Genomic DNA, 55,819 nt, shown 5'->3' with positions numbered 1-55,819 from the left:
CAGGTATCCGCGTTCCTCGAGCTGGACGTCACCGAGCCCGCCCTCCTCGCCTTCCAGGTGGCCGTCGCCTCGGCGTCGGCGCAGGAGACGCTCTCGATCACCCGCGACGGCGCGCCGGTGCCGTGGCGGGAGGTGGCCGCCCCGCACGACGGGCGGCTGCACGTGCTGGACGCGCAGGTCGGGCGGACCGTGCTGGAGTACACGGCCACCGTCGAGGGGGCGCTGCCCGAGCGAGAGACCCCCGAGCTCGACCTGCTGGCCTACCGCAGGCCCAGCCGCTACTGCCCGTCGGACCGGCTGCTGTCGATCGCCGGCGCCGAGTTCCGCGGCATCGACGACACCGGCGAGCTGGTGTCGGCCGTCCGCGAGTTCGTGCACGGGCGGCTGTTCTACGTCGGCGGTTCCAGCGGGCCCACCGACGACGCCGTCGACACGCTGCTGCTGGGCGAGGGCGTCTGCCGCGACTACGCCCACCTCGCCGTCGCCCTGCTGCGGGCCCGCGACGTGCCGGCCCGGCTCGCGGCCGTCTACGCGCCGGGACTGGACCCGATGGACTTCCACGCCGTCGTCGAGGCCTGGGTCGACGGCTCCTGGCGGGTCGTCGACGCCACGGGGCTGGCGCCGCGGCGGTCGATGCTGCGGATCGGCACCGGCCGCGACGCCGCCGACACCGCGTTCCTCTCGGTGCACCACGGCACCGCCGACCTGCTGTCGGTGAACGTCCTGGCCGTCGTGGACGACCTCCCGACCGACGACGGGCGGGAGGTCGTCACCCTGACCTGACGGCGGGTCAGCTGCAGCCGCTGGTGCTGCCGCAGCCCTCGCACAGGTAGCAGGAACCGGCCGGGCGCATCTTCGTGCCGCAGGTCATGCACAGCGGCGCGTCGGCGGCCTTGCCCAGGCGCAGCTCCAGCAGCTCGGTGGAGCTGCCGACCTCCACCGGGGCCTTCGACACCCCGACCGGGGTGGCCGTGGCGGGCCGCCCGGTCTCGACGCCCTGCCGCAGGCCCTCGACGTCGACGGTCTCGCCGTACTGGTCCTCCACCTGCGCGGTGCGCTCGTCGGCGGAGAAGATGCCGAGCTGGGCCCGCTTCTCGTAGGGCAGGTGGTCGAGCGCGAGACGGCGGAACAGGTAGTCGAGCACGCTGGTGGCGATGCGGACGTCCGGGTCGTCGGTCATGCCGGCCGGCTCGAAGCGCAGGTTGGAGAACTTCGAGACGTAGAACTCCAGCGGGATGCCGTACTGCAGGCCCACCGAGATCGACATCGAGAACGCGTCCATGACCCCGGACAGCGTGGAGCCCTGCTTGCCCAGCTTGACGAAGATCTCGCCGAGGCCGTCGTCGGGGTAGGAACCCGCCGTCAGGTAGCCCTCGGCGCCGCCGACGGTGAACGACACCGTCTCGCTGGGGCGCTTCTTGGGCAGGCGGCGCCGTATCGGCCGCTGCTCGACGACGACCTCCTTCTCCCCTCCCCCGGAGCTCTTCGCGGCCTTGCCCGCCGAGAGCGGCTGCCCGACCTTGCAGTTGTCGCGGTAGATCGCCAGCGCCTTGAGCCCGAGCCGCCAGCCCTCCATGTAGACCCGCTCGACGTCGGCGACGGTGGCCGCCTCCGGCATGTTCACCGTCTTGGAGATCGCGCCGGACAGGAACGGCTGCACCGCGGCCATCATCCGGACGTGGCCCATCGCGGCGATGACCCGCTCGCCCATCGCGCAGTCGAACACCTCGTAGTGCTCGGGACGCAGGCCCGGCGCGTCGACGACGTGACCGTGCTCCCCGACGTACTCGACGATCGCCTCGGCCTGCTCGGGCTGGTAGCCCAGCTTCGCGAGCGCGCGCGGGACCGTCTGGTTGACGATCTGCATCGACCCGCCGCCGACCAGCTTCTTGAACTTGACCAGCGCCAGGTCCGGCTCGATGCCGGTGGTGTCGCAGTCCATCATCAGGCCGATGGTGCCGGTCGGCGCGAGCACCGAGGCCTGGGCGTTGCGCCAGCCGGAGCGCTCGCCGATCGCGAGGCAGTCCTTCCAGGCGGTGGTGGCCAGCTGGTGGATGTCGGTGCTCGCCGGGAACGTGCGCACGTCGTCGTTGGCCGCGGCGTGCTTGCGCATGACGCGCTGGTGGGCGCTCGCGTTGCGGACGTACCCGTCGTACGGGCCGACGACGCCGGCCAGCTCCGCGGAGCGCTTGTAGGACGCGCCGGTCATCAGGGAGGTGATGGCCGCGGCCAGCGAGCGGCCGCCCTCGGAGTCGTAGGCGTGCCCAGTGGCCATCAGCAGCGCGCCGAGGTTGGCGTAGCCGATGCCGAGCTGGCGGAAGGCGCGGGTGGTCTCGCCGATCGGCTCGGTCGGGAAGTCGGCGAAGCAGATGGAGATGTCCATCGCGGTGATGATGAGCTCGACCGACTTCTGGAACCGCACACCGTCGAACCGTCCGTCGTCACCGAGGAAGGTGAGCAGGTTCAGGCTCGCGAGATTGCAGCTGGAATTGTCCAGGTGCATGTACTCCGAACACGGGTTGGACGCGGTGATCCGGCCCGATTCGGGAGTGGTGTGCCAGTCGTTGATGGTGCCGTCGTACTGGATCCCGGGATCGGCACAGGCCCAGGCGGCCTCGGCGATCCCGTGGAACAGCTTCCGGGCGTCGACGTGCTCGATGACCTCACCGGTCATCCGCGCGCGCAGCCCGAACTGCCCGCCCGCCTCGACCGCCCGCATGAACTCGTCGGTGACCCGGACCGAGTTGTTGGCGTTCTGGTACTGCACCGAGGTGATGTCGGAGCCGCCGAGGTCCATGTCGAAGCCCGCGTCGCGCAGGACCCGGATCTTGGCCTCCTCCTTGGCCTTGGTCTCGACGAACTCCTCGATGTCGGGGTGGTCGACGTCGAGGACCACCATCTTCGCCGCGCGGCGGGTGGCCCCGCCGGACTTGATGGTGCCCGCGCTGGCGTCGGCGCCGCGCATGAACGAGACCGGCCCGGAGGCGGTGCCGCCCGAGGACAGCAGCTCCTTGGAGCTGCGGATGCGCGAGAGGTTCAGCCCGGCGCCGGAGCCGCCCTTGAAGATCAGCCCCTCCTCGCGGTACCAGTTGAGGATCGACTCCATCTCGTCGTCGACGGCCAGGATGAAGCACGCGCTGACCTGCTGCGGGGAGCTGGTGCCGACGTTGAACCACACCGGGGAGTTGAAGCTGAACACCTGGTGCAGCAGCATCCAGGTGAGCTCGTGGGCGAACACCTCGGCGTCGGCGTCGGAGGCGAAGTAGCCGTGCTCCAGACCCGCGCGGTGGTACACCCCGACCACGCGGTCGATGAGGTCGCGCAGGCTCGACTCGCGCTGCGCCGACCCGACCGCCCCGCGGAAGTACTTGCTGGTGACGATGTTGGTGGCGTTCACCGACCAGGTCGAGGGGAACTCGACGCCGCGCTGCTCGAAGTTGACCGTGCCGTCGCGCCAGTTGGTCATGACGACGTCGCGGCGCTCCCAGGTGACCTCGTCGTAGGGGTGCACGCCGGCGGTGGTGTGGATCCGCTCGATCGTGAGGCCCGCGGGCCGGGGCGCCTTCTTCCCGCGTCCGGACGTGGTGCCGACGGTCTCGGTCATGGGTGTTCCCTCTCCTGCGCGCACGCCGGACCGGGGGGTCACGGGGGCGCGCCAAGTACGGCTCGGTGGTGGCTGCTGCGGGTGCGGACTGCGCGGACTGCGGCGTTGCCTGGACAACGGCGTGGGGTGCGGTGGCGGCGCGGCGATGCGTCGGGCGGCCGGGCGGGGCCGCCGATCGGTGGGTCGGGTCAGGTGGGCGCGGCGCGGACGGGTGTGTCGCGCGCGGGCGCGTCGCGCAGGTCGGCGATCTCCTTCTCGAAGTCCTCGATGGAGGAGAACGAGCGGTAGACGCTCGCGAACCGGAGGTAGGCCACCTCGTCGAGCTCGCGGAGCGGGCCGAGGATCGCCAGACCCACCTCGTGGCTGGGGATCTCGGCGGTGCCTCCCGCGCGGACCGCCTCCTCGACGCGGTGCGCGAGCTGGGCCAGCGCGTCCTCGTCGACCGGACGGCCCTGGCAGGCGCGGCGCACGCCGTTGACGACCTTGTCGCGACTGAACGGCTCCGTGACGCCGCTGCGCTTGACGACGGCCAGCACCGCTTCCTCGACGGTGGTGAACCGGCGCCCGCAGGCGGCACAGGAGCGCCGACGGCGGGTCGCCACCCCGTCGTCGACCTCGCGGGAGTCGATGACCCGGCAGTCGGAGTGGCGGCAGAACGGGCAACGCACGGACGACCCCTTCCGACGAGCGGAACCCCATCCCTGGGCTAACGACGCCCATGTAACCACAACATGTAGGGGAAGCAGAAGCCGGGCGGCCCATCTGTGGCGGCGCGTCGCCCGAACGGGACCGCGGTGCCGCCGTGGGTCGCGCGCGCCCCGTCAGCCTCCGAGGACGCCCGCCACCGGGCCGGGCACCGTCACCACCGGTGTGGGCGAGTGGCCGGTGACGCCCGGCGCACCGGAGGACTGGCGGGCCGCCGCGGCGACGTCGGCCAGCAGCCCGAGCGCCACCACCACCGCGGCCGCGAGCAGGGCCATGCCGATCGTGGCCGCCACGCGGCGGCGGCGCCGGATCCTCGCCGGGAGCACCGGGACCGTGCGCAGCAGCACCCGCTGCCCCGGCCGGGCCCGCTCCCCCGCCCGGCCCCGCCCCGGCTGCGGGCGCGCCGGCTCCGCGGGGCGCACCGGTGCGGACGCCACCCGCGGGCGCACGGGGCACGGGCCGGCCGCCCGGCCCCGGCGCGGCAGCGTGCGGGCGGGCCGCACCTCCCGGGGCCCCCCGGGCGCCCACCCCTCCCGCAGTGCCGTGCCACCGGACCGCCGCCCGGCCTCCCACTGATCCTGCATCGGACTCCGCCTCTCGCTCGCCGTGGCCGTGCCTGCTCGCCGCGCCTTCCCGCCGGACCCTGTCGCCCCGTGTCGCGGACCGTTCCCCATGCGGGTTCGAACGGGGAACGCATGTTCGAACGAACGCATGTGCGATGTGTACCACCGACCCCTGACAGAATCGAGGAAACGGGGCGTGTCGTTCGAACATGTGTTTGGCGGGAACCGGGATCGGGGCTACGGTCGGTCCACGACTCCCGGGTCCGGCCCCTCACGGACCGCGCCCGGGGCGGAGCCGCACCCACCACGCGGTTCCCGCCGACCAGCAGCACCGACCAGCAGCACCGACGAGGAGGCGCGAGCACATGGCACGGGACGAGCCCGGCCCGACGGGCGACGACGAGGGGGTGCGCCCCGGCCCGACCGCCCGGGTCAGCACGTTCCCCGACCCGGCGAGCGCCCCCGTCGGCCTCACTCCCCGGCAGCGCAAGGTGCTGGAGGTCATCCGCGACTGGGTGGAGCGCCACGGCTACCCGCCGAGCGTCCGCGAGATCGGTGACGCCGTCGGGCTCACCTCCACCTCCTCGGTGCACCACCAGCTGCGCACGCTCGAGCGGAAGGGCTACCTGCGGCGCGACCCGAACCGCACCCGCGCGGTCGACGTCCGCCCGCCCGACGACCAGCCCGAGGCCACGCTGCCCGACTCCGGCGTGGTGGAGCGGCCCGCGCCGGCCTTCGTGCCGCTGCTGGGCACGATCGCCGCCGGTGGCCCGATCCTGGCCGAGCAGGCGGTGGAGAGCGTGTTCCCGCTGCCGCGGGAGATCGTCGGCGAGGGCACGCTGTTCCTGCTGAGGGTCCGGGGCGACTCGATGGTCGAGGCGGCCATCACCGACGGCGACTGGGTGGTCGTGCGCCAGCAGCCGGTGGCCGAGAACGGCGAGATCGTGGCGGCGATGATCGACGGCGAGGCCACCGTCAAGACCTTCAGCCGGCGCGACGGGCACGTGTGGCTGATGCCGGCGAACGCCGCGTACGACCCGATCTCCGGCGACGACGCCACGGTGCTCGGGCGCGTCGTGACGGTGCTCAGGCGGCTCTGACCGGCGCCAGGGCGTCCCTCACCCGGGCGCACCACGACCACGGGTGGTGGGCGGTGCGCCGGTGGCTGCCGGGGTGCGCCCGGGCACCCGCCGGTCACCGGCTCCGGGCCCGCCACGACAACGCCGCCGCGAGCAGGACCAGCACCCCGATCGTGACGCCGCCGCCGAGCAGGGCGGGCAACCACTCCGGGGCGGGCTCCTCGACGGGCGCGACCGGCGCGGCGGGCGGCGGGCCGGGCTGCCCGGCCAGTGCGGCGGCACCGGGGACGGCCCGCAGCTCCCCCGGCTCGACCCGGGTCTCCGACGCCGAGAGCAGCGTGCCGTCCGCCTCGAACGCCACGGCCTCACCCTGCGGTTCGCCGGGCAACGGGATCCGCGTCGGCTGCCCGGACAGGGCGGCGGCGACGTCGCCGCCGTCCACGGGGAACAGCCAGGCGTCGGTGTAGGTGCGCAGCGCGAGGACGGTGCCGTCGGCCGACAGGGCCGCTCCGGTGACGGTGCGGGTCCCGACGCCGCCGATCGGCCCGCCCTCGGTGTCCGAGGCCGGCAGCGACACCTGCGCCACCCGCTCCAGCGGGAACGGGCCGCGGCCCTCGGGCGGGGCCGCGGGCCGGTACACCCCCGCCGGTGCGCCCACCTCCTTGGTGATGACGAACGGCACCCCGTCGGCGTCCACGACCAGCGCCTCGGCGTCGTGCGGCCCGTCGGGGTAGGTGAAGCGGTGCAGCCGGGCCTCGCCGCGCACCGGCAGCACGATGGCCGCGACGGTCTCGCGCGAGCGCTCGTTGTCCCCGGTGTCGGCCACCCAGTACTCGCCGTCGGGGCCCAGCGCGAGGTCCTCGGCGTCGAACGGGTCGATCCCGGCGGTGCGGGTCTGCGCCACGGCGCAGTCGTCGTCGAGGCGGTGGACGGTGACCTCCCGGCCCCCGTCGCTCATCGCCCAGATCGCGCCGTCGTCGACGAGCATCCCCGACAGCTCGGCCAGCCGGTCGTCGGTGACGACGCAGCGGACCTCCGGCGCGGGCGGCACGACGGGCGCGACGGCCAGCGCGGCCGCCAGTACGAGCCCGATCAGCGCGCCGCGCCTTCCACCCGCACGTACGGCAGCACGGCCGTGGCCAGCTCGGCGCCGACCCGGGCGTGGATCCGCGTGCCGTCGGGGGTGTGCTCCTCGGCGAGCACCTCGCCCTCGGCGTGCACCCGTGCCACCAGCGAGCCCTCGACGTAGGGCAGGAGCAGCTCCACGTCGACCTCGGGCCGCGGGAGCAGCTCGGCGATGCGGGCCCCGAGCTTGTCGACGCCGTCGCCACGGTGGGCGGAGACGAACACGGCGTCGGGCAGCAGGTGGCGCAGCCGGGCGAGCTGCAGGTCGCCCGCCACGTCGGTCTTGTTGACGACGAGCAGCTCGCGCGGCATGGTGCCCTGCTGCTTCTCGCCGATCTCGACCAGCACCTGGCGGACCGCCTTGATCTGGTCCTCGGGCATCGCATCGGAGGCGTCGACGACGTGCACGAGCAGGTCGGCGCCCGCCGTCTCCTCCAGCGTCGAGCGGAACGCCTCGACGAGCTGGTGGGGCAGGTGGCGCACGAACCCGACCGTGTCGGTGAGGGTGTAGGTGCGCCCGTCGGCGGTGGACGTGCGCCGGGTCGTGGGGTCGAGCGTGGCGAACAGCGCGTCCTCGACGAGCACGCCCGCGCCGGTGAGCGCGTTGAGCAGGCTCGACTTGCCGGCGTTGGTGTAGCCGACGATCGCGACGCCCGGGACCTCGTTGCGCCGCCGCGACCCGCGCTGGGTCTCCCGGATCTGCTTCATCGCGCCGATCTCGCGGCGCAGCTTGGCCATCCGGTCGCGGATGCGCCGCCGGTCGAGCTCGATCTTCGTCTCACCGGGGCCGCGGCCGCCGATGCCGACACCGCCCGCGGCCCGGCCGCCGACCTGGCGCGAGAGCGCCTCGCCCCAGCCGCGCAGGCGCGGGAGCAGGTAGGACAGCTGCGCCAGCTCGACCTGCGCCTTGCCGTCGCGGGAGCGGGCGTGCTGGGCGAAGATGTCGAGGATCAGCGCGGTGCGGTCGACGACCTTGACCTTGAGCTTGTCCTCCAGCTGGCGCAGCTGGCCGGGTGAGAGCTCGCCGTCGCAGATGACGGTGTCGGCGCCGGTCGACTGCACGACCCCGCGCAGCTCCTCGACCTTGCCGGAACCGATGTAGGTGGCCGGGTCGGGCCGCGGGCGCCGCTGGATCAGGGCGTCGAGCACCTGGGAACCGGCGGTCTCGGCGAGCCGGGCCAGCTCCTCCATGGAGCCGCGGGCCTGCTCGGCGGAACCCTCGGTCCACACCCCGACGAGGACCACGCGCTCCAGGCGGAGACGGCGGTACTCGACCTCGGTGATGTCGGTGAGTTCGGTGGAGAGCCCAACGACGCGGCGGAGCGAGGAACGTTCCTCGAGCTCGTAGTCGCCCGCGGTCGGGCCGGAGAGGGGTTCGGTCATCGTGTGGCTCATGCTCCCACGACAACACCGGTTCTAGTCGAGTGATTCCCAGTCGAGGTCGCCGTGGGCGACCAGCACGGCAGGCCCGTGCAGCACCGTCGTGCTGTCGGTGACCGTGACGCGCAGGCGCCCGCCGGGCGTCGACACCCCGACGGTGCCGGTCTCCCGGCGCGCGTGCCGCAGCGCCGCCACCACCGCGGCGACGGTGCCGGTGCCGCACGAGCGGGTCTCCCCCACGCCGCGCTCGTGCACCCGCATGGCGACCTCGCCGTCGACGACGGGCGTCACGAACTCGACGTTGACCCCGTGCGGGAACAGCGCCGGGTCGTGGCCGGGCGGGCGGGTGAGGTCGAGGTGGTCGATGTCGACGGTGGTGACGCACGCCAGGTGCGGGTTGCCGACGTCGACCGCGACGCCCGGGAACGCCTCCCCGTCGATGCTGGCGGTGCTGTGCTCGCCGACTGTCGCGACGCCCATGTCGACCGACACCTCGTCGCCGTCGAGCCGGACGGTGCGCACCCCGCCGCGGGTGCCCAGCGCCAGCTCACCGGCGCCCAGCCAGCCGCGGTGGGCCAGGTAGCGGGCGTAGACGCGCACGCCGTTGCCGCACATCTCGGCCACGCTGCCGTCGGCGTTGCGGTAGTCCATGAACCACTCGACGCCCGGCACCGGCGCGGGTCCGTCCGCGAGCGCCGCCCAACGGACGACCCGGAGCACGCCGTCGGCGCCCAGGCCGCGGCGGCGGTCGCACAGGGCGGCCACGCGGGCGGGGGTCAGGTCGAGGTCGCCGTCGGGGTCGGGGAGCACCACGAAGTCGTTCTCGGTGCCGTGTCCCTTGCTGAACTGCACGTCACGACGATAGCGCCAGTGCCCGGCCGAGCAGATCGGGCGCGGCGGCGTCGAGCCAGTGCACGCGGGTGTCGCGCCGGAACCACGAGCGCTGGCGGCGGACGAACCGGCGGGTGGCGCGGACGGTGTCGGCCGCGGCGGTGCTCATCGGGCCACCGGCCAGGATCTGCCGATAGCCCAGCGCCTGCGACGCGGTCAGCCCGTCGCGCAGGCCCGCGGCCTCCAGCGCACGGGTCTCGTCGACGATCCCGGCGGCGAACATCCGGGCCACCCGCCGGGCGACGCGGGCGTCCAGCTCGTCGGTCGGTCGGTCGACGCCGACCAGCACCGCGTCGTAGCGGGGGACGACCCCGGCCGGCAGCCGCGCCGGGAACGGCCGCCCGGTCAGCGCGATCACCTCCAGGGCCCGCACGATCCGCCGCCCGTTGCCGGGGAGCACGACGTCGGCGGCGGCCGGGTCGACCGCGGCGAGCCGCGCGTGCAGCGCGCCCGGGCCGTGCGCGGCCAGCTCCGTCTCCAGCTCCGCGCGCAGCACCGGGTCGGTGCCGGGGAACTCCAGGTCGTCGACGACGGACTGCACGTAGAGCCCCGACCCGCCCACCAGCACCGGGGTCCGGCCCGCCGCGAGCAGTGCCTCGACCGCCGCCCGGGCGTCGCGCTGGTAGGCCGCGACCGACGCGGTCTCGGTGACGTCGAGGACGTCGAGCAGGTGGTGGGGCACCTCGGCGCGCTCGGCGGGCGTCGGCTTGGCGGTGCCGACGTCCAGGCCGCGGTAGAGCGCCATCGCGTCGGCGTTGACGATCTCCCCGCCCAGGTGCCGCGCCAGGGCCAGGCCCAGTGCCGACTTGCCGGTCGCCGTCGGGCCGACGACCGCGATCAGGCGGGGCATCTCGTCCAGACCGCCACGTGGTAGCCGACGCCGAAGGGGGCGCCGGTGTAGAGGAGCTCGCCGGACCAACGGCCGCCCGCCGTGGCGCCGGCGAGCACCTGCCACGGTGCGCGGCCCGCGGCCCACAGCTCCGTGCCGAGGTCCGGGTCCAGCGCGGCCAGCGCGGCCGGGTCGGCGTCGCGCAGCGCGGCGGCCACGGCGGCGTCGAAGGGGCCGGACCGCTCGTCGAGATGGCCGGGGGCCCTGACGGTGTGCCGGGCCGACCCGTCACCGACGACGAGCAGGCCCACCGGCTCGTCCGCCAGCCCGGCGCCCAGCTCCGCGCACTCGCGCGGCGGGGCGTCCGGGGCCACCAGCTCGCCGCGCACCCGCGCCCCCGTCCCGGCCGCGGCCCAGCCGGCGACCAGCAGCGGCAGCGGCAGGTCCCGGTCGACCGGCGCGGTCGACGCCGGGTCGAGCGCGACCACGACGTCCGCCCCGAACCCGGCGAACGTGCCGCGCGTGTCCGGGCCGACGGTGCGCCGGCCGCCCTCGTCGGCCCCGACGGCGACCCAGGTGGACGCCGCGGCGCCGAGACGGGCCGCGGCGGTGCGGCAGGCGGCGCGCAGGTCGGCGGTCTCGGCCGCGGCGGCGCCGGCCAGCTCCGGCACGAGCAACGGCGGTTGCGGGAGGACGACGACCATCGAGGGCACGGGCCCGAGCCTAGGGCGCGCGGCTCCTCGCCGACCCGGAGCGGCCGCTGACGGCGCCGCCCGGCCGAGCGGTTCCCGTGGGCCCGCCGAGCTGTTTGAATCGCCGGACGGCCGTCGGTCACCCTCGACCGGCCCCGGCCGCTGTGCACGGCTCCGCCACGGCGGGGCGCCCGCCGCTCGCGGCGGGCCGGACTACAGGAGGACACGGTGTCGGAGCAGCACGCGACGGAGGACCAGACCACCGGGACGATCCCGGACGACCGGCCCGGGGAGCCCGCCGCAGGACCCGACCCGGACCCCGCCGCCGTCCCGGGCCCGCCACCCGTCTCCGACACCCCGGCCGCCGGTGATCCCTCGTCCCCGGCCCCGGCCGACGAGGCCCCGCCCGCCGAGAGCCCGCCCGCCGAGAGCCCGGCCGCCGACGGCGGTCCGTCGGCCGAGGCCCCGGCCGACGAGGCCCCGGCCGCCACCGGCACCCCGGCCGACGGGGCGGCCGCCCCGGCCGCGGAGGTCGGTTCGGCCGCGGCGGTGCCGAGCCCCCCGGTCTCCCCCGCACCCCGGCCCGGCCCGCCGCGCCCGGCCCCACGCCCCGGCCCGCCGCCGGCCGCCGCCCGCCCGGCCGCCCGGCCCGCAGCCGTCGCGGCGCGCACGGAGCCGTCCGCACCCGCCCCGCAGCCCTCCCCGGTCACCGCGGCCAGCGCCGACCCGTCCCGCTGGGGCCGCGTCGACGACGAGGGCACCATCTACCTGCGCACCGACGACGGGGAGCGGGTCGTCGGGTCGTGGAAGGCCGGCCCCCCGGCCGAGGGGCTGGTGCACTTCGCCCGCCGCTTCGACGACATGCTCACCGAGGTCGAGCTGCTCGCCGCGCGCCTGACGGCCGGCGGCGGCGACCCGAAGCAGACGCTCACCGCCGCGCGCGGGCTGCGCGGCGGGCTGGAGGAGGCGGCCGTCGTCGGCGACCTGCCCGGCCTCGCCGCCCGCCTCGACGAGGTGGTGGCCCTGGCGGAGCAGGGTGTCAGCGCGGCGCGGTCGGCCCGTGACGCCCAGCGCGCCGCGTCGGTCGCCCGCAAGGAGGAGCTGGCCGTCGAGGCCGAGACGCTGGCCACCGAGGCCACCCAGTGGAAGCAGGCGGGCGACCGCTTCACCGCGATCCTCGACGAGTGGCGCACCATCCGCGGGATCGACCGCAAGACCGACGAGCAGCTGTGGAAGCGGTTCTCCAAGGCCCGCGAGGCGTTCAACCGCCGCCGCGGGTCGCACTTCGCCGACCTCGACCGCCAGCGCGGCGCCGCCCGTGCGGCGAAGGAGGAGCTGGTCGTCGAGGCCGAGAAGCTCTCCGGTTCCGAGGACTGGGGCCCCACCGCCGCCCGGTTCCGTGACCTGATGACCGAGTGGAAGGCCGCCGGGCGCGCCCAGAAGGACACCGACGACGCCCTGTGGCAGCGCTTCCGCTCCGCCCAGGACGCGTTCTTCGCCCGCCGCTCGGCCACCTTCGACGAGCGCGACGCCGAGTTCGCCGCCAACGCCGAGGCGAAGAAGGCCCTGCTCGTCGAGGCGGAGAAGATCGACACCAGCGACCCGGCCGCCGCCCGCAACGCCCTGCGCGTCCTGCAGGAGCGCTGGGAGGAGATCGGCAAGGTCCCGCGCGACGACATCCGTCCCCTGGAGGCGCGGTTGAAGGCCGTCGAGGACCGGGTCCGCGAGGCGGGCGAGCGGCAGTGGCGGCGCACCGACCCCGAGGCCGAGGCCCGCGTCGCCCAGTTCCGTGACCGCGTCGCCCAGTTCGAGGCCCAGGCAGAGAAGGCGGAGGCCGCGGGCGACACCCGTCGCGCGGAGCAGGCCCGCGAGCAGGCCGCCCAGTGGCGGGAGTGGCTGGTCACCGCCGAGCAGGCGGTCCAGACCCGCTGAAGATCACCACTTCGGCACGTTTCCGGCGGGATCTCGCCGGAGACGCGCCGAGACGGTGATCATGGGGGGCCGATTCCGCCGAACGCCCTCGCGGCGGCAGGTCGAACCGGCATCCTGCCCGGATGCCGGGCCACCCCGAGATCGACGATCTGCTGGCCCGGCAGTACGGGCTGATCACCACGGCTCAGGCCGCCGGGCGCGGCCTCCCGGACCGGACGCTGCGCGACCGCGTCGCCGGTCACGGGTGGCACCGCATGGCCCCCCGGGTGTTCCTGGCCGCCGGACACCCGCACACCCGCCGGGCCGAGGTCGGGGCAGCCGCACTGTGGGCCGGTGAGCGCGGGGCGGTGTCGGGGCCGGCCGCCGCGTGGTGGCACGGGATGCTCGACCGACCGCCGGAGGGCATCGAGGTGACGGTCCCACGCCGCTGCGGCCTGCGGGCCTACCCCGGCGTCCGGGTCCGGCGGCGGGACCTGAGCCCGGCCGACGTCGTCGGCCTCGACGGTCTGCGGTTCACCGCCCGGCCCCTGACCGCCCTGGAGACGGCGATCGCGCTGCCCGAGGGGTCGACCTTCCTGGACCGGGCACTGCAGAGGCACGTCGGGTTCCCGGCCGTGTACCGCGCGTACTGCAGGAACATGGGTGCCGACGGGGCCGCCCGCATCCGCGTCCTGCTCACCGCCGCGGCGGACCGGGCCGACTCGGCCGCCGAGCGGCTGCTGCTCGCGCTGCTGCGGTCGGCGGGGCTCACCGGCTGGGTGGCCGGGTGGCCGTTCGGGAGGTGGACCGTCGACGTCGCCTTCCCGGAGGCGAAGGTCGCCGTCGAGGTGGACGGGTGGGCCTGGCACACGGACCCCGACCGCTTCCGCGCCGACCGCCACAAGGGCAACGCGCTCGTCCGGGACCGGTGGGACCTGCTCCGCTTCACCTGGCACGACCTGACGCACCGACCGGGCTACGTCCTCGGCGAGATCAGGGCCGCGCTCGCCGGGCGGCCATGATCACCGTCTCGGCGCGTTCCCGGCGGGATCTCGCCGGAGACGCGCCCGATCGGTGATCATGGACGGAGCGGCGGACGTCAGCGGCGCAGGGCGATGCTCGACCAGGACGCCGCGAGGACCACCATCGTGACGACCGCGATCACCAGCCCGATGGCCGGGCCGGTGCCGCCGTCGGGCACCACCGTCTGCCGGGACCAGATCGCCCACACCCCGGTGACGACGGAGATGCCGCTGCCCACCGCGCACACCCAGGCCAGCGCCCACCAGCGGGTCGAGAGCGCCAGCGCCGAGCCGACGACGCCGATCCCGACCGCGGTGAAGGTGAACAGCCGGGGCAGCACCCCCAGCTCCGGCGCGAGACCGGCGAGCACCTGCCAGCCCAGGACCGACCCCGTCCAGGGCAGGGCGAGCGAGCCGAGGACGGCGAGCACCGCGACGGACACCGTGACCGCCGTCGACCCGGGGTCGGTGCGCCGCTCCATCGTGCGGGCGATGCCGCGCATCTCGGCGTCGAGTGCGGGGTCGTGCTCGGTCATGACGTCGCTCCACATCCGCTGGTGGCCGGCGCGGGTGCGCCGAACCCGGGCAGCCCCAGCCCGGTGCCGCGGCCGGGGGCGACCGACGCGTCACCCGCCCTGGTCCGCCGGTGCGAGCGCAGTGCCGCGTCGGAGACGAGATGGTGCGGCGCGCCGTAGGTGATCTCGGCCTCGACGACGTCGCCGGGCCGGACCGCCGCGGTGCCCGGTGTGAAGTGCACCAGACGCCCGTCGCGCGCGCGACCCGACAGCCGCTGGGTGGCGCCGTCCTTCTTGCCCTCCCCCGCCGAGACCAGCACCTCGACGACCCGGCCCTCCAGCTCGCGGTTGGCCGCCCAGGAGATCTCCTCCTGCAGCGCGACGAGGCGCATGTAGCGCTCCTGCACGACGGCCTTCGGGAGCTGGTCGGGCAGGTCGGCCGCGGGGGTGCCCGGCCGTTTCGAGTACTGGAAGGTGAACGCCGAGGCGAACCGCGCGGCCGCGACGACGTCGAGCGTGGCCTGGAAGTCCTGCTCGGTCTCCCCGGGGAAGCCGACGATGACGTCGGTGGTGATCGCGGCGTCGGGCAGCGCGGCGCGCACCTCGTCGATGATCGAGAGGAACCGCTGCGACCGGTACGAGCGGCGCATCCGGCGCAGCACGTCGTCGGACCCCGACTGCAGCGGCATGTGCAGCTGCGGGCACACGTTCGGCGTCTCGGCCATCGCGGCGATGACGTCGGAGGTGAAGTCGCGCGGGTGCGGGGAGGTGAAGCGGACGCGCTCGAGCCCGTCGATCGACCCGCAGGCGCGCAGCAGCTTGGCGAAGGCCTGCCGGTCGCCGAACTCCACCCCGTAGGCGTTGACGTTCTGGCCCAGCAGCGTCACCTCGAGCACGCCGTCGGCGGCCAGCGCGGCCACCTCGGCGAGGACGTCGCCGGGGCGGCGGTCCTTCTCCGTGCCGCGCAGCGCGGGGACGATGCAGAAGGTGCAGGTGTTGTTGCAGCCCACCGAGATCGAGACCCAGCCGGCGTAGGTCGACTCGCGCCGCGCGGGCAACGTCGACGGGAACACCTCCAGCGACTCGGCGATCTCCACCTGCGCCGCCTCGTTGTGCCGGGCGCGCTCCAGCAGCACCGGCAGGGCGTGCACGTTGTGCGTGCCGAACACGACGTCGACCCAGGGCGCGCGGCGCACGATCTCGGCGCGGTCCTTCTGGGCCAGGCAGCCGCCGACGGCGATCTGCATGCCGGGGCGGCCGCGCTTGACCGGGGCGAGGTGGCTGAGGTTGCCGTAGAGCCGGTTGTCGGCGTTCTCGCGCACCGCGCAGGTGTTGAACACGACGACGTCCGCGGCGTCGTCGGTGGCCGAGCGGGTGTACCCGGCCTGCTCCAGCAGGCCCGCCATCCGCTCCGAGTCGTGCACGTTCATCTGGCACCCGTACGTGCGGACGGTGTAGCTGCGGCTCACTTCCACAGCGTATGCCCCTCTCCGGGGGTGGCAGGATGCGCCCATGACGGGGGTGGTGTCGCGGCGCACCGTGCTCGCCGCGCTGGCCGCGGCCGGCGCGGTCGCGGCGCTGCCGGGCTGCGGCGCCCCGTTCGCCGGGGCCCGGCTGCGCCTGGCCACCGGCTCCGAGCGCGGCGTCTACTACCGCATCGGCAGCGCGCTGGCCCGCTCGTGGCGCGCGGAGCTCGGGCTGGAGATGCCCCCGGTGGTGCTGAGCACGGCCGGCTCGCTGCAGAACGTCGCGATGCTCGCGGCGGGCACCGCCGACGTCGCGTTCAGCCAGGTCGACGCGGCCGCCGGGCAGCTGGAGGGGATCGCCCCCGACGACCCGGCCGCGCCCCGGGCGTTGGCCCGCATCTACGACGACGTGCTGCACGTCGTCGTGCCGGCCACGTCGGCGATCACGACCGTCACCGGGCTGGTCGGCGCCCGGGTGTCGGTGGGCGCGGCCGACTCCGGGGTGTCGGTGGTGGCCCGGCGACTGCTCGACGCGGCCGGGATCGCCCCCGCCGACATCGCGGGCGTGCAGCTGGGCCTCGACGAGTCCGTCGAGGCGATGGCCGCCGGCACGATCGACGCGTTCTTCTGGTCCGGTGGGCTGCCGACGCCCGCGGTCGAGCAGCTGGCGCAGGAGCTGCCGATCCGGCTGCTGGACCTGGCCGAGGACGGCGTCCTCGACGCCGTCCGCGAGCGCTACCCGGTCTACGCGCCGGGCACCGTGCCGGCGCAGGGCTACCCGGGGATCACGACCCCGGTCACCACCATGCTGGTGCGCAACCTGCTGCTCGTCGCCGCCTCGATGCCCGACGACTTCGCGCAGGCACTGGTCGAGGTGCTGTTCGACGAGCAGGAGCAGCTCGCCCGCGCCGGCCCGGCGGCCCTGACGATCGACCCCCGCGCCGCGATCGGCACCGAGCCGGTGCTGCTGCACCCGGGCGCCGTGCGGTTCTACCGGTCCGAGCGGAGCTGAGCCGCCGCGGCTGCGCGCCGCTCGTCGATCTCGGTGGTCATGTGGTGCATCGCCCCGGCGAACAACGCGCCCGCGACGTCCTGCAGCGGGTGCAGGTGCCCGAGCAGCTCCAGGACCACCAGCCCGTGCATCCGGGCCCGCAGCTCCAGGAAGAAGGCCAGCGCGCCGGGTGGCAGGGGGATCTTCGACAGGTCGGCGCCAGCGACCGCCTCCGCGCCGGGGGCCAGCGGCAGGGCCGCCAGCTCGGCGGGGCTCCAGCCGTCGAACACGACGTCGACGAACGGGGCGGCCAGCCGCAGCGCGGCCTCCCCGGTCGCGTCGCCGGGCACCGGGGCGAAGTCGGGCACCGGGGTGCCGTAGAGCAGCAGGAACTCCGGCGCGTGGGCCAGCGACCAGTCGCGGAACGCCTCGGTGGTGACGCGCCTGCGCTCCGCGGGCGGGCGGCCGCGGCTGCCGTCGGCGGCGGCCTGCACGGCGTCGGCCAGTGCGTGGTGCGCGTCGGCCATCAGCGCGGTGAGCAGGGCGTCGCGGCTGTCGAAGTAGTGGTAGAGCGACTGCACGGTCATGCCGACGGCCCGCAGCGACAGCGCGCCCGGTCCGGTCTCGGCGAGCTGGGCCACCGGCCCGCGCCACACTGACGCCGTTCGCGCAGACTGACAGTGTCAGGGGAACGTCATGCACACCGTCCTCGCCGACGCCCGGCGCGGCCACCGGGGCCTGTTCTGGTTCGCGGCCGCCATGGTCGCGCTCACCGCCGTCCTCCTCGTGGCGGCCGTGGTCGACCAGCGCACGCTGCTCGGCGCGCCGCTGTGGTTCAAGCCGCTGAAGTTCAGCGTCTCGCTGGCGGCCTACGCGGCCACGCTCGCCTGGATGCTCGGGCAGCTGCGCGAGCCCGCCCTGCGGCGCACCGGCTGGGCGATCGCCGTCGCCGGGGCGGTGGAGATCGTCATCATCGTCGGGCAGGCCGCCCGGGGCGTGCGCAGCCACTTCAACGACGACACGCTCGCCGACTCGCTGCTGTTCGCCGTCATGGGCGCGACGATCGCCGTGCTCTACCTGGCCACCGCCGCGATCGCCCTGCGCTTCCTGCGCGAGCCCGGACGGGACCGCGCGGCCGGGCTCGCGATCCGCCTCGGGCTGCTCGTCGGGCTGGTCGGCATGGGCGTCGGGGTCGTCATGTCGGTGATCGGCTCGCACGCCGTGGGCGTCGCCGACGGCGGGCCGGGCCTGCCGTTCGTCGGCTGGAGCACCACCGGCGGCGACCTGCGGATCGGGCACTTCGTCGGCATGCACGCGCTGCAGGCGCTGCCGCTGCTCGCCGCGGCACTCGCCGCCACGGGCCGGTTCACCGAGGCGACGCGCTCGCGGGCGGTCACCGTGGCCGCCGTCGCCTACGGCGCGGTGGTGCTGCTGGTGACCTGGCAGGCCCTGCGCGGCCAGCCGCTGCTCGCCCCCGACGCCCTCACCCTCGGCACGCTCGCCGCGATCGTCGTCGGCACGGCGGGTGCGCTGCTCGCGGGCCGGGACCGCGTGCCGGTGTGATCACGCCCTGGGCAGCCGCGCGGCCACCCGCAGCCCACCGGGTGAGGACAGCAGCAGCTCCCCGCCCCCCAGCTCGACGGTGCGGGCCGCGATCGCCAGGCCCAGGCCCGACCCCTCGGTGTTGATCCGGGCGGGGCTGCGCCAGAAGCGGTCGGTGGCGCGGTCGAGCTCGTCGGGGGCCAGGCCGGGTCCGGTGTCCTGGACGGAGACCTCGACGAGGTCGCCGTGCAGCGCCGTCCGCACCGTGACCGTGCCGCCGGCCGGGGTGAACTTGACGGCGTTGTCGAGCACGGCGTCGAGCACCGTCTCCACCGCGCCCTCCGGCCCGACCGCCCGCAGGCCGCGCACCCCCTCGCGCCGCAGCTCCAGGCCGCTGTGCTCGGCCAGCGGGCGCCACGCCTCCAACCGGTCGTCCACCCCGTCGTCGACGGCGAGCGGGACCAGCGGGGCCGTCCGCTCGGCCCGGGCCAGCGCCAGCAGGCCGTCGAGCAGGGTGGACAGGCGCTCGGCCTCCTCCAGCGCGGCGACGTGGTCCTCGGCCGCGTCGGCGTCGACCCGGCCCTGCAGGTTCGACAGCCGCAGGCGCAGCGCCGTCAGCGGGTTGCGCAGCTGGTGGCTCGCGTCGGCGACGAAGGCGCGCTGGGCCGAGTAGGCCTGCGCCACCTGCTCGGCCATGCGGTCGAAGGAGGCGGACAGGCGTCGCAGCTCCGGCGGCCCGGAGTTGTCCGAGACCGGGTCCGGGCGCGCCCCGGCGAGCACGGCGGCGGCGACGCGGCCGGTGCCCTCGTCGAGGCGGCGCACCGGTCGCAGGATCCAGCGCACCACCGGCAGGGCCACGAGGACGCCCGAGCCGAGCGCGAGCAGCGCGGCCGTGGCCACCAGCGACCACGTGCGCAGCTCCTGTGCCCGCACCGCGGCGGTCGAGGAGATCGTGACGACGGCCCCGCGCACCTCGCTGTCGACGAGCACGGGCTCGGCGAGCACCAGCGGGCGCTCGTCCCAGGGCATGATCAGCGGGTAGGCCTGCGACGGCTGGCGGGCCAGCGCCAGCGTCACCCGCTCGCGGGCGTCCTCGTCCAGGGCCGGGGCGGGCGAGCGCGAGGCCACCACCGGCTCGCCGGTGCGGTCGAGCACCAGCACGGCGTCGCCGTAGACCTCGTCGTAGCGGCGCAGCGTGGCGGCGAGCTGGGAGGTGTCGGCCTCGGTGAGCGGCCGCTCGGCCGCGGAGGCGTAGTCGATGGTGTCGATGAGCCGCTCGGTGAACAGGTCCTGCTGGGCCGCGGCGGCGCTGGCCAGCGCCAGCGGCACCCCCAGCCCGGCGGCGAGCAGCCCCACCACCACCATCATGATCACCAGCAGCCGGGCGCCCACCGCTCACTCCGCCCCGGGGAGCCCGAGCCGGTAGCCGACGCCGCGCACGGTCTGCACCAGCTCCGGGCGGCCGAGCTTGGTGCGCAGCGTCGCCACGTGCACGTCCAGGGTGCGGTTGGCGCCCGCCCAGGTGCGGCCCCACACCTCCGCCACGATCCGGCTCCGCGTGCACACCGCGCCGCCCGAGCTGGCCAGCAGCGCGAGGACCTGGAACTCCTTGCGGGTCAGCGGCACCGGCCGGTCGCCGACCGAGACGGTGTGCCGGGCCAGGTCGACGCGCACGTCGTCGACCTGCACGACGTCGTCGGCGGTGCTGGCCGCCTCCACCCGGCGCCGCCGGTACACCGCGTGCACCCGGGCGACGAGCTCGCCGATGTCGTAGGGCTTGACCAGGTAGTCGTCGGCGCCGGAGTGCAGGCCCAGGATGCGGTCGTCGACCTCGCCGCGGGCGGACACCACGATCACCGGCACCTCGCTGACGGCGCGGATCGCCCGGCAGACGTCGACGCCGTCGACGTCGGGCAGGCCCAGGTCGAGCAGCACGACGTCGACGCCGGACAGCTCGTCGACCACACCGCGCCCCCGCGACAGGCGCGTGGTGGTCATCCCGTGGCGGTGCAGCGCGGGCCGCAGCGCCGCCGCGATCCGGTCGTCGTCCTCCACCAGCAGGATGTGCACGCGATCAGTCTCCCCGAGGTCTCGTTATCGCAGCGAAACCCTATGTGTGGCTCAAGGTGGTGGACTGGGGTGTCCGATTCGCTCTAGCGTCCCGCCATGCTCGGAGGCCTGAGATGACCACAGCCGGCACGCCCATGATCAGGATGGCGGCCGTCGACAAGCACTTCGGCGATCTCCACGTCCTGCGCGACATCAACCTCGACGTCGAGTCCGGCCAGGTCGTGGTGGTCCTCGGACCGTCCGGCTCCGGGAAGTCGACGCTGTGCCGCACGATCAACCGCCTGGAGCCGATCGACTCGGGCACCATCCAGGTCGACGGCACCGACCTGCCCGCCGAGGGAAAGGCGCTGGCCGGGCTGCGCGCGGACGTCGGCATGGTGTTCCAGAGCTTCAACCTGTTCGCGCACAAGACGATCCTGGAGAACGTCACGCTGGGCCCGATCAAGGTGCGGAAGGACTCCAAGGCGGACGCCGAGAAGAACGGCCTCGCCCTGCTGGAACGTGTCGGCATCGCCAACCAGAAGGACAAGTACCCCGCCCAGCTCTCCGGCGGGCAGCAGCAGCGCGCCGCGATCGCCCGCGCGCTGGCGATGAAGCCCAAGGTCATGCTGTTCGACGAGCCCACCTCCGCGCTCGACCCGGAGATGGTCAACGAGGTCCTCGACGTCATGACCACGCTGGCCAAGGAGGGCATGACGATGCTCGTGGTCACCCACGAGATGGGCTTCGCCCGCCGCGCCGCGCACCGCGTGGTGTTCATGTCCGACGGCGAGATCGTCGAGGACGCGAAGCCGGAGGAGTTCTTCTCCAACCCCACCTCAGACCGTGCCAAGGACTTCCTCGGCAAGATCCTGTCCCACTAGAACGATGTGGAGATCAAGCATGAAGATGCGCACCCTGGCGGTGGGCCTGATGGTCGGCGCCCTCGCCCTGAGCGCCTGTGGGCGTGAAGGCGGCCCGACCACGCCCGAGAGCGAGGCCGCCGCCGAGCTCAGCTACCCGGTGGCCGAGAACGTCGCCCTGACCGGCTCCCCGACGTTCGACGCCATGACCGCGGCGGGGCGGATCACGATCGGGGTCAAGGAGGACCAGCCGGGCCTCGGCTTCCGCGACGCCACCACCAACGAGTACTCCGGGTTCGACATCGAGATCGCCCGCTACGTCGCCGCCGAGCTCGGCTTCGGGCTCGACCAGATCGACTACCTGCCGGTCCCCAGTGCCGCCCGCGAGGACACCATCGAGCGCGGCGACGTCGACTACTACGTGGGCACCTACACGATCAACGACGGGCGCAAGGAGCGCATCTCCTTCGCCGGTCCGTACTTCCAGGCCGGCCAGTCGATCCTGGTGCGCGCCGACGAGACCGAGATCACCGGACCCGACACCCTGATGGGCAAGAAGGTCTGCTCGGTGACCGGATCCACCCCGATCAAGCGGGTGGCCGAGCAGGGGCTCACCGAGCCCGCGAACATCGTCGAGTTCCAGACGTACACCCAGTGCGTCGACCAGCTCACGACCGACCAGGTCGACGCCGTCACCACCGACGACGCGATCCTGGCCGGCTACGCCTCCCAGCAGCCCGACGAGCTCAAGCTCGTCGGCGAGCCGTTCTCCGAGGAGCCCTACGGCATCGGGCTGAACCGCGACGACACCGCCCTGCGCAACGCGATCAACGACGCTCTCCAGAAGGCCTACGACGACGGCACCTGGCAGCGCATCTACGACGCCACCCTGGGCCTGTCCGGCACGCCGGCCAGCCCGCCCCCGCTCGACCGCTACTGACCTGCCCCGACGCCGGGTCCGCCCTCGTGGCGGGCCCGGCGTCGCCGGTGTCACGACGAAGGAAGGGGGGCCGTGGACGTCCTCGTCGACAACCTCGACCTGTACCTCAGTGCCTTCGGGCAGACGATCCTGCTGTTCCTGGTGGCCGCGGTGGGCTCGCTGGTGCTCGGTACGGTGCTGGCCGCGCTACGGGTGAGCCCGGTTCCGATCCTGCGCTCGTTCGGCTCCGCCTACGTCACGGTGTTCCGCAACACGCCCCTGACACTGGTGCTCTTCTTCTTCGCCTTCGCCTATCCGCGCCTGGAGCTGGTGGACCTCTCGTTCTTCGCACGCGCCTCCGTCGGACTGATCCTCTACACCGCGGCGTTCGTCTGCGAGGTCGTGCGCTCGGGGATCAACACGGTGCCGGTCGGCCAGGCCGAGGCGTCCCGGGCACTCGGCTTCGGGTTCGGCCAGACGCTCACGCAGGTGGTGCTCCCCCAGGCCGTCCGGTCGGTGGTGCCGCCGCTGACCAGCGTGCAGATCGCGCTGTTGAAGAACACGACCATCGCGTCGGGCTTCTCGGTGTTCCAGGCCGGGGGTATCTACGCGGTTCTCTCCGAACAGGGCGACAACGTGTTCATCGGCCTGCTGTGGGTGTCACTCGGCTTCCTCATCCTCGTCGCCCCGCTGACGCTGCTTCAGCGGCGCCTGGAGAACCGCTGGAGCGTGGCCCGATGACGGCGACCCTGTACGACGTCCCCGGTCCGCGGGCCCGGGCGACCAACCGCATCCTGGCGATCGTCGGCACCCTGCTCATCGTCGGGATCCTCGGGTTCGTCGTTCTCCGGTTCGCCGAGAGCGGGCTGTTCACCTACGAACAGTGGGACTGGATCACCTACGAGCTGATCCAGATCTCGCTGCTCAACGCACTGCTGGCGACGCTGCGGGCCTTCGCCGTCGGGGCGGTGCTGGCCCTGCTGTTCGGAGCGGTGTTCGCCGCGGCCCGGCTGTCCGACCACGCCTGGGTCCGCGCCCCGGCGGCCGCCATCGTGGAGTTCTTCCGCGCCGTGCCGCTGCTCATCCTGATCTTCATCGCCTTCTACGGCCTGCGGATCGACCTCTTCTGGTCGGTCGTCATCGGCCTGACGCTCTACAACGGCTCGGTGCTCGCCGAGGTGTTCCGCGCCGGTGTCAACGCCGTGCCGAAGGGTCAGAGCGAGGCGGCCTACGCCCTGGGCATGCGCAAGACCCAGGTCATGGTCACGGTGCTGCTGCCGCAGGCACTGCGCTCGATGCTGCCCACGGTGATCAGCCAGCTCGTGGTGCTGCTCAAGGACACGGCGCTGGGCTTCATCATCGGCTACCAGGAACTGCTGTTCCAGGCCCGCCAGATCGGCAGCCAGATCCAGCTCGACGCCCCGATCATCCCGGTCGCCATCGTCATCGCGGCGATCTACATCGGCCTGTGCCTGGTCCTCTCGGCCCTGGCCAACTACGCTGAACGGCGCAGCCGGCGCCGCGTCGCCAGCCCGGCGGAGTCGGAGAAGCGCGCACTGGACGAGGTGACCCGCACGGGCGGCTGACAGGCCACTCCGCCGCCGAGCTCCACTCGATTCGAGGGAAACCCATGCATCGCATCACGGGAGCAGTGCCTCTGATCGCCCGGGTCTCCGTCGTCGCGCTCCTGCCTGCGGCCCTGCTCGTGGGTACCGCCACGGCCGCATCCGCCGGCGCGTGTGAGACCAGCGCTCCGGGTGGGAACAGCGGGTCGTCCATCTGCGTCGGCGTGCGGACCCATCGGGTGTTCCTGCAGTGCGAGGAGAACAGCGGCAACCGCTACATCCGGATCGGCCCCGAGGCCGGAGACGGGCAGTACTCGCGTGCCCGGTGTGACGAGTTCTCCTTCACCACCGACGTCACCGTCTCGTTCACCTGATCGAGCCGCCGGCCACCTGGTCGGCTCCGGCTCGGACCCTCGGCTGCAGGCCGGTCGGTGCCGGGACGGGCGGACGCGGGGTGCCGCTGACCTGTCACCTGCGCGGTAGTATCAGAAGTATGACCACCAAGCTCACGATCAGTGTGCCGGACCAGGTCGCCGAGGAGGCCCGTCGCGCCGTCCGTGAGGGACGGGCCGAGTCGGTGTCCGGTTGGTTCGGCACGGCGGCCGAGCACTTCCGCCGCGCCGGGACCCTCGACGACTGGCTGGCCGAGGCGGACGGCGTCGCGGGAGAGCCGCCGTCGGCCGCGGTCCTCGCCGAGGTCGACGCGGCGCTGGACGCGTGAGCACCGGCGTCACGCTCGACGCCGGAGCCCTCATCGCCATCGAGCGCGGCACCGAGCGGGCCCGCGCCCTCGTCACCCGGATACGGGACCGCCGCCTGCCGGTGCTGGTCCCCGCCGCGGCGCTGGCCCAGGCCTGGCGGGGTGGACCGCGCCAGGCCCGGCTCGGCGCGTTCCTGCGCGCCCGCGGCGGACCGGAGGTGTTCGCGCTCGACGCGGCCGGGGCCCGCGCCGCCGGCGAACTCTGCGCCCGGGCGGGCACCGGTGACATCGTCGACGCCTCGGTCGTGCTCTGCGGGCTCCGCCACGACCATCTCATCGCCACGAGCGACCCGGACGACCTGCGCGCCCTCGACCGACGGGTGCGGATGTTCGTGCTTTGACTACAGGTTCTCGATCTCCACCGGCTCGATCCCCTCCGCCACCGGGAGGTCGAGGCCCAGGACCTGCGCGTAAAAGCTCAGTTCGGCGTCCAAGGCCCGGCGGATGTTCTCCGCCCGCCGGAACCCGTGCTGCTCCCCGTCGAACAGCAGATAGGCGACGGGGAGGCCCTTGGCGCGCAGCGCGTCGACGATCATCTCCGACTGCGCGGGCGGCACGATCTCGTCCCCACTGCCCTGCAGCACGATCAGCGGGGCGGTGAACCGGTCGAGGTGGTGGATCGGGGAGCGTTCGACGTCGCCAGGCTCGGCAACGCCCCAGGCTGACGCGTCGACCATCACCAAGACGCCGAACGCGCAGGCAACGAGAGTCGCACCATTCAGCCTGCACCCGTCGGCGTGTCGCCCCCCTCGCCGCCACGGGCAGCGAGACGATCTGTGGCATTACGAAGAGTAAGAACGAGCTGAACTCTCACCCTATCAGGGATTCCTCAAGTCGCACCTTGACCTTGACTCTATGTAGCCCCTAATGTTCGTATCCGATAAAGATTTCTGAAAGAGCTACGCCGGGCTCATTCTCGGAAGAATTCTGCTCGCAGCACCGCGAGGCCCGAACAGATCTAGACATCTGGAGGAGCAATGCGTCATGGACGGAAGCTGCTCACATTCGCAACCGCGGTCGTACTAGCCGGGGTCAGCGTGAGTTCGGCGACAACGATTGCGTCGGCCTCGACGCCAGTCGAGGTGGCGTCGATAGCTGCCGTTCGGGCAGACCCGACGTTGCCTCCCGGTGAAGCACCGAACGGCCCGAGCCCGGACCTCATTCCTGATCGATGTGGATACTTCGATCGTGAGTTCCCGGCGCCGAGAAAGAACATTAACGGCGTTCAACGGTTCTATCAGCTCAATTACTATATCCCGAACGAGACTGGCCTTCGCGACGGAGTGCTTTCCGTCTTCGAAGCGGTTGGTGAGCCGTTCTTCGGTTACGACCCCGGCCCTCGACTCGGCACGGTCGTCATAGGTTGCGGCACATCGTAGATGTGTGAGCCGCTGGCGCCGCTGCGCCGGACGGGCTCCTCCGCAAATGGGGTGCGGGTGGCGATGAGGCAGGTTCCCACGCCTTGATCAGCGTCACCCGGTGGCCGCGTGCCGCAGCCTGCGTCCTCAGCTGCGGCGATCGTTGACCGGACTCGTGGCCGACGTCGACCAGGACGAGCCAGATGGGGTCCTGCCTCTCTGGGAGTTTTCGGAAGTTCGATCCGAAACTGGCAGTAGGACATTCGGTCGGCAGCCCGCCCGACTACCGGTGTCATCCGTCGCATCCACCTGGTCGCAGAGGAGCCGTTAAGTGCAGACCGCGGCCTGGTCGTCGAGCGTCCAAGGATCGTGAACGGCATCGGACGTCGGCTCGGCCGGGACCGCCCATACTCGTCCACAACACCTCGGACAGCGGCACCGCTGCCTCGCCGGTCCCCCGGAAACCCCGGGACCCGGACCCTGCGCGAGGGAGTCCTGGAATCCGAGGTACGTGAGAATCGTTTCCCGTGGGCACAGGGTTCGGCCGATGCACCGACCCAGCCCCGGGGCCTCTGTGCTCGATATCCCCGCAGAAACGTCGTGCACGCAACACGTACGTCCGACCGCGCAACGCTTGCTGACATGAGTGTCAGAGGTTCTCGATCGCCACCGGCTCGATCCCCTCCGCCACCGGGAGGTCGAGGCCCAGGACCTGCGCGTAGAAGCTCAGTTCGGAGTCCAGGGCCCGGCGGATGTTCTCCGCCCGCCGGAACCCGTGCTGCTCACCGTCGAACAGCAGGTAGGCGACGGGGACGCCCTTGGCGCGCAGCGCGTCGACGATCATCTCCGACTGCGCGGGCGGCACGATCTCGTCCTCACTGCCCTGCAGCACGATCAGCGGGGCGGTGAACCGGTCGAGGTGGTGGATCGGGGAGCGTTCGACGTAGGTGTCGCGCTCCTGCGGGTACGGGCCGACGAGCCGGTCGAGGTAGCGGCTCTCGAACTTGTGCGTGTCGCGGGCCAGCGCCTCCAGGTCCGCGACGCCGAAGTGGTCGGCCCCCGCCGCGAACGGTGAGTCCGGGCTCGCCAGCGCGGAGAGCACCGTGAACCCGCCCGCGGAGCCGCCGCGGATCAGCAGGCGGGCGGGGTCGGCGCGGTCGGTGGCGGCCAGGCGCCGCGCCACGGCCACGCAGTCGGCGACGTCGATCACGCCCCACCGGCCCAGCAGCTCGTCGCGGTAGGCCCGGCCGTAGCCGGTGGAGCCGGCGTGGTCGACGCTGACGACCGCGAACCCCCGACTCGTCCAGTACTGGGTGGCCACCGAGAACGAGGACGACGACGCGCCGGTCGGACCGCCGTGGATGACCACGAGCAGCGGGGGCCGCTCGCCCGGCGGGCCGCCGTGGGTCGCGCTGGCCGGTGCGAAGTACAGGGCGTGAGCGGTGCGTGGCTCCCCCGCCGCGTCGGTCGACGGCACCGTGAGGTGCTCGCCGACCGCGATACCCGCCGGGTCCAGGCCCAGGTCGCGGGGGGTGCGCAGGGTGGCGACCGCGGCGTCGGAGTCGGGTCCGGGCGGGGTGACCCGGTACACCCCGGGCTCGGCGGTGGGCGTGCCCGCGACGACGACGGCCGACCCGCCGGCCGAGCGCACGGCCGCGACCTCGCAGAACGGCACGTCCAGGTCGGCGATCAGCCCGCCGGTGCCGCGCACGGCCAAAGCGTCGGAGCCGGCGCGGCGCCGGGCGAAGACCACCGTGCCGTCGGCCAGGACGGCGTAGCGGGAGCCGGCCAGCCGCCACCCGGGCACCCCGACCTCGGCGTCGAGGCGCACGATCGGCTCGATGTCGGCGCCGGGGGGCCAGCGGTAGAGGTTCCACCAGTCGGTGCGGTCGGAGAGGAACCACAGCGAGCCGTCGGCCTGCCAGGTCGGCTCGGACACCGACTCCCACGGCCCACCCGCGACGACGGTCTCCTCCCCCGTCGCCAGCTCGCGCACGACGAGCTCGACCGCGTCCCACGGCATGGACGGGTGGTCCCACTGCAGCCAGGCCAGCGTGGCGCCGTCGGGGCTGAGCCGGGGCGCGGCGACGAAGTCGGGCCCGGTGACCAGCACCTCCGGGTCGTCGGTCGGGGCGTGGGCGGCGAGGCGGACGATCTCGTTGCGCGGCTCCCCCGCACCGTGCCGCTCCCGGACGCAGACGATCGAGTCGCCGTGCACGTCCCCGTCGGCGTAGCGGTCACCCCGCTCGACCGCGGGGGCGGGCGTCAGCGGCGTGGCCGAACCGTTCTCCAGGCGGTACAGCCGCTGGTCGGCCCACTCGGTGAACCAGACGACGCCGTCGCGCACCCACCACGCGCCGCCGCCGTACTCGTGGACGGCGGTGCGCGCGTTCGACCCGGCGGGCAGCAGGTCCGCGACGGTGCCGTCGGCCGCCCGGCGCACCAGCTGCGTGCGGCCGCCGTCGTCGGGCCGGGCCTCGGACCAGTAGACCTCGGCCCCGTCGACCCGGACCTCGGCGAGCGACACGGCGGCGGCGACGACGAGCTCGGAGGTGATCGGGGTGGGCCAGGAACCGAACGGGGCGGTCGTCACCGCACCGACGCTAGCGTCTCGGGGTGCGGAAGGCGCTCCACAACACCGCGACGGCCTCGCGCGCCGCGCCGGGCCGGACGACGGGCAGCACCCCGATCGCACCGGTCAGCCCCGTCCACCAGCGCACGGAGCCGTCGCCGCGCACCGTGCCCAGGGCCGGGGTGGCGCACCGGCGTACGGCCGCGGGGACCGAGCCGGGCAGCTCAGGGTCGCGGCACGAGCGCACCGTGACCGGCACGCGCAGCAGGTCGGGCAGCTCCCGGGCGATCTCCGAGCAGCTCGGGCAGGACACGTCGTAGACCGCGACGACCGAGACCGTTCTCACGTGCCCAGCATGACCGCCGCCAGCGCCCCGACGACGGTCAGGGCCAGCAGCGGGCGCACGACCGGCTCCACCCGCGTCCACAGCTCGGTCCAGCCGCCGTCGGCGCTCCAGGCGTTGGACAGCAGCGGCATCGCCAGACGCCCCGCCGCGAAGCCCGCGGCCACCGCGAAGGCCGCCGGGAACGGCACGACGAGCACCACGGCGAGCAGCACCAGGTGCGGCAGCGCCGAGGGCGAGTAGGTGCGCATCCCGGTGCCCATCTCGAACCCGAACTGCAGCGCCCCCCACTCGCGCAGGTGCTGGACGTCCTCGGGCACCAGCCGCGCGTTCTCCGGCACCCGGAAGCGCACCAGGCCGCACTCGCGCAGCAGCACCGCCACCGCGGCGACACCGAGCAGCCCCCAGCGCACCGGCGCGGGCACGAGCGCCTGCGGGATCGCCCCGACGACGCCCGCGACGAAGGCCACCAGCACCGCACCGAGGAGCAGCCCGGCACCGAAGTACCGCACCACCGGGGATCCGCGCCAGACCGACGCGCTCAGCAGGAACGCCGAGTTGTGGCTTCAAGTGCTCCCCGAGTTGGCGAACCCGGCACCCGCACCGGCCACCGCCGCGAGCAGGAACACCGCGGGCAGCCAGGCGCCGAGCACCGCCAGAGCGAGCAGCAGTACGGCCGTGGTGGCCGGGTGCAGGACGCGGCGGGTCACCGGTGCGGGGCCCGGGTCAGCGCCCGAGCCCGGAGCCCAGGGCGGGCAGCAGGGGCCGCGACGGGTCGCGCCCGGGGCGGTTCTGCTCGCCGTCGCCGCGGCCCGGTCGGTCCTCGTCGGGCTCCGCACCGCGGGACGTCGGGGCCTGCCGGGTGGTGGTCGGCGCCGGGGTGGCCGACGTCGACGGCGTGCCCGCCTCGCCCGGCAGGCGGCACGCCGCGATCGTGATGCCCCGGTACTCGGTGCCGTCGGCGTAGACGACCGAGGTCGTGGCGTCGGAGCAGCGGTAGCCGTTCCAGCGCCAGGCGTTGCGGCCGTGGCAGCTCTGCGTGACGCGGGTGGACTCGAAGGCGTCCGGGCCGTCGTTGTAGCTGCCCTCCCGGTGGTAGCCGTCGTCGCACGGGAAGGTGCCGCGGCGCCAGCCGCCGTAGCAGACCGCGGTGCCCGACGCCGGCCAGTTGTCGGCCTGCTCGCGGTAGCTCTCCGGGGTGCAGGTCAGGTGCTCGGCCTTGTCGTCGCCCTCGGTGACGGGTGCCGCCGCGGCCTCGCGCCGGGCGAGGTACCAGTCCAGCGGCACGAGCGCCGCGGCGGCCGCGCCGATCAGCAGGCCGCGCACGACCGCCCGCCGGCCCGGCTGCACGGCCCGGATGCGGGCGACGACGGTGCTGGGCGTCGCGACGTCGGGCGCCTCGAACGCGGCGGGGATCTCGTCGAACCGGGTCATGCGCGGGCCACCTCGTGTTCGGCGATCAGGTCGAGCAGCAGGCCGCGCACGTCGGTGTCGGCGTGGACGAAGCGGCGGTCGGTGACGACGCCGCGCGCGTCGAGCGCGAGCAGGGTGGGCGAGTAGCCCTCGAACAGCTCGCCCCGCACGTCGGGGTCGACGACGAGCTCGGCCAGGCTCGGGGTGAACGGCTCGGCGCGGTCGGCCACGGCGGCGAACCGGAGGCCGGGGCGGCTGACCTCCCCGAGCACCGCGTAGACCTCGTGGCACTGGGCGCAGTCGGCGTCGACGACGGCGACCAGGGCGCCGGTCTCCCCCGCCCGCGGCCGCACCCGCTCGGGGGCGGGCCGCCCGACGAGCGGGGCGTAGCCGGACAGCTCCACCGCGCGGGCGGTCTCGAGCGCGCGCACCCGGGCGTAGACGGCGACGAGCGCGACCAGGGCGAACAGGGCGACGAGCAAGGCGAGCAGCGCCACCGCGAGCGGGAGCGTCATCGCCCACCCGCCCAGCGACCGGAGAGCCTGCCCAGCGCGTCGACGATCCGGTCCTCGCTCAGCGAGGTGGGCGCGCGGCCGGACTCCGGGCCGAGCAGCACCAGGTCCATCGCCAGGCTCTCGCCGGCCAGGACGAACCGCCACCGGTGCGGGGTGCCCGCGACCAGCGCCGCGCCGCGGTCGTCCAGGACGCGCCCGGCCCGCCACAGCTCGCCGCCCGGGAGCGCGAACCCGGCCCACTCGGGCAGGCTCGGCAGGACGTCGACGGAACGGCGCACGATCAGCGTCGCCTCCTCGCTGTGCCCGATCAGCGCGACGTCGGGCTGCGAGACCAGCAGCGACGACAGCGGCGTCAGCGTCGCGCCCCCGGGGGCGTCGGCGTAGCGGAAGGACGACAGCATCGTGGTGACGCCGAGCAGGTCGGGGGCGGGACCGCCGAACCAGGTGGTGGCCTCGTGGTGCGGGCCGGCGAGGACGAGCGCGGAGTCGGAGCGGTCGCGCGCCTCGTAGACGATCGCGTCGTACCCGCGCATCGGCTGCCTGCGCTCGCTCGCCCCGGGCATGACGTGGGTGGGGATGGCGCGGTGCTGCCCCAGCGGCGCCAGGAAGAACTGACGCGACATCCGCGGCCCGGCGAACCGGGTGGTGCCGAACCAGCGGAACTCGCCGAACTCCTCGGGGACCTCGAGCTCCACCGGTGCGCCGGAGGGTGCGATCAGCGAGACCGCCCGGCTGGTGGCAGCCACCATCGTCATCCTCCACGTGTCGCGGGACACGGAGCGGGTCCCGTCCGTCCAACGACCCGGGGAAGGGAACGTGACGGGGCCACCGGGTCGGCTCGCTCCGCCGAACGGGTGATCAACGGGGTACCGTGGCGGGGGCCCGCACCGTCCGCGCGAAAGGCCCGAGATGACCGATCCGACCCCGCTCCCGGAGCCGGTCGACGCCGAGATCGTCGAGCGCGACGGGATCCCGCCGGTCGTCGTCCCGCGGCCCGACTACGACGAGCACGGCGTCCCGAGCTTCGACTACGTCCGCGACCGGATCGAGAGCCGCCACGCGACGTCACAGGGGGCGACGGAGCTGGCCGACGCGACGCCGGAGGGCCGCTCGGTCGAGGAACGGTTCACCGAGCGTGAGCGGGCGGCGAAGGAACGGCTCGAGGAGATCCGCCGCTCGCTGGACTGACACCCGGCCCCGGACAGCAGTAAAGCCACTGTGCTGCCATCTGCCGGCAGCACAGTGGCTTTACTGCCACTTCGGGACCGGCGGGCTAGGACTCGCCCCGCTTGAAGATCTTGCTGCCCAGCCACACCAGCGGGTCGTACTTGCGGTCGACGACGCGCTCCTTGAGCGGGATCAGCGCGTTGTCGGTGATCTTGATGTGCTCGGGGCAGACCTCGGTGCAGCACTTGGTGATGTTGCAGTACCCGAGGCCGTGCTCCTCCTGGGCCGCCTTCTGCCGGTCGGCGGAGTCCAGCGGGTGCATGTCGAGCTCCGCGATCCGCATGAGGTAGCGCGGGCCGGCGAAGTTCTCCTTGTTCTCCTCGTGGTCGCGCACCACGTGGCAGGTGTTCTGGCACAGGTAGCACTCGATGCACTTGCGGAACTCCTGGCTCCGCTCGACGTCGACCTGCGCCATCCGGTAGTCACCCGGCTCCACGCCCTCGGGCGGGGCGAAGGACGGGATCTCGCGCGCCTTCGTGTAGTTGAACGACACGTCGGTGACGAGGTCGCGGATCACCGGGAACGTCCGCAGCGGCGTGACGGTGATGACCTCGTTCTCGTCGAACGTGCTCATCCGCGTCATGCACGCCAGGCGCGGGCGCCCGTTGATCTCGACGCTGCACGAACCGCACTTGCCGGCCTTGCAGTTCCAGCGCACGGCCATGTCCTGGGCCTGGGTGGCCTGCAGGCGGTGGATGATGTCGAGGACGACCTCGCCCTCGTTCACCTCCACCGGGTAGTCGACGAGCTCGCCCTTCTCGTCGTCGCCGCGCCAGACGCGGAAGTGCTGGTCGTGGGTCATGCCTTCTCCCCCTTGTCGGCCGCCGAATCAGCGCGGTGGCCGCCCAGCTCCTCGCCGGTGTAGTACTTCTTCAGCTCGTCGAGCTCGAACAGGTCGAACAGCTCCGGCCGCATCGGGATCTGCTCCTTGCGGACCAGCTCCACGTTGTCCTCACCCAGTGCGGACAGCTGCAGCAGGACGTGGCGCCAGTCGGAGTCCATCACCGGGTAGTCGTCGCGGGTGTGCCCGCCGCGGCTCTCCTGGCGCTCCAGCGCCGCCTTCGCGACGCACAGCGACACGAGCAGCATGTTGCGCAGGTCGAGCGCGAGGTGCCAGCCCGGGTTGAACACCCGTGCACCCTCGACGCTGACGGTGCGCGTGCGCGTCGCGATGTCCTCCAGCGCCTTGAGCGCCAGCTCCATCTCGTCGGCCTTGCGGATGATGCCGACCAGGTCGTTCATCGTCTTCTGCAGCTCCTGGTGCACGACGAACGGGTTCTCCCCGCCGGCCGTGGCCGTGGAGAACGGCAGCAGCGCACGGCGCTCCGCCTCGACGACGTCGTCGACGAGCACGGCCGGGCGCGTGCCGCCCAGCGCGTCGACGTACTCCGCGGCACCGGCACCGGCGCGGCGGCCGAAGACCAGCAGGTCCGACAGCGAGTTGCCGCCGAGGCGGTTGGAGCCGTGCATGCCGCCGGAGCACTCACCGGCGGAGAACAGGCCGGGGACGACCGACATCGCGGTGTCGGGGTCGACCTCGACGCCACCCATCACGTAGTGGCAGGTGGGCCCGACCTCCATCGGCTCCTTGGTGATGTCGACGTCGGCCAGCTCCTTGAACTGGTGGTACATCGACGGGAGCCGCTTCTGGATCTCCTCGGGCTTCAGGCGCGAGGCGATGTCGAGGAACACGCCGCCGTGGGGCGACCCGCGACCGGCCTTCACCTCGGAGTTGATCGCGCGCGCGACCTCGTCACGGGGCAGCAGCTCCGGGGGGCGCCGGTTGTTGTCCGGGTCGGTATACCAGCGGTCGCCCTCCTCGGGCGTGGTGGCGTACTGCTCCTTGAACACGTCCGGCACGTAGTCGAACATGAACCGCTTGCCGTCGGAGTTCTTGAGGATGCCGCCGTCGCCGCGGACCGACTCGGTGACCAGGATGCCCTTCACCGACGGCGGCCAGACCATGCCCGTCGGGTGGAACTGCAGGAACTCCATGTTGATCAGCGTGGCGCCCGCGCGCAGGGCTAGCGCGTGGCCGTCGCCGGTGTACTCCCAGGAGTTCGACGTCACCTGGTAGCTCTTGCCGACCCCGCCGGTGGCCAGCACGATCGCCGGAGCGTCGAAGCGGACGAACTCGCCGGTCGACCGGTAGTAGGCGAAGCAGCCCGCGATCTTCCCGTCGGCCTTGAACAGCTCGGTGACGGTGCACTCGTGGAAGACCCGGATGTTGGACTCGTAGTCGCCCGTGGCCGCGAAGTCCTCCTGCTGCAGCGAGACGATCTTCTGCTGCAGGGTGCGGATCAGCTCCAGGCCGGTGCGGTCGCCGACGTGCGCGAGGCGGGGGTAGGTGTGCCCGCCGAAGTTGCGCTGGCTGATCTTGCCGTCCTTGGTGCGGTCGAACAGCGCCCCGTAGGTCTCCAGCTCCCAGACGCGGTCGGGCGCCTCCTTGGCGTGCAGCTCGGCCATCCGCCAGTTGTTGAGGAACTTCCCGCCGCGCATGGTGTCGCGGTAGTGGACCATCCAGTTGTCGTTGCTGTTGACGTTGCCCATGGCCGCGGCGCAACCGCCCTCGGCCATCACCGTGTGGGCCTTGCCGAACAGCGACTTGGAGATGATCGCGGTGCGCTTGCCCTGGGCCCGGGCCTCGATCGCCGCGCGCAGGCCGGCGCCACCGGCGCCGATCACGACGACGTCGTACTCGTGCCTCTCGATGTTCTCGCTCATGTCGGTAGTCACCCCACGATCCGCAGGTCGGTGATCCAGCCGGCAGCGACGGCCATCACGTAGAAGTCCGTGAACGCCAGCGTCCCCAGTGTGAGCCACGCCAGCTGCATGTGCTTGGCGTTCAGCTTGGACACGTACACCCACGCCTTGTAGCGCGACGGGTGCTTGGAGAAGTTGTTGATCCGCCCGCCGACGATGCTGCGGCAGGAGTGGCACGAGATCGTGTACGCCCACAGCGCGACGACGTTGATCAGCAGGATGATGCTGCCCAGGCCCACGCCCTCGGTGAACGCCAGCACCATGTCGTAGGTGTTGATCACCGAGATGATCGCGGCGGCGTAGAAGAAGTAGCGGTGCAGGTTCTGCCCGAGCAGCGGGAAACGGGTCTCACCGGTGTAGCGCTTGTGCGGCTCGGCCACGGCGCAGGCGGGCGGCGACAGCCAGAACGCCCGGTAGTAGGCCTTGCGGTAGTAGTAGCAGGTGAGCCGGAACAGCAGCAGGAACGGCAGCGTCAGCGCCGCGTAGGGCAGCCACCAGACGTCGGGCAGGATCTGCCCGAAGTGGGACGCCTCCGGGATGCAGCCGACGGAGAAGCACGGCGAGTAGAACGGCGTCAGGTAGCCGTACTCGGCGACGTAGTAGTTGTCCTGCTGGAACGCCCGCACGGTGGCGTAGGCGACCCAGGCCGTGAGCCCGGCGAAGTTGAGCAGTGGCGGGAGCCACCACCGGTCGGTGCGCAGCGTCCTGGCCGAGATCTGTGCCCGGCCCGTGGACGCGTCTGTGGTGGATGACACGTCAGTGGGTCCTCGTCTTCGTTTCCGCGATCGAACGGGGTCGAAACTGGGCGGAGCGTACGACGTAACGTCGGCCACGACGGTGACGGGTGGGGAACAAATCCGGTGGTCGAGACGGGAGTCACAGTCACGTCACCGGGCCGTGACACGACCGGTGGCCCGGCCCCCGTGGGGGCCGGGCCGGAGTCGGTCGCGGGGGTCAGGCCGAGCGGCGGCTCCCGGTCGTGGCGTGCAGGTAGTCCCGGTTGAGCTGGGAGATGACGTCGAGCGGGATCTCCTTCGGGCACGAGACGGTGCACGCGCCGGTGTTCGTGCAGCCGCCGAACCCCTCGGCGTCGTGCTGCTCGACCATCCGCACCACGCGGTCGTCCTGCTCGGGCCGGCCCTGGGGCAGCTCACCGAGGTGGGTGATCTTCGCTCCGAGGAACAGCGACGCCGACCCGTTCGGGCACGCCGCCACGCACGCACCGCATCCGATGCACGCCGCGGCGGTGAAGGCACGATCGGCGTTCGCCTTCGGCACCGGCGTGGCGTGCGCGTCGGGCGCGGCACCGGTCGGGGCGCTGATGTAGCCCCCGGCCGCGATGACGCGGTCGAACGCGCTGCGGTCGGTGACTAGGTCCTTGACGACCGGGAACGCCGCCGCCCGCCACGGCTCGACGACGATCGTCTCCCCGTCGCGGAAGTGGCGCAGGTGCAGCTGGCAGGCCGTGGTGGCCTTCTGCGGGCCGTGCGGCTCGCCGTTGATCACCATGGCGCAGGACCCGCAGATGCCCTCGCGGCAGTCGTGGTCGAAGGCCACCGGCTCGTCGCCGGAGAGGATCAGCTTCTCGTTGAGGACGTCGAGGAGCTCCAGGAACGACATGTCCTCGTCGGCGTCGTCGACCTGGTAGCCGACCATCCGCCCGGTCGCCCCGGGGGCCTCCTGGCGCCAGATCTTCAGTGTCAGTCTCATTTGTAGCTCCGCTGGCTGGGGGTGACGTGGTCGAAGACCAGGTCCTCCTTGTGCAGGACCGGGGCCTCGCCCGCACCGGTGAACTCCCACGCCGCGACGTAGGAGAAGTGCTCGTCGTCGCGCTCGGCCTCGCCGTCGGCCTGGCTCTCGGCGCGGAAGTGGCCGCCGCAGGACTCCGTGCGGTGCAGCGCGTCCAGGCACATGAGCTCGCCGAGCTCCAGGAAGTCGGCCACCCGTCCGGCCTTCTCCAGCGACTGGTTCAGCGTGTCCGCCGAACCGGGCACCTTGACCGAGCGCCAGAACTCCCGGCGCAGCTCGGAGATCAGGTCCAGTGCCTTGCGCAGGCCCTCCTCGGTGCGCTCCATGCCGCAGTGGTCCCACATGATGTGGCCCAGCTCGCGGTGGAAGGAGTCGACGGTGCGGGTGCCGTCGACGGCGAGCAGCCGCTCGATCCGCTCGGTCACCTGGGCGCGCGCCTCCCGCACCTCGGGGGCGTCGGCCGCGACCGGCTCCAGCCGGCTCGTGGCCAGGTAGTCGCCGATGGTGGTGGGCAGCACGAAGTAGCCGTCGGCCAGGCCCTGCATCAGCGCGGAGGCGCCGAGCCGGTTGGCGCCGTGGTCGGAGAAGTTGGCCTCGCCGACGACGAACAGTCCCGGGATCGTGCTCTGCAGGTCGTAGTCGACCCACAGCCCGCCCATCGTGTAGTGCACCGCCGGGTAGATGCGCATGGGGACCTCGTAGGGGTCCTCGCCGGTGATGCGCTCGTAGATGTCGAACAGGTTGCCGTAGCGGGCCGCCACCGCGTCGCGGCCCGTCCGCTCGATGATCTCGGAGAAGTCCAGGTAGACGCCGAGACCCGACGGTCCGACGCCGCGTCCGGCGTCGCACACGTTCTTGGCGGCGCGGCTGGCGATGTCGCGGGGCACCAGGTTGCCGAACGCCGGGTACTGGCGCTCCAGGAAGTAGTCGCGCTCGTCCTCGGGGATGTCCTTCGGGGAGCGGGTGTCGCCCGCCTGCGCCGGCACCCAGATGCGGCCGTCGTTGCGCAGCGACTCGCTCATCAGCGTGAGCTTGCTCTGGTGCTCGCCGCTCACCGGGATGCACGTGGGGTGGATCTGGGTGAAGCACGGGTTGGCGAACAGCGCCCCCTTGCGGTGCGCCCGCCAGGTGGCGGTGACGTTGCAGCCCTTGGCGTTGGTGGACAGGTAGAAGACGTTGCCGTAGCCGCCGCTGGCGAGGACCACGGCGTCGGCGAGGTGGGTCTCGATCTCGCCGGTCACCATGTCGCGCACGACGACACCGCGCGCCCGGCCGTCGACGACGACGAGTTCGAGCATCTCGTGGCGGGTGTGCATCTCGACGCGGCCGGCGTCGATCTGGCGCTCCAGGGCCTGGTAGGCACCCAGCAAGAGCTGCTGGCCGGTCTGGCCCTTGGCGTAGAAGGTGCGGGAGACCTGGACGCCGCCGAAGGAGCGGTTGTCGAGCAGGCCGCCGTACTCGCGGGCGAACGGCACGCCCTGCGCCACGCACTGGTCGATGATCTGCACGCTGATCTCGGCGAGGCGGTGGACGTTGGCCTCGCGGGCGCGGAAGTCCCCGCCCTTGACGGTGTCGTAGAACAGCCGCTGCACCGAGTCGCCGTCGTTGCGGTAGTTCTTCGCGGCGTTGATGCCGCCCTGCGCGGCGATGGAGTGCGCCCGGCGCGGGCTGTCCTGGTAGCAGAAGCTCGTCACCTGGTAGCCGGCCTCGGCCAGCGTGGCCGCGGCCGACCCACCGGCCAGCCCTGTGCCCACCACGATGATCCGCATCTTGCGCTTGTTGGCCGGGTTCACGAGCTTGACGCCGAACCGGCGGCGCTCCCAGCGGGACTCGATCGGCCCGTCGGGGGCGGCGGTGTCGGCGATCGGCTCGCCGACGGAGAACTCCGAGTACGCGGTCATGACACCAGTCCGAACGTGATCGAGAGCGGGACGACGAGGAAGCCGGCGGCCAGCGCGATCGCGACGACGTTCGCGGTCGCCCGGAGCGCGGCGAGGTTGCCGCCGCGGGTGCGGCCCAGCGACTGCAGCGCGCTCCACAGCCCGTGCCGCAGGTGCAGCGTCAGCGCGAGGATCGACACGACGTAGAACGCCGTCACGTACCAGCGCTGCGGCGCGAAGTCGGCCACCAGGTTCGCGTAGACCTCGCCGTACACCCCGTTGGGGTTCAGCGTGCCCGTCGTCAGGTCCAGGATGTGGTAGACGATGAACAGCGCCACGATCACGCCGCCCCAGCGCATGGTCCGCGCGGCGTAGGAGCCCGCCACCCGGCTGCGGTGCGCGTACTTCACCGGCCGGGCCCGCGACGCGCGGCGGGCCAGGATCGTGGCCGCCACGATGTGGCCGACCACGGCGGCGAGCAGCACGACCCGCACGAGCCACAGCACGGTCTGCTCCGGCAGCGCGGGCGCGCCGACGACCCGCAGCCACGCGGCGTAGAGGTCGAGCGACTCGGCCCCGAAGAAGATCTTGAGATTGCCGACCATGTGCGCGACGAGGTAGAGGAACATCACCGCACCGGACACGGCCATCACGTACTTGAGCTGCACGGACGACGGCCGCGGGGTACGCCGGGTCGGCGCATCGCCGTTCGTGCGCGGAACCAGGGACACCATGCGGCAAGGGTGACCACCGGGCGACTGTGCCGTCCAATGCATGGTTCGGCCGGGTTCGGTGCTCTGCCGCTATAGGTGGGTCGGCGCCGCAGGTCAGGGCCCCGGCTGCCGGCCCCTCACGTGCCCCGCTTCACTCCGTTGCCGTAACGGCGTACGACCCCACTCCCGCGGCATCGCCCCCGACCGGTCGATGCTCGTAGGCTATGGCGGTGACGCTGACGCAGCTCGCCTATCTCGTGGCACTGGCCGACGCGCGCAGCTTCACCCGGGCCGCCGACGTGGCCGGGGTGGCGCAGCCGACGCTGTCGCGACAGCTGCGGGTGCTCGAGGACGAGCTCGGGGCGCCGCTGGTGCAGCGCGGGGGCCGCGAGGGCGTCACGCTCACCCCGGCGGGCGAGGTGGTGCTGCCGCTCGCGCGGCGGATGCTGGCCGACGCCGAGCGCGCCCGCACCGGCGTCGCCGAGCTCATCGGGCTGCGCAGCGGGCGGGTGCGGGTCGGGGCCACCCCGTCGCTGTGCATCGGCGTGCTGGCCGACGTGCTGCGCGTCTTCCACGACCGCTACCCCGACGTCCGGCTGGAGCTGGTCGAGAGCGGGTCGCAGCCGCTGGTGCGCTCGCTCGTCCGCGGGGAGCTCGACGTCGCGCTGGTGATCGTGCCGAGCACCGGCGTCGACCCCGCGCTGCACACCACCCCGCTGCTGCGCGAGCGGCTGTCGGTGGCCTCCCCCTCCTCGGAGCGCGCGCCGTCCTCGCGCGGGTCGATGACCGTCCACGAGCTGGCCCGCCGCCCGCTCGTCGTCCCGCGGCTGGGCTACGACGTGCGCGAGGCGACGTTGCGCGCGTACGCCGACGCGGGCGAGACCCCCCGCTTCGCCGTGGAGGGCGGGGAGATGGACGCGGTGCTGCGGCTGGTCGAGGCCGGGACCGGGGTCGCGGTGGTGCCGGACCTCGTGTTCGCCGGCCGCCCCCGGCTGCGGCGCACCGTGCTCACCCCACCGCTCTACCAGACGGTGGCGCTGGCCCGCCGCGCCGACCTCGTCCCCACCCACGCCATGAGCGCGTTCCGCGACACGCTGCTGTCGTTCCTGGCCGCGCTGTCGGCGGGCGACGGGCTGCCCGGCGACGTGCAGGTGCTGCGCCGCCCTGATTAGCTCACCGCATGGCCGACGTGCACTTCTACTTCGATCCGGTGTGCCCCTTCGCGTGGATGACCAGCAAGTGGGTGCGGCAGGTGCAGGCCGCGCGCGACTACTCCGTGCAGTGGCGGTTCATCTCGCTGCGGCTGCTGAACTCCCACATCGACTACGACGCGCACTTCCCGCCGGAGTACGAGGCGGGCCACACCGCGGGGCTGCGCCTGCTGCGCGTGGCCGCCGCCACCCGGGCGGCGCACGGCGACGCCGCCGTCGACCGGCTGTACGCCGCCCTCGGCGCGGCCATCTTCGACACCGACCCGGTGCCCGACGACGACGCCGCGCGCCGGGGCACGGCCGGGTTCGTCGCCCCCGTGCTCGCCGGGCTCGGGCTGCCGGCCGGGCTCACCGACGCCCTCGACGACCCGGGCTGGGACGCCCTGATCCAGGCCGAGACCGACGAGGCGCTCGCGCTCACCGGCAAGGACGTCGGCACCCCGATCCTGCAGTTCGAGCCGCCGGACGGGGTGGCCTTCTTCGGCCCGGTGATCAGCCGCCTCCCCGCCGACGACGAGGCGGCGGAGCTCTGGGACCACGTCATCGCGCTGGCCCGCTTCCCCGGGTTCGCCGAGCTCAAGCGCAGCCTGCGCGAGCTGCCCCGGCTGCGGGCGCTCGGCGTCGCCGACGACGAGGTGGGGGTGCAGCAGGACTGGCACGCGGGGAGCCGGCGGCAGAAGCGGTAGCCGGCTCAGTCGGGGACGTGGTCGTCGCCGAGCTCCTCGGCGTCGGCCCCGTGCGCCGCGAGCGCCTCCCGGACCACCCGGTAGGCGACCCCGCCGCCGTAACCCTTGCGGGCGAGCATGCCGACCAACCGGTTGACCGCCTTGCGGCGCTGCTCCGGGGTGTCGGCGGGCACGGTGCGCAGCTTGCGGTCGACCAGCTCGCGGGCGCGCTGTTCCTCCGACGCGGGATCGACCTCCTCCAGCGCCTCCCCCGCCACCTCGTCGTCGACGCCCTTGCGCCGCAGCTCCATCGCGATCGCCCGCCGCGAGAGGCCGCGGTAGCTGTGGCGGGAACGCACGTACTGGCCGGCGAAGGCGGCGTCGTCGATCAGGCCGACCTCGTCGAACCGGCTCAGCACCGACTCGGCGGCGTCGTCGGGCACGCCGCGCTGCGCCAGGGCCCGGGCCAGCTCGTGCCGGGTGCGGGCCCGGTCGGTGAGCAGCCGCAGGCAGATCTCCCGGGCCGCGACCAGCGGGTCGGCGTCGGGGTCGATCTGCTTCGGCCCCCAGCCGCGACGGGCGCCGTCGCGCGGCCGGCCCTCCCCGGCCGCGTCGGCGGGTTCCGGCTGCGACGGGCGGTCGCCGCCGCGCTCGGGGCCGGGACCCGCGGGCCGGTCGGTGTCGGGTGGCCCCGGCCGGGTGCCGGCGCGCCGCCGCGGGCGCCTGCCGCCCCGTGTGCCCTCCTCGGCATCCGGTTCGGGCGCGGCCCGTCCGCCGCCCGGCGCCACCCGGCCACGTCCGCCCGCACCGAGGCGCGCCGTCCGCACGGCCGTGCCCCGGGACGCGCCCGGCGCGTCCGGCACGTCCAGCTCGGCGACGGCGACCGCCGGATCCGCGCCGCCGGCCTCGCCGAGCCGCGCGACCGCGGCCGGTGGGCCGTCCGGGGCTCCGGGATCGTCTGCGGCGGGATCGCCATCGGGGCCCGCCCCGGCGGTGGTGCGGTCGGGGTCCTCCCCCGTCCCGAGCCCGGCGAACGTCGCGACGGGGGCGGCGGCCGGGCCGTCACCGCCGATCGCGTCGAACCGGGCCTCGACGGCCGGACCGGTGGCCGGCCCGGGCCGCTCGAACCCGGCGACCCGGCGCGGGTCGCCGCCCACGCTCAGAAGTCGACGGGTGTCGGGACGGCCGCGTCGGCGTCGACGACGGCCCCGATGCCCAGCTTCTCCTTGATCCGCTTCTCGATCTCGTTGGCGACGTCGGGGTTCTCCCGCAGGAACTTGCGGGCGTTCTCCTTGCCCTGCCCGAGCTGGTCGCCCTCGTAGGTGTACCAGGCACCGGACTTGCGGACGAGGCCCTGCTCGACGCCCACGTCGACCAGCGAACCCTCACGGCTGATGCCGACGCCGTAGAGGATGTCGAACTCGGCCTGCTTGAACGGCGGGGCGACCTTGTTCTTCACGACCTTGACGCGGGTGCGGTTGCCGACCATGTCGGAGCCGTCCTTGAGCGTCTCGATGCGGCGGATGTCGAGGCGGACCGAGGCGTAGAACTTCAGCGCCTTGCCACCCGTGGTCGTCTCCGGGGAGCCGAACATGACGCCGATCTTCTCGCGCAGCTGGTTGATGAAGATCATCGTGGTGCCGGAGTTGCTGAGCGCACCGGTGATCTTGCGCAGGGCCTGGCTCATGAGCCGGGCCTGCAGGCCGACATGGCTGTCGCCCATCTCGCCCTCGATCTCGGCGCGGGGCACGAGCGCGGCCACCGAGTCGACGACGATGAGGTCGAGCGCGCCGGAGCGGATGAGCATGTCGGCGATCTCGAGCGCCTGCTCCCCCGTGTCGGGCTGGGAGACGAGCAGGTTGTCGGTGTCGACGCCCAGCGCCTTCGCGTACTCCGGGTCGAGCGCGTGCTCGGCGTCGATGAACGCGGCGATGCCACCCGCGGCCTGCGCGTTGGCCACCGCGTGCAGCGCGACCGTGGTCTTACCGCTGGACTCCGGGCCGTAGATCTCCACCACGCGGCCGCGGGGCAGACCACCCACGCCGAGCGCGACGTCGAGGGCGATCGAGCCCGTGGGGATGATGCCGACCGGCGGGCGGGTGTCGTCGCCCAGGCGCATCACCGAGCCCTTGCCGTGGCTCTTCTCGATCTGGGCGAGGGCGAGTTCGAGCGCCTTCTCTCGGTCGGGTGCGATCATCGCCGGCTCCACATCGTGGTCGTGTCGGTCTTGGAGAGGTGTCGACGTCGACGGTAGGGGCGACCACCGACAATCCGCGGGCGAGGTCCGGAACTGTGGACGGCCACCACGCGATGTGGACAACACACTAGCGAACACCTGTTCGATCGCGACGTCGACACGCCCGGCGGCCAGGATCGCGCGCCGGACGGCGGATCTACTGCCGCGAGGGGGGCACGTCGTAGGCCGCACAGACGACCCGCCACACCTCGCGGGCGTCGTGGCCGGACTCCAGCGCCTGCTCCACCGTGCGGTCGCCGAGCTCGGCGAACACGTGGTCACGGGCCAGTGAGGCGGCGCGCGCGGCACCGAACTCCCCCTCCATGAGCTCACGGAACTGCGTCAGTCGCACACCCCCACGCTAGGCCACGGCGCCGTCGGAGGACGTCGGGCGGCCCGTCCGTCGACGGCGGAGCGCCGCGCCGTCCCGTCGTCCGGGACGACCGGACGGCGCGGGAGGTAGCCTCGTCGATATGGACTATTCGGGCGATCCCACCGGCTTCTCGTCGCCGCTCGGGCAGCTCGTCGTGCTGATGATGCTGCTGACGTCGCTGACGCTGCTGCTGCGCTGGTGGTGGCAGAACCGCGGGCGCTGAGGACCCGGGCCCGAGGGCCCAGGCCTGAGGATCTAGGAGGTGTGCTCCTCCATGTACTCCTCGGCGCCGGTGTCGGAGTAGTCGAGCCCGGCCCCGTGGGCGTGCTCCCTCTTGAACGCCGCGAACTTCTCCCCGACCTGGTTGCGGACCTCGAGCGAGGTCTTCTCCAGGAACGGCGCCAGGTCGTCGCGCTCCTCCTCGGCCAGGTGGTGGTCGTTGGCCTCCTGGGCGTCCCTGATCCCGGCCCACCACTCGTCGCTGCCTAGGTCGGCGGCCGCGGCGCGCCGGATGCCCTTGCGGATGTCGTCGTGGTCGCCGACGGCGTCCTCGGTCTCGTCCTCCATGTCGTCGACGCGCTCGAGGAGCTGCGGGTAGAAGAACTTCTCCTCGGCCGTGGCGTGCACCTCGAGCTCGGCCGCCAGCGGCGCCCAGATCGCGGCGGCCGCGGTGGCGTCGTCGTGCAGCTTCTCCAGCTCGGCGAAGCGGGCGCGGAATGACTCGTGGTCGTCGAGGATGAGGCGGACGACGTCGGGCATGGTGGTGGGCTCCTGTCGGTTTCGGTCGCGGCTACGTTCCCGGTCGGAGCGGTGGTCAAACCCCGAGCAGCGCCCGGGCGGCCTCCCGGGCCCGCACGACGGCGTCCGGCTGCCCGCCCGCGGTGACCATGACGGTCGCGCCCTCGAAGAGCAGGTGCAGCTGTGCGCCGAGCCCGGCGTCGCCGGCCAGGCCCGCGAACAGCTCCCGCATCCACTCCTTCTCCGCCCGCACGACGGCCACCCCGGGATGGTCGGTGCCGCCGATCTCGGCGTAGGCGTTGACGAAGGCGCAGCCGCGGTCCTGGGTGACGAGCCAGGCGTCGAGCGCGTCGAACACGGCGAGCACCGAACCGTCGCCCCGGGTGCGCTCGGCCAGGAACGCCTGCCAGGTGCGGGCGCGGCGGCGCAGGTACAGCGCGACGAGGGCGTCCTTCGAGCCGAAGCGGTCGTAGAGCGTCTTCTTCGTCGTACCGGCGTGCTCGGCGACGAGGTCGACGCCGACGGCGCGGATCCCGTGTCGGTAGAACAGCTCCGACGCGGCGACGGCGAGGCGCTCCCCCGCGGCGGTCAGCGGGGGTCCGGGGTCGAGCGGGTCGGGCACGGTGGGGACCTTCCGTCGGCGGGACACTGCGAGTATACCGACCGGTATGGTTACGTCGAGCCGGTGACGAACCGACGGATCGACGCCCTCGCGGCGGCCGCACTGGTGGTGCTGTGGAGCTCGGGCTTCGTCGGGGCCGAGCTGGGCACCCGGACCGCACCCGCGCTGACGCTGCTGGCGTGGCGCTACGCGGTCGCCGCGCTGCTGCTGGGGCTGGTGGCCGCGGTGCTGCACCGGCCGGCCGCGCCCGGCGCGTGGCGGCGCCAGGCCGGGCTGGGCGTCCTGGTCCAGGTCCTCTACCTGGGCGGGATCGTGTCCGGGGTGGGGCTCGGCGTGCCGGCCGGGACCGCGGCGCTGGTCGCGGCGGTGCAGCCGCTGCTCGTCGCGGCCGTCGGGGGCCCGCTGCTGGGCGAGCGGACGACGGGGCGCCAGCGCGCGGGGCTGGCGATCGGGCTGGTCGGCGTCGTCTGGGTCGTGGCGGGGGACGTGGGCGGCGGCACCGCGCCGGGGTGGGCCTACCTGCTGCCCGTGGGCGGGATGCTCGCGCTCACCGCGGGCACGGTGCTGCAGCGCCGGATGCGCGCCCCGGAGACGCCGCTGCAGTCGCTGACGATGCAGACGGCGACGGCGGCGGCGCTGTTCGTCGCGGTCGCCGGGGGGACGGGGGACCTCGTGCCGCCCGCGGATCCGGCGTTCTGGTGGGCCGTCGCCTGGACGGTGCTGCTGTCGTCCTTCGGCGGGTACGGGGCCTACCTGGTCGTGCTGGGCCGGAGCGGCGCGCTGCGGGTGAGCACGCTGCTCTACCTCACCCCTCCGGTCACGGCGGTGTGGGCGTTCCTGATGTTCGGGGAGGTCCCGGGGGCGCTGGCGTGGCCGGGCGCGGCGGCGTGCGCGGTCGGCGTCGGGCTGGTGCTGCTCGGGCGCCCGCGGGAAAGTGTCGGACCCCCGGCGCATGATGGAGACCATGACCGCGCTCGACGGGTTCTCCCCCGCCACCCGTGACTGGTTCACGGGGGCCTTCGCCGCGCCCACCGCGGCCCAGGAGGGGGCCTGGAGCGCCGCGCAGGCCGGGCGGCACGCGCTCGTCGTCGCCCCCACGGGATCGGGCAAGACGCTGGCGGCGTTCCTCTGGGCGCTCGACCGGCTGGCGTCCACTCCGGTCCCCGACGAGCCGAAGCACCGCTGCCGGGTGCTGTACGTCTCGCCGCTCAAGGCACTGGCGGTCGACGTGCAGCGCAACCTGCGCTCCCCGCTCGCCGGCATCCGGCAGGCGGCGCAGCGGCTGGGGCACGCGGTCCCCGACGTCACGGTCGGGATGCGCACCGGCGACACCCCGGCCGACGAGCGGCGCGCCTTCGCCCGCACCCCGCCCGATGTGCTGGTCACCACGCCGGAGTCGCTGTTCCTGCTGCTCACCTCGGCGGCGCGGGAGTCGCTCAAGGGCGTCGAGACCGTGATCCTCGACGAGGTACACGCCGTGGCCGGCACCAAGCGCGGCGCGCACCTGGCCCTGTCCCTGGAGCGGCTCGACGAGCTGCGCTCCACCGATGCGGGACACCCACACCCGAGGCAGCCCGCCCAGCGCATCGGCCTGTCCGCCACGGTCCGGCCGATCGACGAGGTGTCCACGTTCCTGGCCGGTGCACGCCCGGTGGAGATCGTGCAGCCGTCGATCCCCAAGACCATCGAGGTCACCGTCGAGGTCCCGGTGCCCGATCTGGCCGCGCTCGACGAGCGGCCCGCGCCGGGCAGCTCCGACGAGGAGGTCATCGGGTCGGCGGCGGGCACCGCGCAGCGCCCCTCGATCTGGCCCGCGGTGGAGCGCCGCCTGCTGGAGCTGGTGCGGGCGCACCGGTCCACGATCGTGTTCTCCAACTCCCGGCGCCTCGCCGAGCGGCTGACGTCCAAGCTCAACGAGCTGGCGGCCGAGGAGGTCGAGGGCGAGCTGCCCGACCTCGACGCGCCGTTCCCCGCAGAGGCCGTCGGGCAGTCCGGCGTCGGGAGCGGGGCGCCGCCGGTCGTGGCGAAGGCGCACCACGGGTCGATGTCGCGCGAGCAGCGCACGCTCGTGGAGGAGGAGCTCAAGGCCGGGCTGCTGCCGTGCGTGGTGGCCACCTCCAGCCTGGAGCTGGGCATCGACATGGGCGCGGTCGACCTCGTCGTGCAGGTGGAGGCCCCACCGAGCGTGGCGTCCGGGCTGCAGCGGGTGGGCCGGGCCGGGCACCAGGTCGGCGCGGTCTCCACCGGCGTCGTGTTCCCGAAGTTCCGCGGGGATCTCGTGTCCTGCGCGGTGGTGGCCGAGCGGATGACGGCCGGCGCCATCGAGTCGATGCGCTACCCGCGCAACCCGCTCGACGTCCTGGCCCAGCAGATCGTCGCGATGGTCGCGCTCGAGCCGTGGGCGCTCGACGACCTCACCCGCGTCGTGCGCCGGGCCGCGCCGTTCGCCGCGCTGCCCGACTCCGCGCTGCACTCGGTGCTCGACATGCTGGCCGGGCGCTACCCGTCGGAGGAGTTCGGGGAGCTGCGCGCGCGGATCACCTGGGACCGCGTCACCGACACACTGGCCGGGCGGCCCGGCGCGCAGCGGCTCGCCGTCACCTCCGGGGGCACCATCCCCGACCGCGGGCTGTTCACGGTCATGACGCCCGGCGGGGCCGACGGCGCCGGGTCGCGGGTGGGCGAGCTCGACGAGGAGATGGTCTACGAGTCACGGGTCGGCGACACGTTCCTGCTCGGCACGTCGAGCTGGCGGGTGGAGGACATCACCCACGACCGGGTGATCGTCACCCCCGCACCCGGGGTGCCCGCCCGGATGCCGTTCTGGAAGGGCGAGTCGATCGGCCGCCCGCTCGAGCTCGGGCGGGCCGTGGGGGCGTTCGTGCGGGAGATGTCGGCGTTGCCCGACGTCGACGCGCGGGCCCGGGCCGCTGCGGCGGGCCTCGACGAGTGGGCGATCGACAACCTGCTCGCCTACCTGCACGAGCAGCGCGACGCCACCCGCCACGTCCCGAGCGACCGCACGATCCTCGTCGAGCGCTTCCGCGACGAGCTGGGCGACTGGCGCCTGGTCGTGCACTCCCCGTTCGGGCGCCAGGTCAACGGGCCGTGGTCGCTGGCGATCTCCGCGCGGATGCGGGAGCGGCGGGGCGTGGAGTGCCAGGCGTCGGCGGGCGACGACGGGATCGTGCTGCGCCTGCCCGACGCCGTCGACGACTCCGGTGCCGAGGTCGTGCCCACCGCGGAGGACGTGCTGCTCGACCCGGCCGAGGTCGAGCAGATCGTCGTCGCGGAGCTGGGCGGGTCCTCGCTGTACGCGTCCCGCTTCCGCGAGTGCGCGGCACGGTCGCTGCTGCTGCCCCGCCGCGACCCCAAGCGGCGGGCGCCCCTGTGGCAGCAGCGGCAACGCTCGGCGCAGCTGCTGGCGGTGGCGGGCCGCTACGAGCAGTTCCCCGTCACGCTCGAGGCGATGCGCGAGTGCGTGCAGGACGTCTACGACCTGCCGGGGCTGCGCTCCCTGATGGCCGACGTGCAGGGGCGGAAGGTGCAGGTCGTCGAGGTCGTCACCCCGGCGCCGTCGCCGTTCGCGCGGAGCCTGCTGTTCGGCTACGTCGGGATGTTCCTCTACGAGGCCGACGCCCCGCTGGCCGAGCGCCGCGCCGCGGCGCTGGCACTGGACTCCACCCTGCTCGCCGAGCTGCTGGGGTCCGAGGCGATCCGGGAGCTGCTCGACCCCGAGGTGCTGGCCGAGGTGGAGGCCTCGCTGCAGCGCCTCAGCGAGGACCGGCACGCCCGCGACGCCGAGGGCGCGGCCGACCTGCTGCGCTTCCTCGGCGACCTGACCACCGAGGAGGCCGCCGCCCGCGGGGTCGCACCGGAGTGGCTCGCGGAGCTGGAGTCCGCCCGCCGCGCGATCCGGGTACGCGTCGGCGGCCAGGAGCGCTGGCTCGCCATCGAGGACGCAGGCCGGGTGCGCGACGCGCTCGGTGCCGCGCTCCCCGTCGGCGTGCCGGAGGCGTTCACCGAGCCGGTGGCCGACCCGCTGGGCGACCTCGTCCTGCGCTACGCGCGCACCCACGGCCCGTTCGCCGCGGCCGACTGCGCGGCCCGCTTCGGGCTCGGCGTCGCCGTCGTGGCGGGTGTGCTCGACCGGCTGGTGGGCTCGGGCCGGGTCGTCCGCGGCGAGCTGCGCCCGGGCGCCGACGGCATCGAGTACTGCGACGCCGAGGTGCTGCGGCGGTTGCGGCGCGGATCGCTGGCCCGGCTGCGGGCCGAGGTCGAGCCGGTGGAGCAGCGGGCGCTGGGCCGGTTCCTGCCAGCCTGGCAGGGAGTGCGCACCGGGGCCGAGGACGGGCGGCGCGGCCGGATGCGGCGCGCGCCGGGCGCGGAGGACGTGCTCGGCGTCGTCGAGCAGCTGGCCGGGGCCCCGCTGCCGGCGAGCGCGCTGGAGTCGCTGATCCTGCCGGCCCGGTTGCCCGGCTACACCCCGGCCCTGCTCGACGAGCTCACGGCGGCGGGCGAGGTCACCTGGACCGGGTGCGGTCCGCTGGCCGGCAGCGACGGCTGGCTCGCGATCGCCCCGGCCGACGTCGCCGACCTGCTGCTCCCCGAGCCCGAGACCGACGTCGCCGACGCCCCGCTGCACCGCGCCCTGCTCGGGGCCCTCGACGGCGGCGGCGCGCTGTTCTTCCGGGAGCTCGCCGACCGTGCAGGCCGCACGCTGGTCGACGACGGCGAGGCCGCCCCGGGCGACGACGCCGTGGTGACCGCCGTCTGGGACCTGGTCTGGGCGGGCCTGCTCACGAACGACACGCTCGGCCCGCTGCGGGCGCGGCTCTCCGGCGGTCGGGGCGGGGCGCACCGCACCCGGCGCACGGCGTCGCGCGGGCGGTACGCGCAGCTCCGCGCCGGGCGCCCGGCGATGCCCAGCCGCGGCGGGCCGCCGTCGGTGGGCGGGCGGTGGGCGCGCGCCGTGGCGCCGGAGCCCGACGCCACCCGTCGCGCCCACGCCCGCGCGGAGGCCTTCCTGGAGCGGCACGGGGTGCTCACCCGCGGAGCGCTGGGCACCGAGCGGGTGGTGGGCGGGTTCGCCGCGGTCTACCGGGTGCTGCGGGCCATGGAGGATTCCGGCCGCGCGCGCCGCGGCTACGTCGTCGAGGGGCTGGGGGCGGCGCAGTTCGCGGTGCCGGGCGCGATCGACCGGCTGCGGGCGATGTCGCGGCCCGACGGCGCGGCGAGCGAGGAGGGTGGGCTCTCCCGGGTGGTGCTCGCCGCGGCCGATCCGGCCCAGCCCTACGGGGCGGCGCTGCCGTGGCCCGACACGGTCGGCGACACGAAGCACCGTCCCGGGCGCAAGGCGGGCGCACTGGTGGTGCTCGTCGAGGGGGCGCCCGCGCTCTACGTCGAGCGGGGCGGCCGGTCGCTGCTGTCGTTCACCGCCGAGCATGCCGAGCTGACGGCCGCCGCGCAGGCACTCGCCGGTGCGGTGCACGAGGGCTGGCTGGGTTCGCTGGCCGTGGAGAAGGCCGACGGGGTCGGGTCGCTGGGGTCCGAGCTGGCCGAGGTGCTCACCGAGGCCGGGTTCCGGGTCACCCCCAAGGGTCTGCGGCTGCGCGCCTGACCCGTCCGGCATGCGGCACACTCCCGGACCGGAGCAGTCGTGGCGAGGAGGCGGTATGCGGCCCGGTCCCGGTGAGGAGACCCCCGAGGAGCGGCGGCGCCGGGAGGAGCGCGAACGGCGGCGCCGCGAGGAGCGGAGGGACGCCGCGGAGGACGCGGCCGACAGCGCCGGCGAGGTCCTGGACCTCGGGCCCGGGATCGGCCTGCCCGGCGGCCGGGGCGGGGGAACCGGCCGCGGGACCGGTGGGGACGCGGGCGGCGGATCCGGCGGGTCGGGCGGATCCGGCATCACCGGCGGGCCGGGTGGGTCCGGGGTGTCGGGCGGGTCCGGCGGCGGCTCGGGCTGCGGATCCGGTGGCGGTTCCCGCGGCGGGTCCGGCGACGGCTGCGGCGCCTGCGACTGCAACCTGCCCCTGCTGGGCCTGCTCCGCCTCTCGACCCTGCTCCTGCTGGCCGCCACGGTGCTCCCCGACCCCGGGGGCACCGGGCTGGCCCGGAGCCTGATCGGGTTCTACCGGCGCCGCCTCACCCGCTTCACCCCGCCGTGCCCGTCCACGCCGAGCTGCAGCGCCTACGCGCTGGCCGCCGTCGAGACCCGCGGGGTGCGCGCGGGGCTGGCGATGGCGTCCCGGCGCATCCGCGCCTGCGGGAGCACCGGTCAGGAGCACTCCGGCGACCCCGGAAGCCGTGCGACGACGAGCTCGACGTCGCCCTCGACGACGTCGTCCGGCGACCACCGGGCGATGACGCGCCGCGTGGACTGGGCCGACGTCGTCACCGGGCCCGCGGAGTAGCTTGCCGGGGGTGACGACCGCGCCGGACCGCCGCCCGGCACCCCCACCGATCGACCCGGCCGCACTGGGGCGAGTGGTCGCCGTCGCCGCCCGACCCGACGACGGGCTGCTCGCCGTCGGTGGCCTGCTGCGCGCGGTGCTCGACGCGGGCGGGCGGGTGGAGGTCGTCGTCGCGACCGGCGCCGGGCCCGACGCGCTCGACGGCGCACTCGCCGCGACCGGGCTGGACGGGGTCCCGGTGCACCGGCTCGGGCTGCCCGGACCCGACGACCTCGCGGGTGCGCTGGCCCCGCTGCTGCGCGACGCCGACACCGTCCTGGCCCCGTGGACCGGGGACCCGCACCCCGACCACGCCGCCACCGGCCGGGCCGCGGCGGCCGCAGCGCCGGTCACCGCGTTCGGGTTCGGCTACCCCGCAGGCACCTGGGAGCGGGTCGCCACCGACGACCCGAGCGTGCCGTGGGAGCACGCCTACACCCACCCGCTCGACGCCGGCGCGCGCGCGGCCAAGCGGCGCGCGCGGGCCTGCTTCGGGGTGGCCGCGGCCCGGGAGCCCGGCACCGAGGTCGTGTTCCGCTACCCCCGCTCCTCCGGCGCGCCCCGCGCCCGGTTCGACGAGCTGTACGCCCGCGGCGTCGGCGACCCCTGGGAGACGCGCACGGCCTGGTACGAACGACGTAAGCGGGCGATGGTGCTGGCCTGCCTGCCCGCCGAGCGCTACCGACACGCCGCCGAGCCGGCCTGCGGCACCGGGGCCCTCACCGGCGACCTCGCGGCCCGCTGCGACCGGATCAGCGCGTCGGACTTCGCCGGGTCCGCCGTCGCGCAGACGGCGGCGACGGCACCCGCGCACGTCGAGGTCTCCCGGCTCACCCTGCCCGACCCCGCCGCACTCCCGGCCGGGATCGACCTCGCGGTGCTCTCGGAGATCCTCTACTACCTCTCCGACGACGACCTGGCCGCCGTCGTCGACCGCCTGGCCGAGGCCGTCGAGCTGGGCGGCGACATCGTGCTGGTGCACTGGGACGGCTGGCCGGCCGAGGCACCACGCGACGGGGCGGCCGCGCACCGCGTGCTGCGGGCCGACCCGCGCTTCGAGACCCTCGTCGAGCACGTCGACGAGGAGTTCCTGCTGCACGTGCTGCGCCGCTGGTGACTCAACGGCGCCGCCGGCTGGGCCGGTGCCCGGAGGAGTGCCGGCGGACCGGCTTGGGGCCGGGGATCCGGGCGGGGGCCCGGGTCGGGGCCGGGGACGGGGCCGGAGTCGGGGTCGGGGCCGCCGGGACCGGGAGGGGCACGACCGGGCCCAGCCGGGAGTGCACCAGCCACTGCTGCGCGAGCGTCCACACGTTGTTCGTCAGCCAGTAGAGCAGGATCGCCACCGGGAACGGGAAGAACAGGCCGCCGACCAGCGCCCCGAGCGGGAAGAGCCACGGCGTCGCGCGCATCACCGACGCCGCGGGCCCGCCGAGGTCGGTCTGCTGCGCGAGCGAGTGGCGCGCGGTGACGTGCGTGGCGACGGCCGCGACCACCATCAGCGGCAGGCACACGGCCGCGACCTCCCAGCGTTCGACGTGCGCGCCGAAGGAGTCCAGCAGGTCCTGCGGCATCGACAGGTACGACGACAGCGGGGCACCGAGGAGCCGGGCCTCCAGGAACGACCGGACGTCGGCGGGCGGGAAGACGTAGTTGGCGATCGCCGCGTTCTGCTCGAACGTCAGCCCGGGGCGGTTGAAGCCGTGCAGCACGTGCAGCAGGCCGACGAAGACCGGGATCTGCAGCAGCGCGGGCAGGCACCCGCCGACCACGCTGACGCCGTGCGCGCGCTGCAGCTCGCCGGTGGCCCGGGCCAGCGCGGCGCGGTCGTCGCCGTGGCGCTCGCGCAGCTGCGCCAGCTGCGGGGCCAACGCCCGCATCGCCCGGCCGGACCGGACGGCGGACAGGAACGGCCGGATCATGAGCGCGCGCAGGGTGAGCACGAGGAACACCACCGACAGCGCCCAACCGAGGCCGCTGGTGGGGCCGAGCAGCAGGGCGAAGAGCTGGTGCCACGCCCACATGACGGCGGACACGGCGTAGTAGATCGGATCGAGCACGGGACACTCCGGGGGCAGCCGGGACGGGGGACACCTGTCCGGCGGGAGCGCTACACCGCCGGTGGGGTCTCCGACGGGGCCCGGGAGCGGGTACGACCCGCGGCGTCGGGGTCGCGCTGGCGGGGCACGGCACGCCGCGCGATGGCGCGGCGTCGCTCGCGGGCGGCGACGGCGGGGGTGCCGACCGCCGCGGTGGCCACCACCGCGGGGTGTCCGACGCCCCACACGAGCAGCAGCGCGCCGACCGCGCCCAGCAGCAGCGACCCGGGCTCGGCCGGTCCGGCGTCGAGCAGCCCGCTGTCGACCAGCACCGTGGCGAGCAGGGCGGTGACGAGCAGGACGACCCCGCCCACCCGTGCCCGGACCTGCTGCATGTCCGCCACGGTACCGGCCCACCGTCGCAGGACCTTGACAGCCGGGCCGACCCGGGAGGACGCTCCCCTCCGCTCGGGGAGCGGCCGGGCCCGCAACCGCCCGGAGATCGACCACGAGGTGGCCCGGTGAGGCAGCACAGCGTGAAGGACCGCCGGTCGTGAGCTACGGGCCGCCACCGCCGTGGCCACCGCAGCCCGCCGCCTGGCCACCGCCTCCTCCCCCGCCGCGACGGCGCCGGTTCCCCTGGGTCCCGGTCGTGGGCGGGGTCGTCGTCGTGGCGCTGGTCGCGGCGCTGGCGTTCGTGTGGTTCGGGCGCGGTTCGGGCGAGATCTTCCTGGAGCCCGCGGCGTCGGCGGGCGCCGACCCGTTCGACGCGAAGGTCGACTCGCTGGCACTGGCCGCGCACGCGCAGCCGATCGACCGGACGAACGTCCCCGGCGCGGCGGGCGGCACCGTCAGCAGGCGCGGCGGCGAGCCGGGGCTCTACGGCGGCACCCGCTCGGTGTCCAGCTGCGACGTCGAGCAGCTCGTCGCGTTCCTGCAGGCCAACACCGCGCAGGGCCAGGCGTGGGCGCAGGTGCAGGGGATCGGCGTCGGCGACATCGCGACCTACGTCCGGTCGCTGACGCCGGTGGTCCTGCTCGCCGACACGCGGGTGACCAACCACGGGTTCTCCCAGGGCCGGGCCACGCCGCGCCAGGCGGTGCTGGAGGCCGGCACCGCCGTGCTCGTCGACGCCTTCGGGGTGCCACGCGTCCGCTGCTACTGCGGCAACCCGCTGCTCCAGCCGGCGGCCGTGCCCGTCACGCCCGCCTACTCGGGCACGCGCTGGGCGGGCTTCGATCCCGAGCGCATCACGGTGGTCGTGCAGAACACGACCGTCGTCACCGTCGTCACGCTGGTCGACCTCGTCACCGGGGAGCGGTTCGACCGGCCCGCCGGCACGAAGGGCGAGGGCGACCGCGACGCGGGCGGGTCCGCGCCGACGCCGACCCTCCCGCCGACCACCGCGCCGCCCCCGCTGACCGTGCCACCGGACGTCACCGTGGGGCAGGGCGACGTGCAGGTGACGCTGCTGTGGCAGGGCCCCGCCGACCTCGACCTGCGCGTCACCGACCCCGCGGGCTCCACCGTCAGCTTCACCGCGCCGACCGCCCCGTCCGGCGGGGAGCTCGACGTCGACGCCAACGCCGGCTGCGGGCCCGCGGGGTCGGGCACGCACGTCGAGAACGTGTTCTGGCCGGTCGGGGCCGCGCCGCCGGGCCGGTACTCCACGGAGGTGAACGTGTTCGAGCTCTGCGGGGAGGGCTCGGTGGGCTACCAGCTGACCGTGATCGTCGACGGGCGGGTCGTCGACACCCGCTCCGGCACCCTGACCAGCGGTACCACCGCGCCGGTGACGTTCACCCGCTGAGCCCCGCCCTCCCCCGCGAGTCCCTCCTCTCCCGCGCGCGAGTCCCCGTTTTCCCGCCCGCGAGTCCGGCCGCGGCGGGCGGGGACGGGGTGGGGCGGCTAGGTTCGACCGGTGCCGGAGGGCGACACCGTCTACCTCGCCGGGAAGCGCCTACGGGCGGCGCTCACCGGCGGCACGCTGCTGCGCGGGGAGCTGCGACACCCACGGCTGGTGGAGCACGACCTGGCCGGGCGCACCGTCACCGGCGTCGCGTCGGTGGGCAAGCACCTGTTCACCCGCTTCGACGACGGCCGCAGCCTGCACAGCCACTTCCGGATGGACGGCTCGTGGCACCTCTACCGGCCCGGCATGTCCTGGCAACGGCCCGCACACGAGGCGCGGGCCGTGCTGGCCACCGCCGACCGGGTGGCCGTCGGGTTCGCGCTGCACGACATGGAGCTGCTGCCGACGGCCGAGGAGTCCCGGCTGGTCGGGCACCTGGGCCCGGACCTGCTCGACCCCGACTGGTCCGAGGACCACGCCGCCGAGGCACTGCGCCGGTTCACCGCACGGGGGGCCTCGGAGGTGGGGTCCGTGCTGCTGGAGCAGCGGGTCATGGCCGGGGTGGGCAACCTCTACAAGACCGAGGTCTGCTTCCTGCGCGGCATCTCCCCGTGGACCCTGACGGCCGAC

57 protein-coding genes (2 of these 57 running past the window's edge) are annotated in these 55,819 nt (G+C 74.1%); 23 read left to right on the top strand and 34 right to left on the bottom strand.

Annotation, left to right across the window (positions count from 1 at the left end):
• Positions 1-783: the 3' portion of a transglutaminase-like domain-containing protein gene (locus PHY01_RS09670; RefSeq protein ID WP_141278209.1), read on the top strand. It extends 12 nt beyond the left edge of the window; 783 of the gene's 795 nt are visible here — the last part of the coding sequence; its start codon lies off the left edge, out of view; it ends in the stop codon at positions 781-783.
• A gap of 7 nt (positions 784-790) precedes the next feature.
• Here PHY01_RS09670 and PHY01_RS09665 read toward each other — a convergent pair whose 3' ends face one another.
• The 3 genes from PHY01_RS09665 to PHY01_RS09655 all read right to left on the bottom strand — a co-directional run bounded on the left by PHY01_RS09665 (position 791) and on the right by PHY01_RS09655 (position 4,893).
• Entirely contained in the window at positions 791-3,604 is a 2,814-nt protein-coding gene (locus PHY01_RS09665; protein WP_141278208.1) for a vitamin B12-dependent ribonucleotide reductase, read from the bottom strand.
• A 188-nt stretch (positions 3,605-3,792) separates the two neighbouring features.
• Positions 3,793-4,272 carry a transcriptional regulator NrdR gene (nrdR, locus tag PHY01_RS09660; RefSeq protein ID WP_141278207.1) on the bottom strand — a complete coding sequence of 160 codons (480 nt, stop codon included), beginning with the start codon at positions 4,270-4,272 and terminating at the stop codon, positions 3,793-3,795.
• 153 nt (positions 4,273-4,425) lie between these two features.
• The gene (locus tag PHY01_RS09655; protein WP_141278206.1) at positions 4,426-4,893 is read right to left on the bottom strand and encodes a hypothetical protein; all 468 of its coding nucleotides are present in this window, start codon (positions 4,891-4,893) and stop codon (positions 4,426-4,428) included.
• A 344-nt stretch (positions 4,894-5,237) separates the two neighbouring features.
• Between PHY01_RS09655 and lexA the strand changes: the two genes are divergently transcribed.
• On the top strand, positions 5,238-5,972 hold the full coding sequence (gene lexA, locus PHY01_RS09650) for a transcriptional repressor LexA (RefSeq protein ID WP_141278205.1): 735 nt from the start codon (positions 5,238-5,240) through the stop codon (positions 5,970-5,972).
• 94 nt (positions 5,973-6,066) lie between these two features.
• Here lexA and PHY01_RS09645 read toward each other — a convergent pair whose 3' ends face one another.
• Genes PHY01_RS09645 through PHY01_RS09625 form a run of 5 tightly spaced genes read right to left on the bottom strand, consistent with a single transcriptional unit; the run spans position 6,067 to position 10,880 of the window.
• Positions 6,067-7,002, bottom strand: a complete 936-nt coding sequence (locus PHY01_RS09645; RefSeq protein ID WP_246085804.1) for a hypothetical protein — start codon at positions 7,000-7,002, stop codon at positions 6,067-6,069.
• A gap of 41 nt (positions 7,003-7,043) precedes the next feature.
• A complete protein-coding gene (gene hflX, locus PHY01_RS09640; RefSeq protein WP_141278203.1) occupies positions 7,044-8,471 on the bottom strand; it encodes a GTPase HflX in 1,428 nt (475 codons plus the stop codon).
• Positions 8,472-8,492: 21 nt separating this feature from the next.
• On the bottom strand, positions 8,493-9,308 hold the full coding sequence (dapF, locus tag PHY01_RS09635) for a diaminopimelate epimerase (RefSeq protein ID WP_141278202.1): 816 nt from the start codon (positions 9,306-9,308) through the stop codon (positions 8,493-8,495).
• A 1-nt stretch (position 9,309) separates the two neighbouring features.
• Positions 9,310-10,197, bottom strand: coding sequence for a tRNA (adenosine(37)-N6)-dimethylallyltransferase MiaA (gene miaA, locus PHY01_RS09630; RefSeq protein ID WP_141278201.1), 888 nt, complete (start codon positions 10,195-10,197; stop codon positions 9,310-9,312).
• Complete coding sequence (locus PHY01_RS09625) at positions 10,185-10,880, bottom strand: class III extradiol ring-cleavage dioxygenase family protein (protein ID WP_141278261.1); 696 nt, start codon at positions 10,878-10,880, stop codon at positions 10,185-10,187. Before PHY01_RS09625 ends, miaA begins: the two co-directional genes overlap by 13 nt.
• Positions 10,881-11,417: 537 nt before the next feature.
• Between PHY01_RS09625 and PHY01_RS09620 the strand changes: the two genes are divergently transcribed.
• Both PHY01_RS09620 and PHY01_RS09615 read left to right on the top strand, forming a co-directional pair.
• The gene (locus PHY01_RS09620; protein ID WP_246085810.1) at positions 11,418-12,800 is read left to right on the top strand and encodes a DUF349 domain-containing protein; all 1,383 of its coding nucleotides are present in this window, start codon (positions 11,418-11,420) and stop codon (positions 12,798-12,800) included.
• Between the two features lie 122 nt (positions 12,801-12,922).
• The gene (locus PHY01_RS09615) at positions 12,923-13,801 is read left to right on the top strand and encodes a DUF559 domain-containing protein (RefSeq protein WP_141278200.1); all 879 of its coding nucleotides are present in this window, start codon (positions 12,923-12,925) and stop codon (positions 13,799-13,801) included.
• Positions 13,802-13,878: 77 nt separating this feature from the next.
• Here PHY01_RS09615 and PHY01_RS09610 read toward each other — a convergent pair whose 3' ends face one another.
• Together PHY01_RS09610 and miaB are read right to left on the bottom strand one after the other, a co-directional pair.
• A complete protein-coding gene (locus tag PHY01_RS09610) occupies positions 13,879-14,337 on the bottom strand; it encodes an Rv2732c family membrane protein (RefSeq protein ID WP_141278199.1) in 459 nt (152 codons plus the stop codon).
• Complete coding sequence (gene miaB / locus PHY01_RS09605; protein WP_141278198.1) at positions 14,334-15,830, bottom strand: tRNA (N6-isopentenyl adenosine(37)-C2)-methylthiotransferase MiaB; 1,497 nt, start codon at positions 15,828-15,830, stop codon at positions 14,334-14,336. The genes PHY01_RS09610 and miaB overlap by 4 nt, the downstream gene beginning before the upstream one ends.
• On the opposite strand from miaB, the gene PHY01_RS09600 reads away from it, so the two are divergent.
• On the top strand, positions 15,829-16,794 hold the full coding sequence (locus PHY01_RS09600) for a TAXI family TRAP transporter solute-binding subunit (protein ID WP_141278197.1): 966 nt from the start codon (positions 15,829-15,831) through the stop codon (positions 16,792-16,794). The genes miaB and PHY01_RS09600 overlap by 2 nt on opposite strands.
• On the opposite strand, the gene PHY01_RS09595 is transcribed toward PHY01_RS09600, so the two are convergent.
• Positions 16,773-17,414 (bottom strand): TetR/AcrR family transcriptional regulator, encoded by a 642-nt coding sequence (locus PHY01_RS09595; protein ID WP_170183729.1) that lies wholly within the window; start codon positions 17,412-17,414, stop codon positions 16,773-16,775. The two genes, PHY01_RS09600 and PHY01_RS09595, sit on opposite strands and share 22 nt — an antisense overlap.
• A gap of 55 nt (positions 17,415-17,469) precedes the next feature.
• On the opposite strand from PHY01_RS09595, the gene PHY01_RS09590 reads away from it, so the two are divergent.
• Entirely contained in the window at positions 17,470-18,336 is an 867-nt protein-coding gene (locus PHY01_RS09590) for a hypothetical protein (RefSeq protein WP_141278195.1), read from the top strand.
• Here PHY01_RS09590 and PHY01_RS09585 read toward each other — a convergent pair whose 3' ends face one another.
• Together PHY01_RS09585 and PHY01_RS09580 are read right to left on the bottom strand one after the other, a co-directional pair.
• Positions 18,337-19,707, bottom strand: a complete 1,371-nt coding sequence (locus PHY01_RS09585; RefSeq protein WP_141278194.1) for a sensor histidine kinase — start codon at positions 19,705-19,707, stop codon at positions 18,337-18,339.
• A 3-nt stretch (positions 19,708-19,710) separates the two neighbouring features.
• Positions 19,711-20,385: a response regulator transcription factor gene (locus tag PHY01_RS09580; RefSeq protein ID WP_141278193.1), complete on the bottom strand. Its 675-nt coding sequence runs from the start codon at positions 20,383-20,385 to the stop codon at positions 19,711-19,713.
• 134 nt (positions 20,386-20,519) lie between these two features.
• Between PHY01_RS09580 and PHY01_RS09575 the strand changes: the two genes are divergently transcribed.
• From PHY01_RS09575 to PHY01_RS09550, 7 genes are all read left to right on the top strand, one after another.
• A complete protein-coding gene (locus PHY01_RS09575) occupies positions 20,520-21,248 on the top strand; it encodes an amino acid ABC transporter ATP-binding protein (RefSeq protein WP_174824102.1) in 729 nt (242 codons plus the stop codon).
• Positions 21,249-21,267: 19 nt separating this feature from the next.
• Positions 21,268-22,167 (top strand): glutamate ABC transporter substrate-binding protein, encoded by a 900-nt coding sequence (locus tag PHY01_RS09570; protein ID WP_141278191.1) that lies wholly within the window; start codon positions 21,268-21,270, stop codon positions 22,165-22,167.
• A 72-nt stretch (positions 22,168-22,239) separates the two neighbouring features.
• Positions 22,240-22,887: an amino acid ABC transporter permease gene (locus tag PHY01_RS09565; protein WP_141278190.1), complete on the top strand. Its 648-nt coding sequence runs from the start codon at positions 22,240-22,242 to the stop codon at positions 22,885-22,887.
• A complete protein-coding gene (locus PHY01_RS09560; protein WP_141278189.1) occupies positions 22,884-23,732 on the top strand; it encodes an amino acid ABC transporter permease in 849 nt (282 codons plus the stop codon). The genes PHY01_RS09565 and PHY01_RS09560 overlap by 4 nt, the downstream gene beginning before the upstream one ends.
• Before the next feature lie 203 nt (positions 23,733-23,935).
• Positions 23,936-24,085: a hypothetical protein gene (locus PHY01_RS26370; protein ID WP_170183728.1), complete on the top strand. Its 150-nt coding sequence runs from the start codon at positions 23,936-23,938 to the stop codon at positions 24,083-24,085.
• A 119-nt stretch (positions 24,086-24,204) separates the two neighbouring features.
• Entirely contained in the window at positions 24,205-24,432 is a 228-nt protein-coding gene (locus PHY01_RS09555) for a toxin-antitoxin system antitoxin subunit (protein WP_141278188.1), read from the top strand.
• The gene (locus PHY01_RS09550; RefSeq protein ID WP_141278187.1) at positions 24,429-24,812 is read left to right on the top strand and encodes a PIN domain-containing protein; all 384 of its coding nucleotides are present in this window, start codon (positions 24,429-24,431) and stop codon (positions 24,810-24,812) included. Before PHY01_RS09555 ends, PHY01_RS09550 begins: the two co-directional genes overlap by 4 nt.
• Here the strand turns inward: PHY01_RS09550 and PHY01_RS09545 are convergent, their stop codons facing one another.
• The 8 genes from PHY01_RS09545 to PHY01_RS09515 form a co-directional block, all read right to left on the bottom strand.
• Entirely contained in the window at positions 24,813-25,148 is a 336-nt protein-coding gene (locus tag PHY01_RS09545; protein WP_246085803.1) for an alpha/beta hydrolase family protein, read from the bottom strand.
• 1,330 nt (positions 25,149-26,478) lie between these two features.
• Positions 26,479-28,422 carry a S9 family peptidase gene (locus PHY01_RS09540; RefSeq protein ID WP_141278186.1) on the bottom strand — a complete coding sequence of 648 codons (1,944 nt, stop codon included), beginning with the start codon at positions 28,420-28,422 and terminating at the stop codon, positions 26,479-26,481.
• Positions 28,423-28,432: 10 nt separating this feature from the next.
• Complete coding sequence (locus PHY01_RS09535; protein WP_141278185.1) at positions 28,433-28,747, bottom strand: hypothetical protein; 315 nt, start codon at positions 28,745-28,747, stop codon at positions 28,433-28,435.
• Positions 28,744-29,259 carry a hypothetical protein gene (locus PHY01_RS09530; protein ID WP_141278184.1) on the bottom strand — a complete coding sequence of 172 codons (516 nt, stop codon included), beginning with the start codon at positions 29,257-29,259 and terminating at the stop codon, positions 28,744-28,746. The genes PHY01_RS09535 and PHY01_RS09530 overlap by 4 nt, the downstream gene beginning before the upstream one ends.
• Before the next feature lie 51 nt (positions 29,260-29,310).
• Complete coding sequence (locus tag PHY01_RS26365) at positions 29,311-29,454, bottom strand: hypothetical protein (protein ID WP_170183727.1); 144 nt, start codon at positions 29,452-29,454, stop codon at positions 29,311-29,313.
• Between the two features lie 16 nt (positions 29,455-29,470).
• Complete coding sequence (locus PHY01_RS09525) at positions 29,471-30,178, bottom strand: hypothetical protein (protein ID WP_141278183.1); 708 nt, start codon at positions 30,176-30,178, stop codon at positions 29,471-29,473.
• The gene (locus PHY01_RS09520; protein ID WP_141278182.1) at positions 30,175-30,672 is read right to left on the bottom strand and encodes a hypothetical protein; all 498 of its coding nucleotides are present in this window, start codon (positions 30,670-30,672) and stop codon (positions 30,175-30,177) included. Before PHY01_RS09520 ends, PHY01_RS09525 begins: the two co-directional genes overlap by 4 nt.
• Positions 30,669-31,427: a hypothetical protein gene (locus PHY01_RS09515; protein WP_141278181.1), complete on the bottom strand. Its 759-nt coding sequence runs from the start codon at positions 31,425-31,427 to the stop codon at positions 30,669-30,671. The genes PHY01_RS09520 and PHY01_RS09515 overlap by 4 nt, the downstream gene beginning before the upstream one ends.
• 154 nt (positions 31,428-31,581) lie before the next feature.
• Between PHY01_RS09515 and PHY01_RS09510 the strand changes: the two genes are divergently transcribed.
• Positions 31,582-31,860, top strand: coding sequence for a hypothetical protein (locus PHY01_RS09510; RefSeq protein WP_141278180.1), 279 nt, complete (start codon positions 31,582-31,584; stop codon positions 31,858-31,860).
• Between the two features lie 85 nt (positions 31,861-31,945).
• Here the strand turns inward: PHY01_RS09510 and PHY01_RS09505 are convergent, their stop codons facing one another.
• From PHY01_RS09505 to PHY01_RS09480, 6 genes are all read right to left on the bottom strand, one after another.
• Positions 31,946-32,701 (bottom strand): succinate dehydrogenase/fumarate reductase iron-sulfur subunit, encoded by a 756-nt coding sequence (locus PHY01_RS09505; protein ID WP_141278179.1) that lies wholly within the window; start codon positions 32,699-32,701, stop codon positions 31,946-31,948.
• Positions 32,698-34,623 (bottom strand): fumarate reductase/succinate dehydrogenase flavoprotein subunit, encoded by a 1,926-nt coding sequence (locus tag PHY01_RS09500; protein ID WP_141278178.1) that lies wholly within the window; start codon positions 34,621-34,623, stop codon positions 32,698-32,700. Before PHY01_RS09500 ends, PHY01_RS09505 begins: the two co-directional genes overlap by 4 nt.
• Before the next feature lie 8 nt (positions 34,624-34,631).
• Complete coding sequence (gene sdhC / locus PHY01_RS09495; RefSeq protein WP_141278177.1) at positions 34,632-35,417, bottom strand: succinate dehydrogenase subunit SdhC; 786 nt, start codon at positions 35,415-35,417, stop codon at positions 34,632-34,634.
• Positions 35,418-35,616: 199 nt separating this feature from the next.
• Positions 35,617-36,372, bottom strand: a complete 756-nt coding sequence (locus PHY01_RS09490) for a succinate dehydrogenase/fumarate reductase iron-sulfur subunit (RefSeq protein ID WP_141278176.1) — start codon at positions 36,370-36,372, stop codon at positions 35,617-35,619.
• The gene (locus PHY01_RS09485) at positions 36,369-38,312 is read right to left on the bottom strand and encodes a fumarate reductase/succinate dehydrogenase flavoprotein subunit (RefSeq protein ID WP_141278175.1); all 1,944 of its coding nucleotides are present in this window, start codon (positions 38,310-38,312) and stop codon (positions 36,369-36,371) included. Before PHY01_RS09485 ends, PHY01_RS09490 begins: the two co-directional genes overlap by 4 nt.
• A complete protein-coding gene (locus PHY01_RS09480; RefSeq protein ID WP_141278174.1) occupies positions 38,309-39,025 on the bottom strand; it encodes a succinate dehydrogenase cytochrome b subunit in 717 nt (238 codons plus the stop codon). Before PHY01_RS09480 ends, PHY01_RS09485 begins: the two co-directional genes overlap by 4 nt.
• A 209-nt stretch (positions 39,026-39,234) precedes the next feature.
• Between PHY01_RS09480 and PHY01_RS09475 the strand changes: the two genes are divergently transcribed.
• Both PHY01_RS09475 and PHY01_RS09470 read left to right on the top strand, forming a co-directional pair.
• Positions 39,235-40,176 (top strand): LysR family transcriptional regulator, encoded by a 942-nt coding sequence (locus tag PHY01_RS09475; RefSeq protein WP_141278173.1) that lies wholly within the window; start codon positions 39,235-39,237, stop codon positions 40,174-40,176.
• An 8-nt stretch (positions 40,177-40,184) separates the two neighbouring features.
• Entirely contained in the window at positions 40,185-40,901 is a 717-nt protein-coding gene (locus PHY01_RS09470; RefSeq protein ID WP_141278172.1) for a mycothiol-dependent nitroreductase Rv2466c family protein, read from the top strand.
• Positions 40,902-40,906: 5 nt separating this feature from the next.
• On the opposite strand, the gene PHY01_RS28090 is transcribed toward PHY01_RS09470, so the two are convergent.
• From PHY01_RS28090 to PHY01_RS09455, 3 genes are all read right to left on the bottom strand, one after another.
• Entirely contained in the window at positions 40,907-42,037 is a 1,131-nt protein-coding gene (locus PHY01_RS28090; RefSeq protein ID WP_141278171.1) for a regulatory protein RecX, read from the bottom strand.
• A 2-nt stretch (positions 42,038-42,039) separates the two neighbouring features.
• Complete coding sequence (gene recA, locus PHY01_RS09460) at positions 42,040-43,077, bottom strand: recombinase RecA (protein WP_141278170.1); 1,038 nt, start codon at positions 43,075-43,077, stop codon at positions 42,040-42,042.
• Between the two features lie 196 nt (positions 43,078-43,273).
• Entirely contained in the window at positions 43,274-43,468 is a 195-nt protein-coding gene (locus tag PHY01_RS09455; protein WP_141278169.1) for a DUF3046 domain-containing protein, read from the bottom strand.
• 121 nt (positions 43,469-43,589) lie between these two features.
• On the opposite strand from PHY01_RS09455, the gene PHY01_RS27925 reads away from it, so the two are divergent.
• Positions 43,590-43,712 carry a hypothetical protein gene (locus PHY01_RS27925; RefSeq protein ID WP_281283613.1) on the top strand — a complete coding sequence of 41 codons (123 nt, stop codon included), beginning with the start codon at positions 43,590-43,592 and terminating at the stop codon, positions 43,710-43,712.
• 32 nt (positions 43,713-43,744) lie between these two features.
• On the opposite strand, the gene PHY01_RS09450 is transcribed toward PHY01_RS27925, so the two are convergent.
• The gene (locus PHY01_RS09450) at positions 43,745-44,248 is read right to left on the bottom strand and encodes a hemerythrin domain-containing protein (RefSeq protein WP_141278168.1); all 504 of its coding nucleotides are present in this window, start codon (positions 44,246-44,248) and stop codon (positions 43,745-43,747) included.
• A 55-nt stretch (positions 44,249-44,303) separates the two neighbouring features.
• On the bottom strand, positions 44,304-44,849 hold the full coding sequence (locus PHY01_RS09445; RefSeq protein ID WP_141278167.1) for a TetR/AcrR family transcriptional regulator: 546 nt from the start codon (positions 44,847-44,849) through the stop codon (positions 44,304-44,306).
• A gap of 63 nt (positions 44,850-44,912) precedes the next feature.
• Between PHY01_RS09445 and PHY01_RS09440 the strand changes: the two genes are divergently transcribed.
• From PHY01_RS09440 to PHY01_RS09425, 4 genes are read left to right on the top strand one after another with little or no spacing between them, the layout of a single operon-like run.
• A complete protein-coding gene (locus tag PHY01_RS09440) occupies positions 44,913-45,851 on the top strand; it encodes a DMT family transporter (RefSeq protein WP_141278166.1) in 939 nt (312 codons plus the stop codon).
• Positions 45,814-50,469: an ATP-dependent helicase gene (locus tag PHY01_RS09435; protein ID WP_170183726.1), complete on the top strand. Its 4,656-nt coding sequence runs from the start codon at positions 45,814-45,816 to the stop codon at positions 50,467-50,469. The genes PHY01_RS09440 and PHY01_RS09435 overlap by 38 nt, the downstream gene beginning before the upstream one ends.
• A 55-nt stretch (positions 50,470-50,524) precedes the next feature.
• A complete protein-coding gene (gene yidD / locus PHY01_RS27065; protein WP_141278164.1) occupies positions 50,525-51,262 on the top strand; it encodes a membrane protein insertion efficiency factor YidD in 738 nt (245 codons plus the stop codon).
• Positions 51,263-51,272: 10 nt separating this feature from the next.
• Positions 51,273-52,418 (top strand): SAM-dependent methyltransferase, encoded by a 1,146-nt coding sequence (locus tag PHY01_RS09425; protein WP_141278163.1) that lies wholly within the window; start codon positions 51,273-51,275, stop codon positions 52,416-52,418.
• A 1-nt stretch (position 52,419) separates the two neighbouring features.
• On the opposite strand, the gene yidC is transcribed toward PHY01_RS09425, so the two are convergent.
• Both yidC and PHY01_RS09415 read right to left on the bottom strand, forming a co-directional pair.
• Positions 52,420-53,358, bottom strand: coding sequence for a membrane protein insertase YidC (gene yidC / locus PHY01_RS09420; protein ID WP_141278162.1), 939 nt, complete (start codon positions 53,356-53,358; stop codon positions 52,420-52,422).
• 50 nt (positions 53,359-53,408) lie between these two features.
• Entirely contained in the window at positions 53,409-53,732 is a 324-nt protein-coding gene (locus PHY01_RS09415; RefSeq protein ID WP_141278161.1) for a DUF6412 domain-containing protein, read from the bottom strand.
• Between the two features lie 257 nt (positions 53,733-53,989).
• Here PHY01_RS09415 and PHY01_RS09410 point away from each other — a divergent pair, with 257 nt between their 5' ends.
• Both PHY01_RS09410 and PHY01_RS09405 read left to right on the top strand, forming a co-directional pair.
• The gene (locus PHY01_RS09410) at positions 53,990-55,147 is read left to right on the top strand and encodes a DUF6777 domain-containing protein (RefSeq protein ID WP_141278160.1); all 1,158 of its coding nucleotides are present in this window, start codon (positions 53,990-53,992) and stop codon (positions 55,145-55,147) included.
• A 111-nt stretch (positions 55,148-55,258) separates the two neighbouring features.
• A protein-coding gene (locus tag PHY01_RS09405) for a DNA-formamidopyrimidine glycosylase family protein (RefSeq protein ID WP_141278159.1) crosses the window boundary here: on the top strand, positions 55,259-55,819 show its 5' portion. The gene runs 267 nt beyond the window's last position; only the first 561 of its 828 coding nucleotides appear in the window; the start codon lies at positions 55,259-55,261; its stop codon lies beyond the right edge, outside the window.

It is taken from the genome of Pseudonocardia hydrocarbonoxydans, assembly GCF_006539565.1.
In the GTDB taxonomy this organism is placed as follows: domain Bacteria; phylum Actinomycetota; class Actinomycetes; order Mycobacteriales; family Pseudonocardiaceae; genus Pseudonocardia; species Pseudonocardia hydrocarbonoxydans.
This window is presented reverse-complemented; position numbering and strand designations above follow the sequence as displayed.

Coding starts and splice junctions, on each gene's coding strand:
- PHY01_RS09665 (WP_141278208.1), bottom strand. CDS start 3,604: ATGACCGAGACCGTCGGCACCACGTCCGGACGCGGGAAGAAGGCGCCC.
- PHY01_RS09655 (WP_141278206.1), bottom strand. CDS start 4,893: ATGCAGGATCAGTGGGAGGCCGGGCGGCGGTCCGGTGGCACGGCACTG.
- lexA (WP_141278205.1), top strand. CDS start 5,238: ATGGCACGGGACGAGCCCGGCCCGACGGGCGACGACGAGGGGGTGCGC.
- hflX (WP_141278203.1), bottom strand. CDS start 8,471: ATGAGCCACACGATGACCGAACCCCTCTCCGGCCCGACCGCGGGCGAC.
- miaA (WP_141278201.1), bottom strand. CDS start 10,197: ATGCCCCGCCTGATCGCGGTCGTCGGCCCGACGGCGACCGGCAAGTCG.
- PHY01_RS09625 (WP_141278261.1), bottom strand. CDS start 10,880: ATGGTCGTCGTCCTCCCGCAACCGCCGTTGCTCGTGCCGGAGCTGGCC.
- PHY01_RS09615 (WP_141278200.1), top strand. CDS start 12,923: ATGCCGGGCCACCCCGAGATCGACGATCTGCTGGCCCGGCAGTACGGG.
- PHY01_RS09610 (WP_141278199.1), bottom strand. CDS start 14,337: ATGACCGAGCACGACCCCGCACTCGACGCCGAGATGCGCGGCATCGCC.
- PHY01_RS09600 (WP_141278197.1), top strand. CDS start 15,829: ATGACGGGGGTGGTGTCGCGGCGCACCGTGCTCGCCGCGCTGGCCGCG.
- miaB (WP_141278198.1), bottom strand. CDS start 15,830: ATGGGCGCATCCTGCCACCCCCGGAGAGGGGCATACGCTGTGGAAGTG.
- PHY01_RS09590 (WP_141278195.1), top strand. CDS start 17,470: ATGCACACCGTCCTCGCCGACGCCCGGCGCGGCCACCGGGGCCTGTTC.
- PHY01_RS09575 (WP_174824102.1), top strand. CDS start 20,520: ATGATCAGGATGGCGGCCGTCGACAAGCACTTCGGCGATCTCCACGTC.
- PHY01_RS09570 (WP_141278191.1), top strand. CDS start 21,268: ATGAAGATGCGCACCCTGGCGGTGGGCCTGATGGTCGGCGCCCTCGCC.
- PHY01_RS09560 (WP_141278189.1), top strand. CDS start 22,884: ATGACGGCGACCCTGTACGACGTCCCCGGTCCGCGGGCCCGGGCGACC.
- PHY01_RS09555 (WP_141278188.1), top strand. CDS start 24,205: ATGACCACCAAGCTCACGATCAGTGTGCCGGACCAGGTCGCCGAGGAG.
- PHY01_RS09545 (WP_246085803.1), bottom strand. CDS start 25,148: ATGGTCGACGCGTCAGCCTGGGGCGTTGCCGAGCCTGGCGACGTCGAA.
- PHY01_RS09525 (WP_141278183.1), bottom strand. CDS start 30,178: ATGACCCGGTTCGACGAGATCCCCGCCGCGTTCGAGGCGCCCGACGTC.
- PHY01_RS09520 (WP_141278182.1), bottom strand. CDS start 30,672: ATGACGCTCCCGCTCGCGGTGGCGCTGCTCGCCTTGCTCGTCGCCCTG.
- PHY01_RS09515 (WP_141278181.1), bottom strand. CDS start 31,427: ATGACGATGGTGGCTGCCACCAGCCGGGCGGTCTCGCTGATCGCACCC.
- PHY01_RS09510 (WP_141278180.1), top strand. CDS start 31,582: ATGACCGATCCGACCCCGCTCCCGGAGCCGGTCGACGCCGAGATCGTC.
- PHY01_RS09505 (WP_141278179.1), bottom strand. CDS start 32,701: ATGACCCACGACCAGCACTTCCGCGTCTGGCGCGGCGACGACGAGAAG.
- PHY01_RS09500 (WP_141278178.1), bottom strand. CDS start 34,623: ATGAGCGAGAACATCGAGAGGCACGAGTACGACGTCGTCGTGATCGGC.
- PHY01_RS09490 (WP_141278176.1), bottom strand. CDS start 36,372: ATGAGACTGACACTGAAGATCTGGCGCCAGGAGGCCCCCGGGGCGACC.
- PHY01_RS09485 (WP_141278175.1), bottom strand. CDS start 38,312: ATGACCGCGTACTCGGAGTTCTCCGTCGGCGAGCCGATCGCCGACACC.
- PHY01_RS09480 (WP_141278174.1), bottom strand. CDS start 39,025: ATGGTGTCCCTGGTTCCGCGCACGAACGGCGATGCGCCGACCCGGCGT.
- PHY01_RS09470 (WP_141278172.1), top strand. CDS start 40,185: ATGGCCGACGTGCACTTCTACTTCGATCCGGTGTGCCCCTTCGCGTGG.
- recA (WP_141278170.1), bottom strand. CDS start 43,077: ATGATCGCACCCGACCGAGAGAAGGCGCTCGAACTCGCCCTCGCCCAG.
- PHY01_RS27925 (WP_281283613.1), top strand. CDS start 43,590: ATGGACTATTCGGGCGATCCCACCGGCTTCTCGTCGCCGCTCGGGCAG.
- PHY01_RS09450 (WP_141278168.1), bottom strand. CDS start 44,248: ATGCCCGACGTCGTCCGCCTCATCCTCGACGACCACGAGTCATTCCGC.
- PHY01_RS09435 (WP_170183726.1), top strand. CDS start 45,814: ATGACCGCGCTCGACGGGTTCTCCCCCGCCACCCGTGACTGGTTCACG.
- yidD (WP_141278164.1), top strand. CDS start 50,525: ATGCGGCCCGGTCCCGGTGAGGAGACCCCCGAGGAGCGGCGGCGCCGG.
- PHY01_RS09415 (WP_141278161.1), bottom strand. CDS start 53,732: ATGCAGCAGGTCCGGGCACGGGTGGGCGGGGTCGTCCTGCTCGTCACC.